The organism is Streptomyces sp. NPDC048254, assembly GCF_043201895.1.
In the GTDB taxonomy this organism is placed as follows: Bacteria; Actinomycetota; Actinomycetes; order Streptomycetales; family Streptomycetaceae; genus Streptomyces.
Genome location: NZ_JBICZJ010000002.1, coordinates 495,986 through 552,739, shown reverse-complemented (window position 1 = coordinate 552,739; position 56,754 = coordinate 495,986). Strand labels below are relative to the sequence as shown.

49 protein-coding genes and 2 pseudogenes (2 of these 51 only partly in view) are annotated in these 56,754 nt (G+C 70.6%); 28 read left to right on the top strand and 23 right to left on the bottom strand.

The features are described 5' to 3' along the window. The 6 genes from ACGFZQ_RS07825 to ACGFZQ_RS07800 form a co-directional block, all read left to right on the top strand. Window positions 1–294, top strand: the end of a protein-coding gene (locus ACGFZQ_RS07825) for a pyridoxal phosphate-dependent aminotransferase (RefSeq protein ID WP_351741560.1). The gene continues 918 nt to the left of window position 1, outside the view; 294 of the gene's 1,212 nt are visible here — the last part of the coding sequence; the start codon falls outside the window, past its left edge; its stop codon occupies window positions 292–294. Window positions 295–385: 91 nt separating this feature from the next. After that, a complete protein-coding gene (locus ACGFZQ_RS07820) occupies window positions 386–790 on the top strand; it encodes a hypothetical protein (RefSeq protein ID WP_393839594.1) in 405 nt (134 codons plus the stop codon). Between the two features lie 190 nt (window positions 791–980). After that, the gene (locus ACGFZQ_RS07815; RefSeq protein ID WP_393839593.1) at window positions 981–2,057 is read left to right on the top strand and encodes a hypothetical protein; all 1,077 of its coding nucleotides are present in this window, start codon (window positions 981–983) and stop codon (window positions 2,055–2,057) included. 30 nt (window positions 2,058–2,087) lie between these two features. Beyond that, a complete protein-coding gene (locus ACGFZQ_RS07810; protein WP_393839872.1) occupies window positions 2,088–3,287 on the top strand; it encodes a toxic anion resistance protein in 1,200 nt (399 codons plus the stop codon). Next, window positions 3,284–4,822, top strand: a complete 1,539-nt coding sequence (locus ACGFZQ_RS07805) for a substrate-binding domain-containing protein (protein WP_393839592.1) — start codon at window positions 3,284–3,286, stop codon at window positions 4,820–4,822. Before ACGFZQ_RS07810 ends, ACGFZQ_RS07805 begins: the two co-directional genes overlap by 4 nt. Then, the gene (locus ACGFZQ_RS07800; protein ID WP_393839591.1) at window positions 4,809–5,411 is read left to right on the top strand and encodes a hypothetical protein; all 603 of its coding nucleotides are present in this window, start codon (window positions 4,809–4,811) and stop codon (window positions 5,409–5,411) included. The genes ACGFZQ_RS07805 and ACGFZQ_RS07800 overlap by 14 nt, the downstream gene beginning before the upstream one ends. Before the next feature lie 443 nt (window positions 5,412–5,854). On the opposite strand, the gene ACGFZQ_RS07795 is transcribed toward ACGFZQ_RS07800, so the two are convergent. Then, window positions 5,855–7,678 (bottom strand): phosphoenolpyruvate carboxykinase (GTP), encoded by a 1,824-nt coding sequence (locus ACGFZQ_RS07795; RefSeq protein ID WP_393839590.1) that lies wholly within the window; start codon window positions 7,676–7,678, stop codon window positions 5,855–5,857. A 369-nt stretch (window positions 7,679–8,047) separates the two neighbouring features. Between ACGFZQ_RS07795 and ACGFZQ_RS07790 the strand changes: the two genes are divergently transcribed. From ACGFZQ_RS07790 to ACGFZQ_RS07775, 4 genes are all read left to right on the top strand, one after another. Further along, window positions 8,048–8,764, top strand: coding sequence for a hemolysin III family protein (locus ACGFZQ_RS07790; RefSeq protein WP_393839589.1), 717 nt, complete (start codon window positions 8,048–8,050; stop codon window positions 8,762–8,764). A 114-nt stretch (window positions 8,765–8,878) separates the two neighbouring features. After that, on the top strand, window positions 8,879–10,453 hold the full coding sequence (locus ACGFZQ_RS07785) for a DHA2 family efflux MFS transporter permease subunit (RefSeq protein ID WP_393839588.1): 1,575 nt from the start codon (window positions 8,879–8,881) through the stop codon (window positions 10,451–10,453). Next, window positions 10,450–11,091, top strand: coding sequence for a TetR/AcrR family transcriptional regulator (locus tag ACGFZQ_RS07780; protein ID WP_393839587.1), 642 nt, complete (start codon window positions 10,450–10,452; stop codon window positions 11,089–11,091). The genes ACGFZQ_RS07785 and ACGFZQ_RS07780 overlap by 4 nt, the downstream gene beginning before the upstream one ends. Before the next feature lie 33 nt (window positions 11,092–11,124). Beyond that, window positions 11,125–11,847 (top strand): Mut7-C RNAse domain-containing protein, encoded by a 723-nt coding sequence (locus tag ACGFZQ_RS07775; RefSeq protein WP_393839586.1) that lies wholly within the window; start codon window positions 11,125–11,127, stop codon window positions 11,845–11,847. 18 nt (window positions 11,848–11,865) lie between these two features. Here the strand turns inward: ACGFZQ_RS07775 and ACGFZQ_RS07770 are convergent, their stop codons facing one another. The 10 genes from ACGFZQ_RS07770 to ACGFZQ_RS07725 all read right to left on the bottom strand — a co-directional run bounded on the left by ACGFZQ_RS07770 (window position 11,866) and on the right by ACGFZQ_RS07725 (window position 27,622). Beyond that, complete coding sequence (locus tag ACGFZQ_RS07770; protein WP_393839585.1) at window positions 11,866–13,209, bottom strand: UDP-glucose dehydrogenase family protein; 1,344 nt, start codon at window positions 13,207–13,209, stop codon at window positions 11,866–11,868. Window positions 13,210–13,325: 116 nt separating this feature from the next. Beyond that, window positions 13,326–14,621, bottom strand: coding sequence for a nitrous oxide reductase family maturation protein NosD (locus ACGFZQ_RS07765; protein WP_393839584.1), 1,296 nt, complete (start codon window positions 14,619–14,621; stop codon window positions 13,326–13,328). Next, complete coding sequence (locus ACGFZQ_RS07760) at window positions 14,618–16,552, bottom strand: right-handed parallel beta-helix repeat-containing protein (protein ID WP_393839583.1); 1,935 nt, start codon at window positions 16,550–16,552, stop codon at window positions 14,618–14,620. The genes ACGFZQ_RS07765 and ACGFZQ_RS07760 overlap by 4 nt, the downstream gene beginning before the upstream one ends. Before the next feature lie 4 nt (window positions 16,553–16,556). Continuing rightward, on the bottom strand, window positions 16,557–17,843 hold the full coding sequence (locus ACGFZQ_RS07755) for a glycosyltransferase family 2 protein (RefSeq protein WP_393839582.1): 1,287 nt from the start codon (window positions 17,841–17,843) through the stop codon (window positions 16,557–16,559). A 468-nt stretch (window positions 17,844–18,311) separates the two neighbouring features. Beyond that, window positions 18,312–20,696, bottom strand: a complete 2,385-nt coding sequence (locus ACGFZQ_RS07750) for a galactose oxidase-like domain-containing protein (protein ID WP_393839871.1) — start codon at window positions 20,694–20,696, stop codon at window positions 18,312–18,314. A gap of 2 nt (window positions 20,697–20,698) precedes the next feature. Further along, window positions 20,699–21,871, bottom strand: a complete 1,173-nt coding sequence (locus ACGFZQ_RS07745) for a glycosyltransferase family 2 protein (RefSeq protein ID WP_351741521.1) — start codon at window positions 21,869–21,871, stop codon at window positions 20,699–20,701. After that, window positions 21,868–23,508 carry an ArnT family glycosyltransferase gene (locus ACGFZQ_RS07740; RefSeq protein WP_393839581.1) on the bottom strand — a complete coding sequence of 547 codons (1,641 nt, stop codon included), beginning with the start codon at window positions 23,506–23,508 and terminating at the stop codon, window positions 21,868–21,870. The genes ACGFZQ_RS07745 and ACGFZQ_RS07740 overlap by 4 nt, the downstream gene beginning before the upstream one ends. Further along, window positions 23,505–24,773 carry a glycosyltransferase gene (locus ACGFZQ_RS07735; protein WP_393839580.1) on the bottom strand — a complete coding sequence of 423 codons (1,269 nt, stop codon included), beginning with the start codon at window positions 24,771–24,773 and terminating at the stop codon, window positions 23,505–23,507. The genes ACGFZQ_RS07740 and ACGFZQ_RS07735 overlap by 4 nt, the downstream gene beginning before the upstream one ends. 214 nt (window positions 24,774–24,987) lie before the next feature. Then, window positions 24,988–27,015 carry a thioredoxin domain-containing protein gene (locus ACGFZQ_RS07730; RefSeq protein WP_393839579.1) on the bottom strand — a complete coding sequence of 676 codons (2,028 nt, stop codon included), beginning with the start codon at window positions 27,013–27,015 and terminating at the stop codon, window positions 24,988–24,990. After that, a complete protein-coding gene (locus tag ACGFZQ_RS07725; RefSeq protein ID WP_351741511.1) occupies window positions 26,996–27,622 on the bottom strand; it encodes a helix-turn-helix domain-containing protein in 627 nt (208 codons plus the stop codon). Before ACGFZQ_RS07725 ends, ACGFZQ_RS07730 begins: the two co-directional genes overlap by 20 nt. Window positions 27,623–27,820: 198 nt before the next feature. On the opposite strand from ACGFZQ_RS07725, the gene ACGFZQ_RS07720 reads away from it, so the two are divergent. Both ACGFZQ_RS07720 and ACGFZQ_RS07715 read left to right on the top strand, forming a co-directional pair. Further along, complete coding sequence (locus tag ACGFZQ_RS07720; RefSeq protein ID WP_393839578.1) at window positions 27,821–28,219, top strand: hypothetical protein; 399 nt, start codon at window positions 27,821–27,823, stop codon at window positions 28,217–28,219. Between the two features lie 268 nt (window positions 28,220–28,487). Continuing rightward, complete coding sequence (locus ACGFZQ_RS07715) at window positions 28,488–31,688, top strand: tetratricopeptide repeat protein (protein WP_393839577.1); 3,201 nt, start codon at window positions 28,488–28,490, stop codon at window positions 31,686–31,688. 6 nt (window positions 31,689–31,694) lie between these two features. On the opposite strand, the gene ACGFZQ_RS07710 is transcribed toward ACGFZQ_RS07715, so the two are convergent. Next, window positions 31,695–31,934, bottom strand: coding sequence for a hypothetical protein (locus ACGFZQ_RS07710; protein ID WP_351741503.1), 240 nt, complete (start codon window positions 31,932–31,934; stop codon window positions 31,695–31,697). Then, window positions 31,927–32,808 (bottom strand): mycothiol conjugate amidase Mca, encoded by an 882-nt coding sequence (gene mca, locus ACGFZQ_RS07705; RefSeq protein ID WP_393839576.1) that lies wholly within the window; start codon window positions 32,806–32,808, stop codon window positions 31,927–31,929. Before mca ends, ACGFZQ_RS07710 begins: the two co-directional genes overlap by 8 nt. 136 nt (window positions 32,809–32,944) lie before the next feature. Here mca and ACGFZQ_RS07700 point away from each other — a divergent pair, with 136 nt between their 5' ends. Further along, complete coding sequence (locus ACGFZQ_RS07700; RefSeq protein ID WP_351741498.1) at window positions 32,945–33,343, top strand: DUF4307 domain-containing protein; 399 nt, start codon at window positions 32,945–32,947, stop codon at window positions 33,341–33,343. A gap of 169 nt (window positions 33,344–33,512) precedes the next feature. Further along, window positions 33,513–34,013 carry a transcription elongation factor GreA gene (gene greA, locus ACGFZQ_RS07695; RefSeq protein ID WP_351741496.1) on the top strand — a complete coding sequence of 167 codons (501 nt, stop codon included), beginning with the start codon at window positions 33,513–33,515 and terminating at the stop codon, window positions 34,011–34,013. 80 nt (window positions 34,014–34,093) lie between these two features. Here the strand turns inward: greA and ACGFZQ_RS07690 are convergent, their stop codons facing one another. The 3 genes from ACGFZQ_RS07690 to ilvA form a co-directional block, all read right to left on the bottom strand. Further along, window positions 34,094–34,945: an ABC transporter permease gene (locus tag ACGFZQ_RS07690; protein ID WP_393839575.1), complete on the bottom strand. Its 852-nt coding sequence runs from the start codon at window positions 34,943–34,945 to the stop codon at window positions 34,094–34,096. Beyond that, the gene (locus ACGFZQ_RS07685) at window positions 34,942–35,955 is read right to left on the bottom strand and encodes an ATP-binding cassette domain-containing protein (protein ID WP_393839574.1); all 1,014 of its coding nucleotides are present in this window, start codon (window positions 35,953–35,955) and stop codon (window positions 34,942–34,944) included. Before ACGFZQ_RS07685 ends, ACGFZQ_RS07690 begins: the two co-directional genes overlap by 4 nt. Before the next feature lie 214 nt (window positions 35,956–36,169). Then, window positions 36,170–37,399: a threonine ammonia-lyase gene (gene ilvA, locus ACGFZQ_RS07680; RefSeq protein WP_393839573.1), complete on the bottom strand. Its 1,230-nt coding sequence runs from the start codon at window positions 37,397–37,399 to the stop codon at window positions 36,170–36,172. 167 nt (window positions 37,400–37,566) lie between these two features. Between ilvA and ACGFZQ_RS07675 the strand changes: the two genes are divergently transcribed. From ACGFZQ_RS07675 to ACGFZQ_RS07665, 3 genes are all read left to right on the top strand, one after another. Next, the gene (locus ACGFZQ_RS07675) at window positions 37,567–38,061 is read left to right on the top strand and encodes a MarR family winged helix-turn-helix transcriptional regulator (protein ID WP_393839870.1); all 495 of its coding nucleotides are present in this window, start codon (window positions 37,567–37,569) and stop codon (window positions 38,059–38,061) included. A gap of 392 nt (window positions 38,062–38,453) precedes the next feature. Beyond that, window positions 38,454–38,960, top strand: a complete 507-nt coding sequence (locus tag ACGFZQ_RS07670) for a sigma factor-like helix-turn-helix DNA-binding protein (protein WP_351741485.1) — start codon at window positions 38,454–38,456, stop codon at window positions 38,958–38,960. After that, complete coding sequence (locus tag ACGFZQ_RS07665; RefSeq protein ID WP_351741483.1) at window positions 38,957–39,205, top strand: hypothetical protein; 249 nt, start codon at window positions 38,957–38,959, stop codon at window positions 39,203–39,205. The genes ACGFZQ_RS07670 and ACGFZQ_RS07665 overlap by 4 nt, the downstream gene beginning before the upstream one ends. Window positions 39,206–39,212: 7 nt before the next feature. Here the strand turns inward: ACGFZQ_RS07665 and ACGFZQ_RS07660 are convergent, their stop codons facing one another. Further along, window positions 39,213–40,367, bottom strand: a complete 1,155-nt coding sequence (locus tag ACGFZQ_RS07660) for a cystathionine gamma-synthase (protein ID WP_393839572.1) — start codon at window positions 40,365–40,367, stop codon at window positions 39,213–39,215. A gap of 190 nt (window positions 40,368–40,557) precedes the next feature. Here ACGFZQ_RS07660 and ACGFZQ_RS07655 point away from each other — a divergent pair, with 190 nt between their 5' ends. From ACGFZQ_RS07655 to ACGFZQ_RS07630, 6 genes and pseudogenes are all read left to right on the top strand, one after another. Next, the gene (locus tag ACGFZQ_RS07655) at window positions 40,558–41,676 is read left to right on the top strand and encodes a hypothetical protein (RefSeq protein WP_393839571.1); all 1,119 of its coding nucleotides are present in this window, start codon (window positions 40,558–40,560) and stop codon (window positions 41,674–41,676) included. A 278-nt stretch (window positions 41,677–41,954) separates the two neighbouring features. Further along, window positions 41,955–43,586, top strand: a complete 1,632-nt coding sequence (locus ACGFZQ_RS07650; RefSeq protein WP_393839570.1) for a M48 family metallopeptidase — start codon at window positions 41,955–41,957, stop codon at window positions 43,584–43,586. A gap of 18 nt (window positions 43,587–43,604) precedes the next feature. Then, a complete protein-coding gene (locus ACGFZQ_RS07645) occupies window positions 43,605–44,729 on the top strand; it encodes a hypothetical protein (RefSeq protein ID WP_393839569.1) in 1,125 nt (374 codons plus the stop codon). Between the two features lie 140 nt (window positions 44,730–44,869). After that, window positions 44,870–45,583, top strand: coding sequence for a peptide-methionine (S)-S-oxide reductase MsrA (gene msrA, locus ACGFZQ_RS07640; RefSeq protein ID WP_393839568.1), 714 nt, complete (start codon window positions 44,870–44,872; stop codon window positions 45,581–45,583). A gap of 207 nt (window positions 45,584–45,790) precedes the next feature. Continuing rightward, window positions 45,791–47,074, top strand: coding sequence for an ATP-binding protein (locus ACGFZQ_RS07635; RefSeq protein ID WP_393839567.1), 1,284 nt, complete (start codon window positions 45,791–45,793; stop codon window positions 47,072–47,074). Window positions 47,075–47,476: 402 nt separating this feature from the next. Continuing rightward, a pseudogene (locus ACGFZQ_RS07630) lies at window positions 47,477–47,623 on the top strand (DUF4291 family protein); the annotation flags it as partial. Between the two features lie 155 nt (window positions 47,624–47,778). Here the strand turns inward: ACGFZQ_RS07630 and ACGFZQ_RS07625 are convergent. Next, window positions 47,779–49,092 carry a vanadium-dependent haloperoxidase gene (locus ACGFZQ_RS07625; protein WP_393839566.1) on the bottom strand — a complete coding sequence of 438 codons (1,314 nt, stop codon included), beginning with the start codon at window positions 49,090–49,092 and terminating at the stop codon, window positions 47,779–47,781. A 580-nt stretch (window positions 49,093–49,672) separates the two neighbouring features. Between ACGFZQ_RS07625 and ACGFZQ_RS07620 the strand changes: the two genes are divergently transcribed. After that, a complete protein-coding gene (locus ACGFZQ_RS07620; RefSeq protein WP_393839565.1) occupies window positions 49,673–50,470 on the top strand; it encodes a hypothetical protein in 798 nt (265 codons plus the stop codon). Further along, entirely contained in the window at window positions 50,406–50,996 is a 591-nt protein-coding gene (locus ACGFZQ_RS07615; protein ID WP_393839564.1) for a DUF4291 domain-containing protein, read from the top strand. Before ACGFZQ_RS07620 ends, ACGFZQ_RS07615 begins: the two co-directional genes overlap by 65 nt. Before the next feature lie 38 nt (window positions 50,997–51,034). On the opposite strand, the gene ACGFZQ_RS07610 is transcribed toward ACGFZQ_RS07615, so the two are convergent. The 4 genes and pseudogenes from ACGFZQ_RS07610 to msrA (ACGFZQ_RS07595) all read right to left on the bottom strand — a co-directional run bounded on the left by ACGFZQ_RS07610 (window position 51,035) and on the right by msrA (ACGFZQ_RS07595) (window position 53,261). Beyond that, entirely contained in the window at window positions 51,035–51,358 is a 324-nt protein-coding gene (locus tag ACGFZQ_RS07610) for a DUF5958 family protein (protein ID WP_393839563.1), read from the bottom strand. After that, a pseudogene (locus ACGFZQ_RS07605) lies at window positions 51,322–51,487 on the bottom strand (DUF4291 family protein); the annotation flags it as partial. The gene ACGFZQ_RS07610 and the pseudogene ACGFZQ_RS07605, both read right to left, overlap by 37 nt. Before the next feature lie 160 nt (window positions 51,488–51,647). Continuing rightward, entirely contained in the window at window positions 51,648–52,202 is a 555-nt protein-coding gene (locus ACGFZQ_RS07600) for a hypothetical protein (protein ID WP_393839562.1), read from the bottom strand. Between the two features lie 546 nt (window positions 52,203–52,748). Beyond that, window positions 52,749–53,261, bottom strand: a complete 513-nt coding sequence (gene msrA / locus ACGFZQ_RS07595; RefSeq protein ID WP_393839561.1) for a peptide-methionine (S)-S-oxide reductase MsrA — start codon at window positions 53,259–53,261, stop codon at window positions 52,749–52,751. 508 nt (window positions 53,262–53,769) lie between these two features. Here msrA (ACGFZQ_RS07595) and ACGFZQ_RS07590 point away from each other — a divergent pair. Next, window positions 53,770–54,876, top strand: a complete 1,107-nt coding sequence (locus ACGFZQ_RS07590; RefSeq protein ID WP_393839560.1) for a serine hydrolase domain-containing protein — start codon at window positions 53,770–53,772, stop codon at window positions 54,874–54,876. Then, on the top strand, window positions 54,873–55,658 hold the full coding sequence (locus ACGFZQ_RS07585; protein WP_393839559.1) for a hypothetical protein: 786 nt from the start codon (window positions 54,873–54,875) through the stop codon (window positions 55,656–55,658). The genes ACGFZQ_RS07590 and ACGFZQ_RS07585 overlap by 4 nt, the downstream gene beginning before the upstream one ends. Here ACGFZQ_RS07585 and ACGFZQ_RS07580 read toward each other — a convergent pair. Then, window positions 55,640–56,023 carry a VOC family protein gene (locus ACGFZQ_RS07580; protein WP_393839558.1) on the bottom strand — a complete coding sequence of 128 codons (384 nt, stop codon included), beginning with the start codon at window positions 56,021–56,023 and terminating at the stop codon, window positions 55,640–55,642. The genes ACGFZQ_RS07585 and ACGFZQ_RS07580 overlap by 19 nt on opposite strands. Before the next feature lie 82 nt (window positions 56,024–56,105). Between ACGFZQ_RS07580 and ACGFZQ_RS07575 the strand changes: the two genes are divergently transcribed. Continuing rightward, window positions 56,106–56,754, top strand: the 5' portion of a protein-coding gene (locus tag ACGFZQ_RS07575) for an ABC transporter substrate-binding protein (RefSeq protein ID WP_393839557.1). The gene runs 428 nt beyond the window's last position; the window shows 649 of its 1,077 coding nt (coding positions 1–649); its start codon is at window positions 56,106–56,108; its stop codon lies off the right edge, out of view.

Below are 56,754 nucleotides of genomic sequence, written 5' to 3'. Positions count from 1 at the left end.
CAGGTGGACACGGCGTACGAGCTGCTCACCCAGATCCCGGGCGTGACCTGCGTCCGGCCCAAGGGCGCCCTCTATCTCTTCCCGCGCCTCGACCCCCAGGTCTTCAGGATCAAGGACGACCGGCAGATGGTCCTGGACCTGCTGCGGCAGGAGAAGATCATGGTCGTCCAGGGCACCGGCTTCAACTGGCCGGAGCCGGATCACTTCCGGGTGGTGACCCTGCCGTCGGTGGGTGATCTGCGGGACGCGATCACGCGGATCGGCCGGTTCCTGGACGGCTACGGACAGCCGTAGGTAGCGGCCGGGCCACCGTCCGTGAACCGGGTCAACTTTAGACGAGATCTAAGCTAGGATGGCTTCCTGACAGCACAGGAGGCCATCTCCCATGTACGAACCGATCCGCACCAAGTCGGTGCACAGCACGATGGCCGGCCCGCCCTCCGACTTCCCTCACCGGACGCGCGAGGAGGAGCTGGACATCCAGCTCGCCGGACATCTCGCGGCGCTGCTCGCCGTCACCGACGAGCTGCGCGGCCTCACGCCGTCCACCGACCTCGACGCCGCCGCGACCCGGCTGGCCGAGCAGGTGACCCGGCTGCGGGGCGGACGTACGCCGGTCCGCGCGTCGCTGACGGTACGGCAGCCGGCGACCCTGCACGAGCGCGCCCACGCGCTGGCCGGCCGCGCGCTGGTCGTCGCGGCGTCCCGGGCGGACACCGCGGCGGCGATCCTCGCGGCGGAACGCATGGACGCCCACGCGGCGGCAACAGAACTCACCACGACCGCCTGACCCGCCACTCCCCCGAACGGCCCCGGTCCGCGCGCCCCACAACCGCGCGCGGACCGGGTTGCCACAACCCCCTGCCGCACCGCACCCCTGATCGGCTGTCGTCCCCCCGTTGTAATCCGGGACGTCCACTTCACGCCCCGTTCACCCTGAGCGCCCTGGAATGTGGGGTTCCGCGAGCACGCTCCCCGGCGTGAGACGTATCGCGGGAATCATCCTGGCGGTGCTGCTGATCGGTGGCGTGGTGGCTGCCGTCGTCGCAGGCCGACACGGGGATGACAAGGGCACGGCAACGAAGACCGTGCGTGGTGTGATCGGTTCGGAGAAGTCGGACTTCTTCGCCGATCCCGATGTGGTGAAGGCCCTCGCCGCCAAGGGCTACACCGTGAAGACGGAGGCGTCGGGGTCCTGGGCCATGGACGGCCGGGACCTGAAGGGCTATGACTTCGCGTTCCCGTCCAGCTCGGCGCCCGCCGACCAGCTGGCCGCGAAGTACCACGCCCGCCAGCCCCTCCCCAGGCCCTTCTACTCGCCCCTCGTGGTGGTGGCCCATCGCAGCGCCGCCGAGGTGCTGGCGGCGAACGGCCTCGCCGTGCTCGACGGCAAGGGCAAGGGCACCCTGAAGATGGCCGCCTACCTCGACGCCGCCCGGCACGACCGGACCTGGCAGCAGCTCAAGGGGGCCAAGGCGCACGGCGAGTTGACCGGGACGCTGTACATCACCAGCACCGACCCGGAGACCTCCAACTCCGGCGCCCTCTACCTCGCCGCCGCCTCCTACGTCGCCAACGGCGGCCAGGTCGTGGCGAGCGACGCCGCCGTCGCGAAGACCGCACCCCTGCTGCACAAGCTGGTCAGCGTCCAGGGCGCCCAGCAGCCCAGCAGCGACTCGGTCTTCCGGGACTTCATCAGCGGTGCCGGCAACCCGCTGGTGTGCCTCTACGAGTCGCAGGTCGTCTCGCTGCTCGCCGAACAGCACGGCGCCGACGACCTGGTGGTCCTCTACCCGGACACCACGGTCAACAGCGACCACACGATCGTGCCGATGGACGACGCCGGCCGGGAGCTCGGCGACCTCCTCAGCACCGATCCGGCCCTGCGCAAGCTCGCCGTGAAGCACGGCTTCCGGCCCCAGGGCGACTCCGCCGAGTTCGTCACGGCCACCGCCGACCGGGCCGCGTACCTCAACCAGACACTGACCGGCGTCCGGCAGGCGCCCGTGCCCACCTCCGCGGTGCTGCACGAGATGGCCCGCCGGGCGCGCGGCTGACGGGGGGATCCTGTGAGCAACTTCGACAAGATGAGGCCGAGCGGCGGCGAGCACCCGCCCACGCTGAGCGGTGAGGACGTCTTCACCCTGACCCCGCCCGAGGCGGTCGCGCCGGTGCCGCGGGAGAAGGCCGGCGGACTCGTGCCCGTCGCCGACAGCGTCCGTACCGACATGGCGCACAAGGCCTCCGTGTACGTCCGGGACCTGGCCGCCCTGGACGCGCGGTCACCGGAGTTCGCGAGCAAGGTCGGCGAGATCACCGGGCTCGGCGCCGGCGAGATGCGCAGCGCCGCCTCGCAGTCCAACCGGATGCTGGAGCGTGCCGTGCGCAGCCTGCCCGACAAGGGCGGCGACGCCCAGGGCAAGGTCGCCGGCTCACTCGTCGAACTCCGCCGGGTCGTCGAGGACCTGGACCCGCGCGACCTGCCCGCGGGCAAGGGCCGCAAGTTCCTCTCCCGGCTGCCCGGCGGCAACAGGCTACGCGACCACGTCGCCAAGTACGCCTCCGCACAGGGCACGTTGAACAAGATCGTGGGCTCGCTGCGCGGCGGCCAGGACGAACTCCGCCGGGACAACGCCGCGTTGGGGACCGAGCGGGTCCGGCTCTGGGAGACCATGGGCAAGCTCCAGGAGTACGTCGTCCTCACCCAGGCCCTGGACACCGCCGTCGAGCAGCACATCGGCCGGCGCACAGACCCGCAGGAGGCCGACGCGCTCCGCGCCGACGTGCTCTTCCCGGTCCGGCAGAAGCACCAGGACCTGCTCACCCAGCTCGCGGTGTCCGCGCAGGGCTACCTCGCGATGGACGTCGTACGACGCAACAACGACGAGCTGATCAAGGGCGTCGAACGCGCCGCCACCACCACCGTGTCGGCGCTGCGCATCTCGGTGATGCTGGCCTCCGCGCTGGACGACCAGAAGAAGGTCATCGAGCAGGTCAACGCGTTGCGCGGGACGACCGAGGACCTCATCCGGGGCAACGCCGAGATGCTCGCGAGCCAGAGCGGGGAGATCCAGCGCATCGCCGCCGACCCGGCCGTCGGCGCCGAGACGCTGCGCGCCGCCTTCCAGCAGATCTACCGCACCCTCGACGCCATTGACACCTACAAGGTGCAGGCGACCGAGGTGATGGCGAACACCGTGCAGTCCCTCACGGACGAACTCCAGCAGGCCAGTGCCTACCTGGAGCGCAGCCGCTCCAAGGGCGCGCTGGAGGGCGGCCCGGCATGAACAGACGCCCGCTGCTGACCCTGCTCGCCACCGCCGCCCTGCTGACCGGGTGCACCTCCGAAAGCCACCAGGACGACGACTCCACGGCCCCGAAGCCCGGCACCCTGCGCGTCCTCGCGTCCTCCGAACTCAGTGACATGACGGCCGTCTTCGACCGCGTCCGCAAGGACACCGGCGTGACGATCCGCCCCACCTACATGGGCACCCTGGACGCCGTCGACCTGGTCGCCCAGGGCAAGGCGGACGGGCGGTACGACGCCCTGTGGCTGTCCTCCGACGACTATCTGCGGCTGCGCCCGGAGGCAGCGAAGAAGGTGGTCTCGGAGACCTCGATCATGTCCAGCCCGGTCGCGATCGGCGTCAAGGCGGCCACCGTCAGGTCCCTCGGGTGGAAGCCGGCCGACGTCACCTGGTCGCAGGTCGAGCAGGCCGTGGAGGCCGGCCGGCTGACCTACGGCATGACCGACCCGGCCCGCTCCAACTCCGGTTTCTCCACCCTGGTCTCGGTGGCCTCCGCGCTCTCCGGCGCCCAGTCGGCGCTCACGGACACCGACGTGACCAAGGCGACCCCGCGGCTGAAGAAGTTCTTCAAGGGCCAGACCCTGACCTCGGGCTCCTCCGGCTGGCTGGCCTCCGCCTACCAGCGGCGCGGCGACGTCGACGCCCTGCTCAACTACGAGTCGGTCCTCAAGGGCATCCAGGGCCTCACCGTGATCCGCCCCAGCGACGGCGTGATCACCGCGGACTACCCGCTCTCCTCGCTCTCCGCCTCCTCCGCCGACACCCGCGAGGACGTCCGCAGGGTGGCCGAGGACCTGCGCACGACGGCCGTGCAGAAGCTCATCACGGACACCACCCACCGCCGCCCGGTGGTCGCCTCGGTGCCGCCGGCCGCCGGCCTGGACACCTCCCGCCGCCGCGAACTCCCCTTCCCGGGCAGCAAGTCGGTGGCCGACGGGCTGATCTCCGCGTACGAGAACGAACTGCGCCGGCCGTCCCGCACGGTCTACGTCCTGGACACCTCGGGCTCGATGGAGGGCGACCGTCTCGCCCGCCTGAAGAAGGCCCTCACCGACCTCACGGGCGACTTCCGCGACCGTGAGGAGGTCACCCTGATGCCGTTCGGCTCGGACGTGAAGGACGTCAGCACGCACGTCGTCGACCCGGCCGACCCGGACACCGGCCTGAACGCGATCCGCAAGGACACCGACGCCCTGCGGGCCGACGGCAACACCGCCATCTACACCTCGCTGGAGAAGGCGTACGACCAGCTGCGCACCGACCGGGACACCTTCACCTCGATCGTGCTGATGACGGACGGCGAGAACACCACGGGCGCCAAGGCCGGCGAGTTCGACGACTTCTACCGCGGCCTGTCCACCACCCAGCGGAACATCCCCGTCTTCCCGATCCTGTTCGGGGACTCCTCCCGCACCGAACTGCAGCACATTGCCGACCTGACCGGCGGCCGTCTCTTCGACGCCCAGCAGGGCTCCCTGGACGGCGCGTTCGAGGAGATCCGTGGCTACCAATAGGCTGCTCGGCTACCTGGAGTCCCGCAAGAACCTCACGGGCTGCGCGGGCGGCCTGCTCGGTCTGGTCCTCACCTTCACCGGGGTGGCGGGCCCGTACTGGCCGGTGGTGGTGGCGGGCCTGTACGGCGCGGGCGCGCTGATCGCACCGCCGGAGCGGCCGCCGCTGCCGGCCTTCCCGACACCGTCGGCCCAGCTGGAGGGGGTGCGGGCCGACTTCGGGAAACTGGAGACCTATCTGACGGAGGTCGGCCTGCCGGCCTCGGCGCAGGCCCGGCTCGGCGAACTGACCGACCTGCTGACGGCGTTGCTGGACCCGGGCTGGGCGGCCGAGCTGCTGGCCCAGGACCCGGAGGGCGTCCACGTGCTGTCGCGGACGGTACGGCAGGACATCCCGGAGGCGGTCGACAGCTTCGTCCGCACCCGGTGGTGGACGCGTCTGACGCCGGGACAGGAGCCGCCGGAGCGGCACCTGGAGCGCCAGCTGGCCCTCCTCAAGGAGGAGGCCGAGCAGCTGGCGGCCGGCCTCCGGGACGCGGAGGCCAGGCGCCAAGAGACCCACACCCGGTACCTGGAGGACCGGAACAACTGAGGCGAACGAAGGGCCGGCCTCCCGGTGCGGAAGGCCGGCCCGGTCCGGTGGTGGCCACCACGAGCGCCAGGAGGGTGGCTGTCACGGTGGCGGCCCGGACCGTGAGCGATCGAACACGGGGTGTGAACGACCGAACATGAGGTGTGAACATGGGCGACAGCGTCCCGGCACCGGTCCCCGGGCCGGCTCGCCACGTGCCGTCTTGCCCTCACCGGCCGCAGGAAATCACCCCGGCGGGTGAGCGGGCACCGCCGAGACCCCCGGCCCGTCGACGGGCGAAGGCCTGTCGTCACCGGTTCCGTCGGGGCGGACGGGTCGGTGACGACAGGCCCAGGGGCCGCACACGCCGTTGTGCGCGGCCTCGCCGGTTCAATCCGCGGCCGGTCGTGACGATCGCTGGTCAGGGCACACCCCGTACCGGCCGCGGAGTCTTCACTCGGGGCTCAGCCCAGTCGCTCCACCAGCGCCCGGTACTCGTCCCACAGTTCCTTCGGTGTGTGGTCGCCGAAGGTGTTGAGGTGGTCGGGGACCAGCGCGGCCTCCTCGCGCCAGATCTCCTTGTCGACGGTCAGCAGGAAGTCGAGGTCGCCGTCGGCCAGGTCGAGCCCCTTGGTGTCGAGGGCCTCACGCGTCGGCAGCACACCGATCGGCGTCTCCACGCCCGCCGCCTTGCCGTCCAGCCGCTCCACGATCCACTTCAGGACCCGGGAGTTCTCGCCGAAGCCGGGCCAGACGAACTTGCCCGCGTCGTTCTTGCGGAACCAGTTGACGTAGTAGATCTTCGGCAGCTTGGACTGGTCCTTGTCCTTGGCCACGTTGACCCAGTGCGCCATGTAGTCGCCCATGTTGTAGCCGCAGAACGGCAGCATCGCGAACGGGTCGCGGCGCAGCTCGCCGACCTTGCCCTCGGCGGCGGCGGTCTTCTCGGAGGCCACGTTGGCGCCCAGGAACACGCCGTGGTTCCAGTCGAAGGACTCGGTCACCAGCGGGACGGCGGTGGCGCGGCGGCCGCCGAAGAGGATCGCCGAGATCGGCACGCCCTTCGGGTCCTCCCACTCCGGCGCGATGATCGGGCACTGCGCGGCGGGCACGGTGAAGCGGGCGTTGGGGTGGGCGGCCGGCGTCTCGGACGCCGGCGTCCACTCGTTGCCCTTCCAGTCCGTGAGGTGGGCCGGAAGCTCCTCCGTCATGCCCTCCCACCAGATGTCGTTGTCGTCGGTCAGCGCGACGTTGGTGAAGACCGCGTTGCCCCACAGCGTCTTCATCGCGTTGGCGTTGGTGTGCTCACCGGTGCCGGGCGCGACGCCGAAGAAGCCGGCCTCGGGGTTGATCGCGTAGAGGCGGCCGTCCTCGCCGAACCGCATCCAGGCGATGTCGTCGCCGACGGTCTCGACGGTCCAGCCGGAGACGGTGGGCTCCAGCATGGCGAGATTGGTCTTGCCGCAGGCGCTCGGGAAGGCGGCGGCAACGTACTTGGACTCGCCCTGCGGAGGAGTGAGCTTGAGGATCAGCATGTGCTCGGCGAGCCAGCCCTCGTCGCGGGCCATCACGGAGGCGATGCGCAGGGCGTAGCACTTCTTGCCGAGCAGGGCGTTGCCGCCGTAGCCGGAGCCGTAGGACCAGATCTCGCGGGACTCGGGGAAGTGCGAGATGTACTTGGTCTGGTTGCAGGGCCAGGGGACGTCCGCCTGGCCGGGCTCCAGCGGGGCGCCGAGGGTGTGCACGGCCTTCACGAAGAAGCCCTCGTCACCGAGTTCGTCGAGGACGGCCTGGCCCATGCGCGTCATCGTGCGCATGGAGGCGGCGACGTACGCGGAGTCCGTGATCTCCACGCCGAGCGCGGAGAGCGGGGAGCCGAGGGGGCCCATGCAGAACGGGACGACGTACATCGTCCGGCCCTTCATCGCGCCGCGGAACAGCCCCTGGTCACCGGTGAAGATCGCCCGCATCTCCGCGGGGTCCTTCCAGTGGTTGGTCGGGCCGGCGTCCTGCTCCTGCTCGGAGCAGATGAAGGTGCGGTCCTCGACCCGGGCGACATCGGTCGGGTCGGAGGCCGCGTAGTAGGAGTGGGGGCGCTTGATCGGGTCGAGCTTCTTGAAGGTGCCCTTCGCCACGAGCTCTTCGCACAGTCGCTCGTACTCGGCCTCGGATCCGTCACACCAGACCACACTGTCCGGCTGCGTCAGTTCGGCGATCTCGTTGACCCACGAGATCAGTTCCTGATGTTTGGTGGGAATGACGGGGGGAGCCGCGATGTCGCGCGCCACGATTGCTCCTAAATGAGGGGTTTTTTTGATCTTTTTGGTCCGCTGAGGACCTTGTCGCCCCGTGGGGGCTGCGACCCGGATGCTTCACAGTGCACGACTGTCTGGCGCTCATCCGGTGCCGACCGCACTCATTTGATCCTCCGACTCGATCACCCATCTGTCCAGAGGGAGTCACAGATGAGCGACGTGAGGAAGGCCACGGTCGCCATGCCCACCTGCGTTTCTTTGCGTTCACATCGAGTTCGCCTCAAGGTCTTTTTGCCCGGCGATGCGAGCCCGCCGGGTGACCCGTGAGACGATGGCCACTCCTGGACGGTCATCGGGCGAGACTGATCCGTGACTTACGGTTCCGTAGGTACGATGCGGTGCATGACTGCGCCCGTCCCCGACGCGCCCTCGGATTCGCCGGCCGCCGGCCACGGCTCCAACGCGCTCTCCTCCCTGTCGCACCAGGTCAAGCCCAAGTTGCGTGGCTGGCTGCATCTGGGCATGTTTCCGGCCGTACTCATCTCGGGCCTCGTCCTCACCGCCCTCGCCGACTCACCGCGCGGCCGTGTCGCGTGCGGGATCTACGTCCTGACGGCGTGCCTGCTGTTCGGCGTGAGCGCGCTGTACCACCGGGGCAACTGGAGCCCGCGGATGGACGGCATCCTGCGCAGACTCGATCACGCCAACATCTTCCTGATCATCGCGGGCACCTACACACCGCTGACCCTGCTGCTCCTGCCCGCCGCCAAGGGCCAGTGGCTGCTGTGGGGCGTCTGGGCCGCGGCGGCCGCCGGCATCATCTTCCGGGTCTTCTGGGTCGGCGCCCCTCGCTGGCTGTACACGCCCTGCTACATAGCGATGGGCTGGGCGGCGGTCTTCTACCTGCCCGACTTCATGCGCTCCGGCGGTATCGCCGTGCTGGTCCTGGTGATCGTCGGCGGCCTCCTCTACAGCGCGGGCGGTGTGATCTACGGCATCAAGCGCCCGAACCCGTCACCGCGCTACTTCGGTTTCCACGAGGTCTTCCACTCCCTCACGCTGGCCGCGTTCATCGTCCACTACGTGGGGATCTCCCTGGTGGCCTACCAGCACGCGTAGTCCCACCCGCCCCTCTCCGAGTGGCCACGGCTCCCGAGCCGTGGCCACTTTTTTCATGCCCTGACAGGTGCTACTCATTGACAGGCACTAGATTTTGAGAGCTACTCTCATTTCATGACTACTGTCACTCAGCTCGAAGAGACACATCAGAACCCCCGCCGCTGGTGGGCCCTGGGCGCCCTGGTCGCGAGCATGCTGGTGCTCGGCTTCGACACGACGATCCTCAACGTGGCGCTCCCGACCATGGCCGGGGAGCTCAGCGCCACCACCAGCCAGCAGCAGTGGATGGCGGACGCCTACGTCGTCGTCTTCGCCTCGCTGATGCTCCCCGCCGGACTCCTCGGCGACCGCTTCGGCCGCCGCCGGATGCTCGTCACCGGCCTGGTGGTCTTCCTGGCCGGGTCCCTGGTCGGCTCCCTCGCCGACGACGTGAACTGGGTGATCGCCGCCCGCACGGTGATGGGCGTCGGCGCGGCACTGGTGATGCCGCTCGCCATGTCCGTGCTGCCCTCGCTGTTCGGGCCGAAGGAGCGCACCCGGGCCGTCGGCATCGTCTCGGCCGCCTCGGCGCTCGGCCTGCCGCTGGGCCCGATCATCGGCGGCTTCCTGCTCAACCACTTCTGGTGGGGCTCGGTCTTCCTGATCAACGTCCCGATGGCCGCCATCGGGATCGCCGCCTGCGTCTTCCTGCTCCCCGAGACCAGCGACCCCGCCTCCCCCAGGGTCGACGTCCTCTCCACCGCGCTCACCGTGACCGGCCTCGGCGCCCTGATCTACGCGATCATCGAGGCCCCCGACCGCGGCTGGGGCGACCCGCTGGTCCTGACCCTGCTGGCGGGCTCCGTCGTCCTCATCACGGGCCTGGTGCTGCGCGAACGCCGGGTCGAGCGCCCCATGCTCGACATGACCCTCCTCACCCACCGCGGCTTCCTGCTCAACACCCTCGCCGCGACGCTCGTGATGTTCGTGCTGTCCGGCCTGCTGTTCGTGCTGCCGCCCTACCTCCAGGCGGTCCTCGGCAACGACGCCTTCGGCACCGGCCTGAGGCTGCTGCCCATGATGGGCGGCCTGCTGGTGGCCGCGCGGGGCGCCGAGGCGATGGTCGCCCGCTTCGGATCACGCGCCGTGATCGCCACCGGCCTGGTCGTCCTCGCCTTCGCCGCGATCCTCGGCAGCCGTACGACCGCGGACTCCGGCTACGGCTACACCGCGCTGTGGCTGTCCATCGCGGGCCTCGGCTTCGGCTTCTCGGTGGTTCCGTCCATGGACGGCGCCCTCGCCGCCCTGCCCACCGACCGGGCCGGCAGCGGCTCCGGGCTGCTGATGACCACCCGCCAGGTCGGCGGTGCCATCGGTATCGCCCTGCTCGGCAGCCTGCTCGCGAGCGCCTTCCGCGACCGCCTGGACGTGACCGGCCTGCCCGCCGCGCTCGGCCACACCGCCGGCGAGTCGGTGGTCGCCGCCCACCTGGTCGCGGAGAAGGCGGGCTCGGCCCCGCTGGCCGCCTCCGCGAACGCCGCGTACGTACACGGCATGGGCCTGGTCCTGCTGGTGTGCGCCATCGCCGCGCTGGCCACCGCGCTGCTGGCCGCCGCGTTCCTGCCCAACACACCGGCCGCCCACCCCGCCGAAGAGGAAGAGAACGAGGCATCGGCCGTGGCCCCCGCCACCGCCGATGCCGGACAATGACCAGCATGACGGCACCGCACACCTCCTTCCCCCCGGCCGACAACCCCCGGCTCAGCCTGCGCGAACGGAAGAAGATCAAGACCCGCGAGGCGATCCGCGAGGCGATGTACGCGCTGGTCGAGGAGCAGGGGTACGAGGCCACGACGATCGAGCAGATCGCCGAGCGGGCCGAGGTGTCGCCGTCCACCGTCTTCCGGTACTTCCCGACCAAGGAGGACATCGTCCTCACGGACGAGTACGACCCGCTGATCCTGGAGGAGCTCCGCGCCCGGCCCGCCGGCGAGCCGTGGCCGGAGTCCCTCCGCCACGTGATGCACCGGGCGGTCACCCTCGGCATGAAGGACGCCCACTCGGTCTCCCGGCTGCGCACCCGGCTGATGGTCGAGGTGCCGGCGGTGCGCTCCCGGATGATGGAGAGCATGTCGGAGACCGGCCGGCTGCTCTGCCAGGCCATCGGCGAGCGCACCGGGCGCGACCCGCACAGCCTGGAGGTGCGGGTCTACGCGATGTCCATCGTCGGCGGGCTGATGGAGACCTCGATGTACTGGGCGGAGCAGGACCACGAACCCGACTTCAAGGTCCTCGTGGACCGCGCCCTGAGCGTCATCGAACACGGACTGCCGCCGGAAAAACCCTGAGGTCCCGGGCACCTCCCGTGCCATCCTGACCGGGTGAACACTGCCGAGATCCGTGTCGAAGTCGCCCCCGGGCTGGCCCTGTTCGTCCCGCACGCCCGCCGCACCGGCGCGCACCCGCTCACCGTCGACGGCGTCTCCACGCTCGGCCATGTGATCGAGTCCCTGGGCGTCCCGCTCACCGAGGTCGGCGCGCTGGTGGTGGACGGCCGGGAGGTCCCGGCCGCGCACATCCCGGCCGACGGCGAGTCGGTGGCCGTGCGCGCGGTCCGGCGCCCGCAGGAGGTCCCGGGCGCTCCGCTCCGCTTCCTCCTCGACGTCCACCTCGGCACCCTCGCCCGCCGGCTGCGCCTGCTCGGCGTGGACACCGCGTACGAGTCGACGGACATCGGCGACCCGGCCCTCTCCGCCCGCTCGGCGGCCGAGAAGCGCGTGCTGCTCAGCCGCGACCGGGGCCTGTTGCGCCGCCGTGAACTGTGGGCCGGCGGTTACGTCTACAGCACCAGCCCCGACGAGCAACTCCACGACGTCCTCGACCGCTTCGCCCCCGAGCTGCGCCCCTGGACCCGCTGCACGGCCTGCAACGGCCTGCTGCGGAAGGCGACGAAGGAGGAGGTGGCGGACCAGCTCAAGGGCGGGACGCAGAAGTCGTACGACGTCTTCGCCCAGTGCACGGAGTGCGGCCGCGCCTACTGGAAGGGCGCGCACCACCAGCAGCTGGAGGCCATCGTGGAGCGCGCCCTCGCCGAGTTCGCCTGAGGCGGCCCGGGCCCGGGGTCAGCTGCGGCCCAGCGCCCGGTACTCCCAGCCGGCCGCCCGCCACTGCGCGGGGTCCAGGGCGTGCCGGCCGTCCACGACCCGGCGCCGGTTCACCACGGAACCCATGACCTCCGGGTCGATCTCCCGGAACTGCGCCCACTCGGTCAGCAGTACCACGACATCGGCGTCCGCGGCGGCCTGCAGCACATCGGTGCCGTACGCCAACTCCGGGTGGACGCGGCGGGCGTTGTCCATCGCCACCGGGTCGTAGACGGTCACCTGGGCGCCGGCCCGGTGCAGCGTGGCGGCGACGTCCAGCGCCGGGGCGTCCCGGATGTCGTCGGAGTTGGGCTTGAAGGCCGCCCCCAGCGCGACCACCTTCGTCCCCGCCAGTTCCCCGCCGACCAGCTCACGGACCAGGTCCACGGTGCGGGCCCGGCGGCGCTGGTTGATCCCGTCCACCTCGCGCAGGAACGCCACCGCCTGGGCGACGTCCAGCTCCTCGGCGCGGTGGATGAACGCCCTGATGTCCTTGGGCAGGCAGCCGCCGCCGAAGCCCAGGCCCGGCTTGAGGAACCGGCCACCGATCCGGTCGTCGTAGGCCAGCGCCTCCGCCAGCCGGTGCACGTCGGCGCCGGTGGCCTCGCAGACCTCCGCCATGGCGTTGATGTACGAGATCTTCGTGGCCAGGAAGGAGTTGGCGGCGACCTTGACCAGTTCGGCGGTCGGCAGGTCGGCGACCACCACCGGAGTGCCCTGGGCGATGACCGGGGCGAACGCGGCGCGCAGCTGCTCCTCCGCCCACGCGGACTCGGTGCCGAACACCAGCCGGTCGGGGTGCAGGGTGTCCTCCACGGCGAAGCCCTCCCGCAGGAACTCCGGGTTCCAGGCGAGTTCGACCTCGTCCCCGGCCGGCGCGGTCGCGCGGACCAGCTCCGCCAGCCGGGCCGCGGTGCCCACCGGCACCGTGGACTTGCCGACCACCAGGGCCCGCCGGTTCAGATGCCGGGCCAGCTCGGTGACCGCGCCCTCCACGTAGCGCAGGTCCGCCGCGTAGGAGCCGGGCTGCTGCGGGGTGCCCACGCAGACGAAGTGGATGTCGCCGAACTCCGCGGCCTCCGCAAGGCTGGTGGTGAAGTGCAGCCGGCCGGATTCCTGGGCCTTGACCAGGAGTTCGGGCAGTCCTGGCTCGAAGAACGGCACCTCCCCGGCTCTCAGCAGCTCGATCTTGGCGGGGTCCACGTCGACGCCGAGCACCTCGTAGCCCAGTGTCGCCATGCACACGGCGTGCGTGGCGCCCAGGTAGCCGGTGCCGATGACCGTGAGACGGGGAGCGTCGGTGCCGTCGAGAAGAGTGTCCATGATGCCTCCGAGAGGGGTTCCCGAGCAGAAAGTGCGCATGCCGAAGACGGGCGTGGGTGAAGGAGAGGGGCCTGGGGCTGCGTGCGGGGCCCGGGTGCGAACCGGGCCCCTCGCCGTCAGGAGGAGCAGGCGGTGTTGGCGAGGCCCTTCGCCGCGTCGCTGACCTTGTTGTCGCAGGCGACCTTGTTGTTCTCGACGGGCGCGAGATGGAAGCCGTAGCCGGGGCCGTCCACCTGCGCGGTGTTGGCCTGGAACACGTTTCCGGTGCCCCAGCCGTCGAGGATCCGGTGGGTCTGGAAGCCGTCCTCACGGGAGTGGCGGCCGACGTTGCCCTTGATCAGCCAGTTGTTTCCCTTGACGTCGACCCAGGAGTCGTTGTGACCCCCGCTGAGGTCGGCGCCGTCGAAGGTGTTGCCGATGAGGGAGCCGCCGGTGGTGCCCTCCTTGATGTCGACGGACTCGGCGGTGGTGGCGCTGACGTGGTTGCCGCGGATGACGTTGTCGTCGCTCTTGTCGGGCTTGCAGTCGGTGACCGTGCACCAGTTGGACTCGGCCGAGCCGACGTAGATGCCCTCGCCGAAGGTCTCCTTGCGCTTGCCGGTGTCGCGGACGGTGTTGCCCTCCACCACGTTGCCGGAGCTGAAGTCGCGCAGGTGGATGCCCTCGTCGCCGATGTTCTCGACGGTCAGGCCCTGGATGACGGTGCCCTGGACCTTGTCGGCCATGACCCCCTTCTGGCCGTCGCGGACCGTGAAGCCGAGCAGCCGCCAGTGGCTGGCGCCGTCGAGGTGGAAGGCGTAGCCGCCGTCGACGTCACCGGCGTCGATCACCGCGCCGGGGCCGCCGCACAGGAAGATCGGCTTGGCCGCGGTGCCGGGGGTGGCGGCGGTGAACTTGTCGTCGTACACCCCGTCCCGCATCTGGATGACATCACCGGGCTGGGCCTTGTCCAGGGCGTCGTCAAGGGACTTGGCGTCGCTGACGGTGACGGTGGCGGCCGGGCACTTCACCGGTCCGGACGCGGCGGCCGCCGCGGAGCCGGACGCGGTGGGCGCGGCCGTCCCCTCGTCGGACGCCGTACCGCTCGGTTCCGGATCGGCGGACGTGGCACCGGGGCCGTCGGTGGCGTCGGTGTCGTCGGTGGGTGTGGCCACCGCGATGGTGGGACCCGCGTCGGGACCCGCCCCGTACACCACGGGCGGGCCGTCCCCGGTGGAGGCCGCCACGATCAGCGCCACCACCGAGATCAGCAGGGCGGCCGAGGCCACCCACAGCGGCAGACCGCCGGAGAGCCAGATCCGGCGCAGCCGCTCCGCCGGCGTGGGCGGTGTCCCCGGGGTGCCGGCCCCGGGGCCGGCACCTGTCCCGTCGGCTGTCCCTTCGGCTGTCCCGTCCGGTGTGTCGTCGCTCATTCGCTCATCACCGGCGTCCTGCGGCGGCCTGCCACCTCGATCTCGTCCGGGGGCGGGGCGGGCAGCGGTGCCTTGTCGGAGTAGGGATGGATGATCCGGGCGATCCGCCCGTGCCCGCGCCGCCTGCGCCGGCCCATGACGGCCGAGAACAGGATCAGCAGCAGGATGCCGGTCCACAGCAGGGTCATCGGGCTCGCGTAGTGCTTGACCTTGACCCAGAAGGAACTGGTGTCGTACCAGGCGAAGGTCTGGTTCTCCTTGATGGAGGCTCCGCCGTGGGAGCGGCTGGAGTCCAGTGCGCTGGGGCCGACCCCGCCGATCACGTTGAAGGAGACCGTCGTACCGTCCACGCCACCGACCAGGCTGACACCGTGGTTGGTCGCGTCCTGGACGGTGTTGCCGCGTATCTCGGCGGCCGAGTCGCGGACGTACACGCCGGTCTCCGGGCCGTCGATGATGTTGCCGGTGACCGTGGCGTCGGTGACGCCGTCCCGTACCGAGATGCCCTGCCGGTTCTGGCCGGTCAGGCGGTTGCCGGTGATGGACACCTTGTCCGCCTCCAGGCGGGCCACGATCCCCATGTCACCGCCCTCGATGCGGTTGTTCTGCACCCCGACGTCGAACCCGCCGAGCACCTCGACACCGTAGCGGCCGTTGTCCTTGGCCACACTGTTGGCGACCGAGTTGGAGCCGTAGCTGTCGACGGCCTGGCCGGAGGCGGAGGGGCCGTCGGCGAGCGGCTTGCCGCTGAGGGTGTAGCCGTTGCCGCCGTTGCCCTGGGCGGTGGAGCCGCTGATCCGCACCTGCTGGGTGGCGCGGGAGAGGATGAAGCCGTCGCCGCCGTTGTCCTTCGCGACCGTGCGCTGCACCAGCGAGCTGGAGACGAACCGGTGCAGGACCACACCGTCCTCCAGGCTGTTCTGCACGGTCGTGTCGCTGATCTCGATCCCCGTGGCGCTGGAGATGAAGACCCCGAAGGCGTTGCCGGTGATGGTCGAGTGGGTGATCGACCCTGAGACGTAGGAGAGTCCGCCGGTGGAGAAGCGGGCGTCGGGAGTGGTCAGTTCGCCGGACGGCATGGCGGTGACATCACCGCTGCTGGAGCCGTCGTCCTGCGCGTTCCCCTGTTCCTCGGCCCGCTCGCGTGCGGTCTTGCCGTGGATCTGGCCGGTGTCCTCCAGCGAGCCGGTGTTCGGCCGGTCGGTTCCGGTCAGGCTGAGCCCGCCGGTACGGCCGCTCCAGAACCCCAGGTTCGAGAGTTTGGTGTGCGTCATCTCGAACTGGCCGCCGATGGTGCGGATATAGGCGCGGCCGTCCCCGACGTCGGTGTCGGACTTGTTGGCCTGCGGGTCCCAGCTGGTGACCGTCAGCGGCGCCTGGGCGGTGCCCTGGAGCGCCAGTTCGCCGCCGAAGGAGACGATGGAGACGAAGCCGGTGCGGTTGCTGGCCATCCGCAGGGTGAGGCCGCCCGGGTTGGACAGCTTCAGCTTGGCGCCGACGTTGAGGTAGATGTTCTCGGTCAGGAGATACGAGCCGTCCTTGCGCCGCACAAAGGTCTGCGGGGCGAGTTTCAGCAGGTCGGCGATGGTGTAGGCGTTGCTGCGCTGGGTGAGCACCAGGGTGTATCCGTTGTCGGTGTCCAGCCGGTACGGCACGGTCCACTTGGTGCTCTGCAGGGGCGCCACCGAGGTGAAGGCCCGTACCTGGTTGAGCCGGTGGTCCTCGTCGGCGACCAGCGCGGCCTGGGTCTCCGCGTCCTCGGCGGCGAGTTTCTTCTTGTCGCCGTCCCCGTCGGCGTGCGCCGCGGTGGACGTGCCCAGCAGCAGCGTCGCCGCCACCGCGAAGGCGCCCAGCAGCGCCGCCGTTCTGGCACCGGCCCGGCGCAGCCCGATGCCGGGGCCCGGTCTGACAGTGATGAGTTGCGCTGACATGACGTCAGATCACCTCCGGCTGGAGAGCGGAGTGGTTCTGACCGCCGCCGGAGAGGGTGGCCGCGCTCTGCCCCTCGCCTCCGATGCTGGTGGAGCTGCGGGTGAGCCAGCCCTGCTTGTTCATGGTGGCGAAGGCGTACAGCTTGATCGGCAGCGAGATCATGATGACCACGAGAGCCGTCAGCGGCAGCAGCAGGATCTCCTGCGGATGCCTGCGCAGATGCGAGTAACCGCGGATCGCACGGCCCAGCATCAGCCAGATCAGGGTGAGGACGATGCCGCGCCCGCTGAAGTCGAGCCGGCTCAGCAGCAGATAGCCGAGGGCCATGCCCATGGTCACCGGGGTGAGTAGGATCTGCAGCACGGTGATCTTGGTGACCAGCGGGGCCCGCCACAGCCAGCCCTTGTACAGCGCGGTCAGGTAGCACCGGTAGGAGTTGCGGCTCCATCGGACGCGCTGCTTGACGAAGGCCCGGAAGGACGACGGGAACATGGAGATGGCCCGTGCGGAGGACTGGTGCACCGTCTTGTAGCCGGAGGCGAGCACCAGCCAGGTCAGCCTGCCGTCGTCACCGGCCACGCAGCGGCGGCCGAGGAAGAACTCGTTCTCCAGGTTCTCCAGGACCGGCAGCACCGCGGCCCGTCGGTAGGCGGCCGTACGGCCCGACAGACAGGCCACGGCACCGGCCCGGCCCATGGCCGGGACGTAGTCGTAGTAGCGGAGGTTGACCAGCCAGTCGGCTATGCGGCGCCATACGCTGGTGGTGCGCTGGTAGACGTTCTGCTGGGTGCCCACCCCGCCGACCGTGGGGTCCGCGAAGGGCATCTGTACGGCGTCCAGCAGGCCCGGCTCCCAGCGGGTGTCGGAGTCCACCAGGACGAGGAGCTCCCCGGTGGCCGCGCGTATGCCGACGCCCAAGGCGGAACGTTTCCCCCTGTGTTCGAACGCGAGCACCCGGACCCGGGGGTCCTCCACCAGCGACAGCCGGTGCAGTACCTCGTGGTCTTCCACGTCGGGGACGATGATGATCTCAGCCGGGTCCTGGGCGAGCCAGGTCTCCAGGCATTCCAGCAGGATGTCGGGGTCCTCCCGGTACGCGGGGACGACCACGGAGACACTGGTGCGGAAGTTGTTGACGACTGGCTTGGCGAACCGGGAGAGCACCGCTCGGTACAGCCAGAGCGCCCAGACGAAGAGTCCGGCAAGCCCCAGCGGCATCAGCTCTCGCCACGAAGTTTCCCCCACAGCCTCGACGATCCACGACCAGACCTGGTCGAAGAACTCGGACAATGTTGCGTTCTCCCCCCACATAACACGGCTGCCTCGGTCCGAAAAGCGACAGAACCGGGCACTGCTCCAGCGATGCTAGGAGTTCTTGGGTAAACAGGGGTCACACGCAACACAAACTTCACTTACAAAATCTTCACACACCACTCGCCACAGACGCGACGAACCGCCGGACGACCGGTGCGCGGGACCCCCAGTTTCCCATTCCCTCCCCGACCATGACAGCGCGTCACACGCGTCACGGCACGATCGGGATTGTATGGGGGTGATGTGAAGAGCATGAACTCATCCGATAAATGACATGTTTCGACGCAACGACCAGAAAGCGCGATCTGTTCGAACACGCGCACGAGAAAGGGGCGCGCCCCACGACCTCCGTGGCACGCGCCCCACCCTCTCAACTCCGCCAACTGCAGCGCCCCCTTGGGGGCGCGGGGAACTGCGCGACCGGCCACGCACTACCCGCAGCGACTACCGCACATCAGCCACCCCACACACCACCCCGTCCCCATTCCGGTCAAGCCCCAGCGGATCGTCCTTGCCGTTCACCTTCAACCGACCGTACTGATTGCGCTCAAGCCAAGCGCAGCGAGCCGCCGCCGTCTTCTTGACCCCGCTCGGAAACGCCGTCGGCACACACACGTTGACCGACCCGTAGTGCCGGTCGCACCCGGAGACCGTCGTACTGACCGGCTGCGAGGCCCTCTTCTTCCCCGCCTCCGAGGTCTTCCCCGCAAGGGAGTCGGCGAAGGAGTGGACATGCGGCGAGGCGTCTCCCAGCGCGGCCGGCCCCTGCAGATGCACCCACTTGGCCACCGACGGCACCCCGTTCGCGTCGACCGCGAACAGCATGTACCAGCCGGGCGGAGCCAGGTTGGGATTGCTGGTGACGTTGAGGTCGACGTTGTTGCCGTCGACGGACAGCGGCAGATCCACGAACCGCTGGTTCGGGTCGGAGGAGTGGGTGACCGCGGCCGGCCGGATCAGCTCCGCCTTGGCGATGGGCCGGTCGACGGTGATCCGCTGGGTGTCGCCGTACTTCCACTCCTGGTTGATCACCGAGGTGATGGCCGGCCGGGTGCCCTTGTACAGGTAGGGCGGCGTGTAGATCGACACGTTGTGGTTCCAGGTGCCGTTGCCCGGGTTGTCACCGGTGGCCATGACCCGCCCGTCGGGCAGCAGGAACGCCGACGAGTGGTAGCCACGGGCCTCGGGATCCGCGGCGACGGAGTCGAACGCGTTGGTGGCCGGGTCGTAGATCGACGACTCGTACACCGGGTTGGCGCGGTTGTGCAGCGCGCCGCCCGTCTCCAGGACCTTGCCGTCGGGGAGCAGCACGGCGGAGACGTACATCTTGCCCTGGTTGCCGGTCTCGGCCACCGGCCCGTTGCCGAGATCGACCGTGCCCTGCGGCAGGGGCGGCCCGGCGACGTACGACGGGTTCGGGTCCTTCAGGTCGATCAGGTCCGTCAGCCGGTTCGCGTCCGGGTTGGACTCGATGTTGCCGCCGCCCAGCGTGAGGACCTTCTGGTCCTGCGCCGGAGGCAGCAGCACGCTCGCCGACTGGTCGCGTTCGTCCTTGTTCCGGAGCCCCGGGATCTGGGTGATGGTGTTGGCACCGTAGTCGTAGACCGCGGAGCCGCTGCCCGGGATGTTGTTGCCGAAGACATGGCTGCCGGAGTAGAAGAGCCGCCCGTCCTGCATGAGGATCATCGACGGGTACAGCCCCCAGTACGACCAGGTCTGGTGGACGTCTCCGAGACCCAGCCACTTCTGCTGGGCGTCCGACCAGTACTCCGCCGTCACCGACCCCGACGAGTCCTCCCGGAGCCCGCCGAAGGAGATGACGTCACCGTTGCCCAGCTCGGTCGCCGAGGGGTACCAGTGGCCGTCGTTGAGGTCGTTGGTCTTGCTGTAGGTCTCGGTGGCCGGGTCGAAGATGTACGAGTCCTTGTACCCCTCGTAGCCGTGCCCGCCCGCGACCGGATAGGCCTTGTTGCCGCTCATCACGAGCACCCGGCCGTCCTGCAGCTGCACATGCCCCGAGCAGAACATGTCCTTCGGCGTCGGGATCACCTTGTAGGTGCCGTTGGCCGGGTCGTACACCGCGCTGGTGAAGGTGCCGGCGTTGAAGTTCTCCTCGCTGTTGCCGGAGCCGGCGATCAGCAGCACCTTGCCGTTGTTGAGGACCACGGAGTGCATGGAGCGGACCGGGTTCTGGGTCGGCAGCACCGACCAGCTGCCGTCCGCGCACTGGGCGTTCGTGCCCGTGCACTGGGCGGGCGGCACGGCGTCGGCCACCTGCTCCATCGTGTAGTCGTCGGTCGTCACCGAGCCGGTGCCGTAGACCGAGGCTCCCCAGGTGATGCGGTCGGTACCGGCGGGGACCTGGGGGGTGCGGACGGTCGCCTGGGTGTACGCGGACGCCATGTCCAGGGTCTTCAGGTCGGTCCAGTACTGCCAGCCGGCCGTGGTGTCGTGCCGGAACAGGGTGACCGACGTGTCCGGAGTGGTCGACTTGTACCAGAGCGAGAGGTCGTACTGCTTGCCCGCCGTGACGACGGGCGCGCAGTCGGTGGACTCGGTGATCAGCGCCTTGCGGTCGCCGTCGACCCGACGGGTCAGTGTCACCTTCATGGCCTGGGAGCCGGAGTGGGCGTCCGTCGTCGTCGCGAAGGAGAAGTCGTTGTCCCCCCAGCCGGACCTCTCCCAGCAGTACGGCATGCCGTCGGTGCCGGCGGTCTCGAAGCCCGGGTTCTTGACGAGGTTGGCCGCCTCGGCGGGCTGGGGTGCGGTGAGCAGCAGTCCGGCGGTCAGGGCGCCCACCCCGACCAGTGCCGTCCTTCTGTGCTTCATGGTCACGCGGCTCTCCTTGCATCTTTCTTGCGGCGCGGGAGATAGACCAGCGCCTCGGTCCCGGCGAAGCGCAGGACGAACGTCGTCACCAGGGCGAGCGCGGTGGCGGGCAGCGCGCCCATCCCGAACCGGCCGACGAACAGGGCGATCAGCGGGATGCGCAGCACCAGGTCGGCGTTGGCGAGCAGCGCGAACCGGCCGGCCCGGTCCCACCAGCGGCGATGGGCCCGCCGGTCGCGGAACAGCAGGTGCTCGATGAGGACGAAGTTCCAGGCGACGCCGAGCTGGTTGGCGAGGATCTCGGCGGGGACGTAGTGCAGGCCGAGTGCGGTCAGCGCCCACAGCCCGACGAGGTTCGGCACGAAGCCGCTCAGCCCGATCAGCCCGAAGCCGACCATCCGGGCGACCGGCGAGGCGGTGCGCAGGCCGGCCAGGTGGCGCAGGAAGCGCAGGCCCTCCTGCGCGGTCGACTTGGACTCGCCGGCGAACCGGTCCTGGAAGACGAACGGGACCTCGGCGACCTCGCGCGGGCGACTCCGCACGGCCATCTCGAGGAGGATCTTGTAGCCGAGGGGCTTGAGCACATCGGCGGTGACCGCGCTCCGCCGGATCGCGAAGAAGCCGCTCATCGGGTCGCTGATGCCGTGCAGCCGGCGCGGGAACAGGGACTTGGTCAGCCAGGTCGCCCCGCGCGAGACGGCGATCCGGTAGCTGCCGGCGAGCCCGGCCCGGCTGCCGCCCTTGATGTACCGGGAGGCGACGACGAGCCCCGCGTTGGCCCGCTCCCCGGTGGCCACCAACTCCGGTACCAGGGAAGGCGGGTGCTGGCAGTCGCCGTCCATGACGACGATCCACTCGGAGGTGGCCGCCTTCAGCCCCTCCACGACGGCCCCGCCGAGCCCGCCCACCGGCTCCTCGCGGTGCAGCACCGCCACCGGGAACGGGCAGTCCTGCGCGGCCTGTCGGATCACCTCGGGGGTGTCGTCGGTGGAGTCGTCGACGAAGACGACCTCACAGGGCAGCCGCGCGGGCACCGACTCGGTGATCTGGTGCAGCAACTGCCGTACGTTCCCCGACTCGTTGAAGGTCGGTACGACGATGGTGACGGCGCCCGGCTCGGGGACTTCCGCCGCTTCCAGTCCCGCTGCGGGGACGGTGTACTCGTGGCTGCTCAACGGGTACCCCCTGCGATCTGCCGGATCTCGATGCGGTCGTCGCCGGTGCCGAAGGTGGCGACGGGGGCGGAGTGCCGGAGCGCGGCCCTGACGTTGGGCAGGTCGCGGGCGTCCCGCCGTACCGTCGGCGAGGCGACCACGTAGTCGAGGTCCCGCCAGCCGTGCGGCATGGTCTTGGTGACGGCCGGGTCGAGGTCGGCCTTGTAGAACCAGATGGCGCCGAGACCGGGCCGGTAGCCCTGGTGGACGAGGTCGAGCCAGAGGGCGTCGTCGACGAGGACGCGGGCCCGGGCGGGGTCGGCGACCTGGGTGCCGAGCCACTGCGAGGCCTTCCGGTAGGAGGCGTTGGCGTCGGCGGTGACGGCGGTGCGGTCACCGTCGTACCACTTCGGCACGGTGTACGCGCCGGCGGCGAGGGCGAGTACGGCGGCCAGTGCGTACCGGCCGTAGGTCACGGCCCGCTGCTCGCCCTCCGTGCGCCACCTGCGGAGCGCGGCGTGGGTGACGGAGGCGGCGGCCCCGGCGAGGACCAGGGCGAGGAACGGGAGCGCGCCGATGATGTACATGGCGGGCAGATAGCCGTTGGGGCGCAGGGCGACGGCGGCCAGGATCGCCACGGTCAGGGCCGGTCCGGCGAGCGCGCGGGCGGTGACCGACCAGCGGTGGGCGGCCAGGAGCAGCAGGGCCGCGGCGAGGCCGCCGACGGGCAGCACCCGGTCGTAGTACAGCCAGGAGTGCAGGACGCCGTAGGAGCCGGACGCGGTGTCCAGGATGAAGCCCGAACCCGGCCTGGACATCTGGTACTTGATGCCGTCCCAGAGCGAGACATGGCCGGCGCCGGGCAGCAGTTCGCCCTTGAGGAGGGCGAACAGCGGGTACGACAGTCCGGCGAGCGTGCAGGCGGTGACGGCGCCGGTGAGGGCGAACTTGCGGGTGTCGGGGTGGCCGTGCCGCCACATGGTGACGAGGAGGGCGGGCAGGACGACGAGCATCGTCTCCTTGGTGAGGACGCCCGCGGCGGCGGCGAGGCCGGCGCCGAAGTGGTGCCAGAGGTGGCGGCTGGGCGAGGCGGCGAGGCAGAAGGCCAGCAGCAGCCACATCACGGCGATGTTGTCGAGGAAGATCTCGCGCTGGAGGATGACGGAGAGCGGCGAGAGCCCGAAGAGGGCCATGCCGAGGCCGGCCGCCCAGCGGGGCAGCGAGAGGCGTCGGCCGAGGACGTAGACGAGGACCGCGCTGGCGCCGCTGACCAGCAGCATCGCCACGCGCATCGAGCCGACGGTCATCAGGCCGGGGTCGATGGCGGAGGGTATCCAGGTGAGCAGGGCTATCTGGATCCAGCCCAGCGGCGGATGGTCGTACCAGTAGGTGTAGTGGGCCAGGCCCCGGCCCTCCTGGACGGCCCAGGCCTGGGCGAGGTAGGTGCCCTCGTCGTCGCTGAGGGTCGGGTAGTCGGCGATGTTCCAGCCCTGGACCGCGAGGATCGCGAGCAGCAGCACACCGCACAGGAGCAGGTCACGACGGGACGAGCGGAGCCGGAGCGGCGGCGCTGTCCGACCGGTCGAACCTGTTTTCGGCACAGCTCTGCGCTGCGCGGGGACCTTCGGAGTGGTCACCGCGGGAAGAGTGGAGGTCACGCAGGAACGTCCTCTCGGATCGTCTCGGCCGCGGTGAGATGCGCGCCGACGTGAGTGGTCAACTCCCAGTCGTTCCGGCCGCGTTGCTCGCGCCACACTGCGCGCATCGCTGCTCCGGCGAGGAGGACCTGGTAGAAGGGGCCGCCGACGACGAGCTTCACGTAGTGGATGAAGCGGACGCGGAGCCCGTACTGCTTGCCGAAGTCGTGCAGCCCGACCACCTCGAAGACGAAGGTGACGGCGGCGGTGACGAGCGGCAGGAAGGTGAGGAAGGCGACGCCGACGGGGACGTCGAGGAAGAGGGCGACCGCCGCGTTCAGCGGGATGATCACGCCGGAGAACGCCTGCAGGAACGGCGTCATCAGGGTGTAGCGGGCCAGCAACCGCTGCCCGAAGCCCGGGAGTTGCTTCCAGTCCTGCTTCCGGTAGACCTGCAGGAAGCCCTGGTTCCAGCGGGTGCGCTGCTTGAGCAGCGACATGAGCGAGCCCGGGGTCTCCTCGCGGGTCACCATGTCGGAGTCGTAGGCGACGACGACCTTCTTGCCGACGGACGACAGACGCACGCCCAGGTCGCAGTCCTCGGCCAGGCAGTCGGGGTCCCAGCCGTCGGCCTCCCGGAGCACGGCGGTCCGTACGAAGACGGTGTTGCCGCCGAGCGGGATGAACCCCTTCTGCGCGTGCAGATGGAGCCGGGACCGGAACCAGAAGAAGTACTCCAGGCAGTTGCGCAGGCTGTACCAGCTGGAGTGGAAGTTGATGAGCTGGACGCCGCCCTGGACGACGTCCGCCTCCGTGGTGCGAAAGGCGTGGTCGACGTGGGCGAGCAGCTCCGGATGGACCTGGTCCTCGGCGTCGAAGACCCCGACGACATCGCCGCGGCAGTGCGGCAGCGCCGTGTTCATGGCCTTCGGCTTGTTCTTCTTCTCGTGGGTGTCGACGACGACCCGGACGCGCTGGTCCTTCTCGGCCGCCGCGCGGGCGACCTCGGTGGTCTCCGGATCGTCGTGCCCGACGATCACGATGATCTCGAAGTCGGTGTGTGTGGACTCCAGCAGCCGCTGGATGGTGTGGTCGAGCACGGCCTGTTCGTGCCGCGCGGGCAGCAACAGCGAGAACGACACGTGTTCGCCCCCGTCGGGTCTGCCGAACCGGGTGGACGCGAGCACCTCGGGCGTACGCCACGCGTGCATCTGCCACCACAAGGTGAAGGCAGCCATCCAGAACAAGGCGAGCGAGACGACCGCGATGAAGACAGACGTCAGCAAGAGAAGATCCCCCCAGATCCCAAAGCCCCCTGTACACAACGGTGAGTCACAACCGTCGCGTGTCTGTGCAGAGCCTAGGGGGGATCTGTGAAGCCTGACAGCCTTTCCGATAAATAGCATGTTTCGGAACGGTGGTGCCGTAAGCGGTATCTATCCGAACAGACGCACAATTCCGGCCACTTGTTCCCCAGGGGTGGGTCGCCTGCCTGGGCTATCAGCTGCTTAGTGCTGTTTTCAGCCGCTCCGGGTCGGTGGTCGGGGCGTCACAGGTGAAGTTACGGCACACGTAGGCGGCCGCTTCGCCCCCGACGAGCGGGCGCCCCGCGAGCAACGGGAACTCGTCACTCTCCGGAGTCCCCATGGCCACGACTGCGCCGGGGGCGACGCCCAGCAGTGCGGTGCGGTGCAGGACGGCCGTGCGGCTGTCCCGTTGGTCGGGTCCCACGATCGCTACCTCGCGCGGACCGTCGAGGAGTGCCTCCGCGACGGCGAGCCCCCACCCGACGAACCGCGGCACCCGCGGCCCGAGCGTCCTGACGACGCCCAACGCCCGCTCCGCCGCGGTGCGATGAGGCTCCGACCCGGTGTGGGCCGCATAACCGAGCAGCGCGCCCGCGGCCGCGGTCCAGCCCGAGGGCGTGGCGTTGTCGGTCGGGTCCTGCGGCCGGCGGATCAGCCGCTCCGCGTCGGAGGCGGTGTCGTAGAGGGCGCCCGTCTCCGGGTCGGCGAAGCGGACCAGGACATGGTCGAGCAGCAGCCCGGCGAACTCCAGCCAGACGCCCTCGCCGGTCACGGACGCGAGCGCCAGGAAGCCCTCGGCGACGTCGCCGTAGTCCTCCAGGACACCCGCGTTGGCCCCGGCCCTGCCGTCCCGGCTGGTGCGGGCGAGGCGCGCGTGGTCGTCGAGATGCAGCCGTACGAGGAGATCGGCGGCGCCGACGGCGGCCTCGACCAGGTCGGGCCGGTCGAAGTAGGCGCCGGTCTCGGCGAGCGCGGCGACGGCGAGCCCGTTCCAGGCGGCGACGACCTTGTCGTCCCGGCCGGGCGCGGGGCGCTGCGCACGCTCCGCGAGCAGCCGCCGCTTGACGGACTCGACCTTCTCGGCGTCGAACACGCCCTCCTGCTGCGGGAGTTGCAGGACGGACTGGCCGTGCTCGAAGGTGCCGGCCTCGGTGACCCCGAAGTACTGGGCGGCGAGATCCGCGTCCGCGCCGAGGACTTCGCCGAGCTGCGCGGGCGTCCACACGTAGTACGCGCCCTCGACGTGCTTGCCGGTCCCGTCGTCGCTGTCGGCGTCGAGGGCGGAGGCGAACCCGCCCTCGTCGGTGCGCAGTTCGCGGACCATGAAGTCGGCGGTCTCCAGGGCGACCCGGCGGGCCAGCTCCGACCCGGTCGCCCGCCACAGGTGCGCGTACGCCCGGCAGAGCAGGGCGTTGTCGTACAGCATCTTCTCGAAGTGCGGCACGATCCAGTCGCGGTCGACGGAGTACCGGGCGAAGCCACCGCCGAGCTGGTCGTAGAGGCCGCCGCGGGCCATCCGCTCGCAGGTGTCGGCGGCCATCTGCAGGGCGCCTTCGGAACCGGTCCGGGCGTGGTGGCGCAGCAGGAACTCGATGACCATGGACGGCGGGAACTTGGGGGCGCCGCCGAACCCGCCGCGCTGCGCGTCGTATTCACGGGTGAGCCCCAGCAGGGCCTGGGCGAGTTCCTGCTCACCGGGCGGCTGGGCGCCCTGGTGGCCGATCTCCCGCTCGGCGAGATCATGGACGATCTTCCCGGCGACCTCGGCGACCTCGTCCCGCCGGTCGGTCCAGGCGGCCCGGACACCCTCCAGGACCTGCCGGAAGGAGGGCATGCCGTGCCGGGGGGCGGGCGGGAAGTACGTACCGAAGTAGAAGGGCTCGGCGTCGGGCGTGAGAAACACGGTCATGGGCCAGCCGCCCTGCCCGGTGGCGGCCTGCACGGCCTCCATATAGACGGCATCGACGTCGGGCCGCTCCTCACGGTCGACCTTGACGGAGACGAAGTGCTCGTTGAGGTACTCGGCGGTGGCCTGGTCCTCGAAGGACTCGTGAGCCATCACATGGCACCAGTGGCACGAGCTGTACCCGACGCTCAGCAGGACGGGTCTGTTGGTCTCGCGGGCCCGGTCGAAGGCCTCGGCCGACCAGGGCCACCAGTCGACGGGGTTGTCGGCGTGCTGGAGGAGGTACGGGGACGTCTCATGGGCCAGTCGGTTCACCCTCCCACTCTCCCACGCTGTCCGGAGCAGCGTAGAAGCGCAGGTTGACGCGGCGCGCCCCCTCGGGGACCGCGTCGTCCGGGTGGCCGTAGCGGTCGAGGAGTTCCCGGTAGGCGTGGACGAAGGCGTGCAGGTCGTCCTTGGTCATCCAGGTGCCGGTGCGCTGCACCTGGGCCCAGCCCTGCGGGCCCCGGTACTCCTCGTGGGCGCGGCGGAACAGCCTGGTGTCGACCTCGATCTTGAGGAGGGCGAGATGTTCCGCCGCTGCGTACTCCTCGCTCGTCATCGTGGCCGGGTCGGGTGTGGTGTGGCTGAAGGGCAGGCTCCGCCACCAACGTTCCCGGCCGCCGGACTTCTCCGGGATCTCCTCGATGAGCTTCTGCTCGGCGAGTTTGCGCAGGTGGTAGCTGGTGGTGCCGGAGCTCTCGCCGAGTTCGCGGGCGAGCACGGTGGAGTTGGCCTCGCCGTGCCGGCCGAGGTAGTCGAGGATCCGGCGGCGCAGGGGGTTGCCCAGGGACTTGTAGAGGGCGGTGCGTTCGAGGCTGGTCAGCTCGGCGTGCGCGGCGGGGTCGGGCGCCGCGGCCGTCCTGGGCGTGCCGTCGGTCATGCGATCACCGTAACCCGGAGAGCCCCGGGAGAACCCTGACCCTTCCCTGATGTCTGCCGATTTTTCTTTGCAGAATTTTCTCTGCGGTCTAGCGTGGGGCATGGCGGAGGACCCGCGTGATCCACAGGTTCCGCGGGCCTGGAACAAGGCGAGGGGGCCGAGGTGTTGGAGCCGTTAACGGCGACGAAGGCGCGGAGGATGAAGCGGACGAGGCAGTTGAAGCGGTGGGCACTGATCCTTCTCGGGTCGTCCTCCGTGCTGCTCGTGCCGTGGACGGTGGTGCTGGCGCTGACGCTGCCCACCAAGACCGAGGTGCACAACTGGTCGCTGGCCTGGATCGGGCTGGACGTCCTGATGGCGGCGGGCTGCGCGGCGACGGCGGTGCTGGGGCTGCGGGGCGACGCCCGGGCCCGCCTGACGGCCTCGGCGACGGCATCGGTCGCGATCCTGGACGCGTGGTTCGACATAACGACGTCGGCGGTCGGCACGGAGCTGCTGGAGGCGCTCGGCAGCGCCGTGGCGGAGGCGGGACTGGCCGCGGCGTGCGTCTTCCTGGCGCTGTCGAAGGGACGGCAGAGCGAGCCCGTGCGGCGCTAGGGCCTGTCTGACAATTCCCGTCTGCCTCACGACGCCATGCACGCACTCTCGCCGCACCGGGCGCAGACCCAAGTACGTCCAGTACGAGGGCCTACGCCCGGCACGCCGAGAGCACGCACCTGACGCCGCGAGGCCGCCCTCCGGGCGACGACGGGAATTGTCAGACAGGCCCTAGCCCCCGTTCTTCGATGATCCGGCCCTCTCGCAACTTCGCCCTCTCCCAAGGACACTCATAAGCAAAGGAGTTACCGCTGGAGGGGGACGGGACATGCGGGACGCCCATCGGGCGGAAGCCGACCGGCTGTTGGTCCAGGCCGTGGAGGAGGAGGTCCGCCGCTCCGGCGGCCGCGTCGACGGACAGCTGCTGCTGTCCCGGGCCCGCGGCGGCCTGGAGGCGATGGCACAGAGCGCCACCGAGGAGTACGACACCTACACCCACGCCCTCGACGAGACGGAGGCCGGCCGGCAGAGCTTCGGCCAGCGGTATGCCAGAGAGGGCGCCGGAACCCCCCTGCTGGTAGCGGCCGTCGCCGCGGTCGCGGCCACCGTCGCCGACCTCTCCCTGGGCACCGGCGCCGGTACGGCGCTCGGCGCGGGGGTGGCCGCCGGAGTGATCGGCGCGGCCGCCACGGTCGTCAAGGTCGCCGGTACCCATCTCCCCGCCGCTCATCACCGGGCCGGCGCGGCCGGGCAGCCCGGCGGCCCCGAGCAGCTGCGCCTGCAGTGGCTGACCGCGCTGGAGGTACGCGGCATCCGGCCGTTCCTCGATCAGCAGCGGGTGCTCAGCGCCTCCACGGGACCGAAGAAGCAGGGCCCGGGGCTGCGCGGCGCGGACAAGAGCGCGGCGGCCCGCAGGCGTATGGTGCTTCAGCAGTCGTTCGGCCAGCTCCCCGACCCGGACGGCCCGTTCGCCGGCCGTCATCAGGAGCTGGCGCGGATCCGGCAGTGGGCGCAGGCGGCGCGGGCGACCACGGAGACCCGTCCGACCGTAGTCGTCCTGCACGGGGAGCCCGGCTCGGGGCGTACGACGCTCGCGATCCGGGCCGCCCACGAGCTGAAGGACTTCTTCCGGGGTGCGGTCGTGGTGGATCTGCGCGGCGGCAGCCGGGGCGAGCCGCCGTTGCCCACCCGGGACGCGCTGCTGCATCTGCTCAACCGGCTGGGTGCGCCGCGCGAGCAGTTGCTGTTCCGTGAGCGTTCCTCGGCGGACCAGCAGGTCAAACGGCTCAGCGAGCTGTACCACCAGCACCTGACGGGTCTTCCGGTGACGATCGTGCTGGACGACGCCTCGGATGCCGAGCAGGTGCGCACGCTGATCCCGGAGCGGTCCGACAGCCTGGTCCTGGTCACCGCCCGGGAGCGGCTCGACCTGCCCGCGGACCTGCCGGCCTGGGTGCACCAGCTCCCGGTGACGGCGCTGGACGCGGCGGGCGCCGAGGAGCTGCTGGACGCGGCGGCGCAGGACACGTCGGGGCCGTACGACGCGCAGTCCGCGGAGCGGATCCGGGAGTTGTGCGGCGGGCTGCCGCTGGCGCTGCGGGCGGCGGGTTCGTCGTTGGGTTCGCGTTCGCCGCTCCAGCTGGCCACGGACCTGGGCGCGTACGGGCCGGTCGAGCCGGTGGAGCGGGTGCTGTGGCTGCGCTACACCGACCAGTCGGAGACCGGGCGCCGTCTGCTGAGGAGGCTGGCGCTGGCGGGCCGGGCCTCGCTCGGCGCGGCGGCCGCGGCCGCCCTGCTGGCCACGGACGAGGCGGAGGCGACCCGTCATCTGGTCGCGCTCGCGCAGGCCGGTCTGCTCGACCATGTCCGGGGCAGCCGCTACCGGCTGCACGACCTGGTCCGGGCCTTCGCCCAGGCCCGTCTCGCCGACGAGGAGGAGCCGGCCGACCGCACGGCGGCGCAGGAGCGGCTGATCGTCAACTACGGGGAGCTGGCCGACTCGGTGCTGCGGCTGGTGGACGGCAACATGTCGACCCGCTCGGACCGGTTCAGCCCGCACGGTTTCACCTCCCTGGACGAGGCGCTGCGCTGGCTGGACGACGAGTCGAGCTTCATCACGGCGGCGCTGCGGCATGCGGAGGGCGTCGACCAGGCGGCCGTGCAGAATCTGCTGGGCGCCCTGTGCGACTACTGCCTGCTGCGCGGCGACCTCTACCGGCTCGGCGAGATCAGCGAGTTGGCACAGGCGGTGGACCAGGGCCTGCTGGTGCGTTCGGTGCAGTGGCGTACCGGTATCGCGGCCCGCCAGCTGGGCGAACTGGACAAGGCGCGTACCACCCTCACCTCCGTCGTGGACCTCTACATGGAGGCGCATCACGACGCCGGTGCGGCCCGTGCCCTGTGCTCCCTCGGGATCACCCTGCACCACCAGGGCAACCTCACCGAGGCGGCGGCCAGGCTCCAGGAGGCGCTGGATCTCCAGGCGGCCCCCCAGCTGGCGACCGACCGGGCCTGGACGATGCACGCGCTGGCGGCGGTGCAGCGCGACCGCGCCCGGCTGCCGGAGGCGTTGGACCTGCTCACCCGCTCGCTGGTGCTGCACCGGGAGGGCGGTTCGGTGCACGGCGAGGCCTGGGCGCACTTCCAGCTCGGCCAGCTGGCGCTGCGGATGGGTGACGTACCGCGTGCGGAGCGGGAGTTGGGCGCGGCGCTGGAGCGTTACGGCCGTACCCGCGACGCCCGTGGCGAGGCCTGGGCGCTGACCCAGCTGGCGCGGGCCCGGCTGGTGGACGGTGACGCGTCCCCGGCGGTGGACGCACTGCGGCAGGCGGCCGTCCGGCACCGGGAGAACGAGGACGCGCGCGGCGAGGCCTGGACGGTCTACTACCTGGGCCAGGCCCTGGAGGAGACCGGCACCCTGGATCTGGCGGTCCGTGAGCTGGAGCGCTCGCGGACGATGTTCTCCCGGATGCGGGACGTGTACGGCCTGGCCTGTGCCCGTCACCACTCGGCCCGGGTGACCCGCGACCAGCGGGCGGCCCAGACCGGCTCACTGCGCAACTCGGGTTTCGCCCGTCAGCTCCTGGTCGACGCCCGCGCCGACTTCCAGCGCATCGGTGTCGTCCACGGCGAGGCCTGGACCTGTCTGGAGCTGGCCGTCGTGGACGCCGGCAACAACCGCACCCAGCAGGCCCTGGCCCTGTGCGACGAGGCGGTCACCCTGTTCTCGTCGTACGGCGACCACCGCGGCGAGGACTGGGCGCGCTTCCTGCGCTGCACCCTGCTCCCCTACGCCGCACCGGGCGGTGTGGAGGTGGGTACGGCGGTCGCCCAGGAGGACCTGGCCCAGCTCTCCCGGGCCGCCCACCCACTGCGTGACGAGAAGCTGACCGAGTACCTCACGGCGTACGGCCTGCTGCTGGACCGCGGGGTGACCCTGGAGTCCGGCTGGCAGGCCTGGCGGCTGGGCATGGTGCCCAGCCGGCACGCCCGTGAGGTGATGGGGGTGCCGGTACCGGCTGAGGCGTGACGCCGGTCAGCCCTTGGGGTCGGCCGTGGGAGTCCCCGGTTCCGCCTTGGCGTTCGGGGACTCCTTGAAGTCGACCTTCTGCATGTGCTTGTTCATGGACTTCATCAGGCCCCAGACCGCCACGGCCATCACCGCGAAGACGATGAAACCGAGGACGCCGGGGGTGACCTTGTTCTCGTCGACCTCCTTGGCGAGGGGGACGAGATGCGTCAGTGCCAGACTTGCGCTTGCGCTCATGTCAGGCATTGTCGCGGATGCCCGCAAAGAGATCGTCCTCGGGGAGGGAGGTATCGACGAGCGACTTCGCGAGCTCGTACTCCTCGGTCGGCCAGACCTCCTTCTGGAGGTCCATCGGAACCTTGAACCAGCCGCCGTCCGGGTCGATCTGCGTGGCGTGGGCGATCAGCGCCTTGTCGCGGATCTCGAAGTAGTCCGCGCACGGGATGTGCGTGGTCAGGGTGCGTTCGACGCGCTCGAACTCGTTCCACCGCTTCAGCCAGTCCCCGTACGGCGACTCCATGCCGCGCTCCAGCAGCGCCTTGTGCAGCGCCTCGGTGCGGGGACGGTTGAACCCCTGGTTGTAGTAGAGCTTCTGCGCCTGGTGGGCGGGGCCGAACTCGCCCTCGGGGTACTTCTCGGGGTCGGCCGCGCCCTCGAAGGCCACCATCGAGATCTTGTGGGTCATGATGTGGTCGGGGTGCGGGTAGCCGCCGTTCTCGTCGTAGGTGGTGATCACCTGCGGGCGGAACGCGCGGATCTTGCGGACGAGCTCGCCGGCCGCCTTGTCGACGTCCTCCAGGGCGAAGCAGCCCTCGGGGAGCGGCGGCAGCGGGTCGCCCTCGGGCAGGCCGGAGTCGACGAAGCCGAGCCACTCCTGCTTGACGCCGAGGATCTCGCGGGCCTCGTCCATCTCCTTCTTGCGTACCTCGTGGATGTGCTCCTCGATGTACTTGTCGCCCTGCAGCTTGGGGTTGAGGATGGAGCCGCGCTCCCCGCCCGTGCAGGTCACGACCAGCACGTCCACCCCCTCGGACACGTACTTCGCCATGGTGGCCGCGCCCTTGCTCGACTCGTCGTCGGGGTGGGCATGGACGGCCATCAGTCGCAGCTGGTCAGTCAAGACTCAATCCTCAGTAAGTCGGCGCCCCGGTGTCTTCGGGTGCGATCGGCGCTTCTATAGTGACCGAATCAGGGGACGAATAATTCCGGGGTCCGGGTCTGGCCGGTCCGGAGTGGTTCTTGCCGGGAGGACGATCATGAGTACCGCGACCACGCGGCTGCCCGAGGGCCGCTACGGCCGCTCCTCGGACGAGGTCGCCGACCGCAGGCTCAAGATCACCGGCGCCGTCCTCGGTGCCCTGCTGCTCGCCCTGGTCGGCTATTTCGCCTACCACTATGTCGTGAAGAGCGAGATCAGCGCCCAGGTCGTCGCCTTCGACGCCTCGGACAGCGCGGTCCAGGTACATCTGGAGGTCCACAAGGACTCCGGCGCCTCCGGCTACTGCACCCTGCGCTCCCAGGCGGCGGACGGCTCCGAGGTGGGCCGGGCGGACTTCCGCTTCACCGGTTCCGCCACCGAGATCGACCGGGTGCTCACGCTCCGTACGACGGCCCGGGGCACCACGGCGGAGCTGCTCGGCTGCCACGCCGACTGACGTCAGCCATGAATACGTAGGCCCTCACCTGCGTTGTCATGATTCTAATGGCTTATGTCCTCCCCCTTCCGCCGTTGAATTGTTAGGCTCGTGGTTTCGCCCTTCCATGGAGGAACATGCTTCTGGGTAGGGCGATGCTTTGTATTCCCAGTACCGACGAGGAGCACCTGTGACCCAGACCAGCGAGAACGTCACCTGGCTGACCCAGGAGGCGTACAACCAGCTCAAGGCCGAGCTGGAGTACCTGTCTGGTCCTGCGCGCACGGAGATCGCCGCCAAGATCGCGGCCGCGCGCGAGGAGGGCGACCTGCGCGAGAACGGCGGGTACCACGCGGCCAAGGAGGAGCAGGGCAAGCAGGAGCTCCGTGTGCGCCAGCTGACCCAGCTTCTGGAGAACGCCAAGGTCGGCGAGGCTCCGACCTCCGCGGACGGCGCCGTCGCGCCCGGCATGGTGGTGACCATCGCCTTCGACGGTGACGAGGACGACACCATGACGTTCCTCCTCGCCTCGCGCGAATACGCCAGCGCCGACGTCGAGACCTACTCGCCGCAGTCCCCGCTCGGCACCGGTGTCATCGGACACAAGGTGGGCGAGGACGCGGAGTACGAGCTGCCGAACGGCAAGAAGGCCTCGGTGAAGATCCTCAAGGCCGAGCCCTACTCCGGCTGACGCGAACAGACACCCGCCCCCGGCGTCCATGGGACGCCGGGGGCCTTGTCATGGTGCGTGTCACGCGGTCATGGTCCGTGTCACGCCGTGGCCGAGCGGTACTTGCGGACCGCGAGCGTGCGGAAGGCCAGGATGATCACGACCGACCAGATCAGCGAGGCCCAGACCGGGTGCTGCATGGGCCAGGCGTCCGACGCGTTGAAGCCCGGCGGCAGGTTGCCGAACAGCTCACGGCTGGCCTGCACGGTGGCGCTGAACGGGTTCCACTCCGCGATGTGACGCAGGAACGTCGGGAGGTGGTTCGCGTCCACGAACGCGTTCGAGATGAACGTCAGCGGAAACAGCCAGATCAGACCACCCGAGGTCGCCGCCTCAGGAGTGCGCACGGACAGGCCGATGAGCGCGCCGATCCACGAGAACGCGTACCCGAGCAGCAGGAGCAGGCCGAAGCCGGCGAGCACCTTGCCGAGGTTCTCGTGCGTGCGCCAGCCGACTATCAGGGCGACGACCGCCAGCACGACGAGAGTGAGCGCGGTCTGCACCAGGTCGGCGATGGTCCGGCCGGTCAGCACCGCACCGCGCGCCATGGGCAACGACCGGAAGCGGTCGATGAGGCCCTTGTGCATGTCGTCGGCGATGCCCGCACCCGCACCCGCGGTGGCGAAGGTCACCGTCTGCGCGAAGATGCCGGCCATCAGGAACTCGCGGTAGGCCTGGGTGGAGGTGGACGAGCCGACCTGGATCGAGCCGCCGAACACGTAGGTGAACAGCACCACGAACATGATGGGCTGGATGAGCCCGAAGATCAACATCTCGGGGATCCGGGACATCCGGATCAGGTTGCGTTTGGCGACCACCATCGAGTCGTGGAAGGACTGGCTGAGGGCGTTGCCGGGAGCGGCTACCCGCACGGTGTCGGTGGCGGCACTCACTTCACGGTCTCCTTGCGGCTGTCCTTGCCGGTGTTCTTCTGGTCCTGTTCGCCGCTGCCCTCGGTCTTCTCCTCGGCCGTGTGTCCGGTCAGGGACAGGAAGACGTCGTCGAGAGTGGGGCGGCGCAGCGCGATGTCGTCGATCTCGATGCCCCGGGTGTCCAGCTCACGGATGACCTCGGCGAGCAGCTTGGCGCCACCGGTCACGGGGACGGTGAGCTTGCGGGTGTGCTCCTCGACGGTGGTCTCGCCCTTGCCGAAGCCGTGCAGCACCTCGGCGGCGGTCCGGATGTGGTCGCGTTCGTGCACCACGACCTCGACGCGCTCACCGCCGGTGCGGGCCTTGAGCTGGTCGGAGGAGCCCTGGGCGATGACCCGGCCGTGGTCGACGACCGCGATGTCGTGGGCGAGGTGGTCGGCCTCCTCCAGGTACTGGGTGGTGAGCAGCAGCGTCGTACCGCCGGAGACGAGCTGTTTGATGACCTCCCACAGCTGCTGGCGGTTGCGGGGGTCGAGGCCGGTCGTCGGTTCGTCCATGAACATCACGGGCGGCGAGACGACCAGGGCGGCCGCGAGGTCGAGGCGGCGGCGCATGCCTCCGGAGTAGGTCTTGGCGGGGCGGTCGGCGGCGTCGGCGAGGTTGAACTGCTCCAGCAGCTCGACCGCGCGGGCCTTCGCCTGCTTGGCCTTCATCTGGTAGAGCTGGCCGACCATCTGCAGGTTCTCGCGGCCGGTGAGGTACTCGTCGACCGCCGCGAACTGTCCGGACAGGCCGATGGAGCGGCGTACGGCGTCCGGTTGTTTGAGCACGTCCACGCCCGCGACGACCGCCTTGCCGCTGTCGGGGCGGAGCAGGGTCGTCAGACAACGGACGGCCGTCGTCTTGCCCGCACCGTTCGGCCCGAGCAGTCCGAGGACCGTGCCTTCGGGGACATCGAGGTCGACGCCGTCCAAAGCCCTTACGTCACCGAAGGTCTTCACCAGGCCTTCGGCATAGATGGCGCCTGGCATATGAGTCTCCACGTCGTCGGGGATGCTTCGAAAAAGGCTAGGTATGCGCGCTTCGATCCGCCTATGGTTCTCGCCGGCACGACGGCAGGCGGGCGCGACCACGGCCACGCGACACACCATAACGCGATGTATCGCGTCCGTCGACAGATTTTCCCGAACGAGTGAATGAACGGATCCTGACCTGGCCGTTTCCCGCCGGGAACTTCGGCGGGGATCAGTCGATGACCGTGTAACCGGCCTCGCGCAGGGCGTGGCCGACCTCGCTGCAGTGTGCTGGTCCCTTGGTTTCAAGGTGCAACTCGACCTCCGCCTCCGTGAGCCCGAGCCGAGGGTCGGTCCGGACGTGGCTCACGTCCAGGACGTTAGCGTCGACCACTGACAACACCCCGAGGAGCGTGGCGAGGGCGCCCGGCCGGTCGGTCAGCCGCAGCCGTACGGCCAGGTAGCGGCCCTGCGCGGACATGCCGTGCCGCAGCACCCGCTGCATCAGCACCGGATCGACGTTGCCGCCGGACAGCACGGCGACGACCGGCCCGGCGAAGGCGCCGGGCTCGGCGAGCAGGGCGGCGACCGGAGCCGCGCCGGCCGGTTCCACCACCAGCTTGGCCCGCTCCAGGCAGAGCAGCAGGGCGGCGGAGAGCTGGTCCTCGCCGACCGTGCGGACCTCGTCGACCAGCTCCTCGATGAGCCCGAACGGCACGTCGCCGGGCCGTCCGACCTTGATGCCGTCGGCCATCGTCACCGGGTTCCGCACGGAGACCGGGCGCCCGGCCGCCAGCGAGGGCGGATACGCGGCCGCGCCCTCCGCCTGGACGCCGACGATCCGTACGTCCGGCCTGATCGCCTTCACCGCGACCGCGATCCCGGCCGCGAGCCCGCCGCCGCCGATACCGACGACGATCGTGCCGACCTCGGGGCACTGGTCCAGGATCTCCAGGCCGACCGTGCCCTGACCGGCGATGATGTCGGGGTGGTCGAAGGGGTGGATGAACACCGCGCCGGTCTCGGCCGCGTACTCCTGGGCGGCGGCCAGCGTCTCGTCGACCACTTGGCCGTGCAGCCGTACCTCCGCGCCGTACTCGCGGGTCGCGCTGATCTTGGGCAGCGGGGCGCCCTTCGGCATGAACACCGTGGCGTGCACGCCGAGCAGCGCGGAGGCCAGGGCCACGCCCTGCGCGTGGTTCCCGGCGCTGGCCGCCACGACTCCGGCGGCGCGCTCCTCGGGCAGCAGCCCGGCGATCCGCACATAGGCGCCGCGCAGCTTGAACGAACCGGTCCGCTGGAGGTTCTCGCACTTGAGGTGCACCGGCGAGCCGGCCAGCTGGGACAGGTGCCTGCTGCTCTCCATCGCGGTCACCCGCGCCACGCCCGTGAGCATCTTCTGGGCGCCGCGTACGTCGTCGAGGGTGACGGGGCGCAAGGAGTCAGCCGTGCTGTAGCTCATGACTCAAGTCTCGCAGTTCACAGGCCAAAGGCTCGGGTGTGACCAAGCTCCGAGACCGGTTTGCGCAGCGCCGGTACGGCTCGCCCCCCGTCCGCGTACTCTGTCCCCCACACCAGCACTCTTCATGAAGTGAGCCCCCGGCCATGCCCACAACACCTGAAATGTCGATGGACATGACGACCGTCGGTGACACCGGTCTCCTCGACACGCTGCAGCACGAGGTGGCGGTGTTCGCCCGCCGTGCCGAACAGACCCGGCTCGGCGGCGTCGGGCAGGTGCGCAACTCCATGGACCGCGCCGCGTATCTGCTGCTCAACCGTCTCGACAAGGAAGGCCCCATGGGGGTCAAGGCGCTCGCCGCGAGCATGGGGATCGACTCCTCCACGGTCACCCGGCAGGTGGCTCCGCTGGTCGACACCGGTCTCGTCAAGCGCACCTCGCACCCCGAGGACGGCCGGGCCGTGGTGCTCCAGCTGTCCCCGCGCGGGCTGTCGCGGCTGGACGAAGTGCGTTCGTCGCGGCGGCAGTTGATGGCGGAGCTGACCCAGGACTGGGAGCCGGAGGAGCGCGAGGTGTTCTGCGCGCTGCTCACGCGCTTCAACAGCGCACTGTCCGCGCGGATGACCATCCAGCCGGGCTCGGACACACCGCCGGCGTCCTGACCCCGGCCGGCCCCACCGGCGTCCTGCCCCCGGTCGGTGCCCATCGGCGTACCTGAACTGCCGACCGGCGCACACCGCCGCCCTGCGCCTCCAGCCGCCGCACAGCGGCGTCCTGAACCTCCGGTCGTAACCCACCGGCGTGCTGAGCCTCCGGCCGCCGCACACCGCCGCCCTGCACCTCCGGCCGCCGCACACCGCCGTCCTGAGCCTCCGTTCGGCACCCACCGGCGTGCTGAATCCCTGGTCGGCACCGGCCCGTGGAACATCCGGCACGCGTGCGTGCTGCCCGGCTCTTGACCGTGGGGGCACCCCTGGCCTCATATGAGACCGGGCCCCGTCGTATCCGCGTCCGGTTCCCGGACGTGGTGGGGCCCCGCAGACGGGGAGGCACGGTGCGCGATCGGCAGGCATTCCAAGACGCCCGCCGGGCCCGGGAGTTCGAGGCGTTCGTCGCGGGCGCGGCAGGCCGGCTGCTGCATGCCGCGACCCTGCTGACCGCCGAGGCCCCGGACGCCAACCCGCGCGCGCGGCGCCTGCTGACCCTCGCGCTCGCGCACACGTACGCGTGCTGGGGCCGGCTGCGCGGCGAGGATCCGTACGACCGCGCCCGCCAGCACCTCGCCCTGCGCTTCGCGAACTCCGCCTGGCACCAGTACGGCGGTCCGCTGAGCCGCACCCGCCCGCACCCGCACAGTGTCCTCGCCGTCCTGACGCCCCAGGAACGCCTGGTCCTGGTGCTGCGGCTGTACGAGGGGGTCGCCGAGGAGCAGACGGCGGCGCTGCTCGGCCTGGCCACGGACCGTGTGCGCATCATCTGCGACCGGGCGACCACCACCCTGCTGCACCCGCCCCCGAAGGCCTCGCCCACGGTGATGGGAGCGAAGGTGGCACCGTCGTGAACCGCGCCGAAGGCGAGGCCGCCGCCCGGCGGCTCATGGAACAGCGGCCGCCGCGGGTGCCGCCCGACCTCTACGGCGAGGTGCTGCGCCGGGGCGGCCGCCTGCTGCGCCGCAGACGCGCGGCCCGCCGCCTGCTGTGGCTGCTGCTGTGCGCGGCGGCGGTGGCCTTCACCGTCTGGGCGGCACTGGTCCGGCCGTGGGCGCAGCCGCCGTCCACGACGACTCCGCCCATCGTCGGCTGGTGAGCCGGACCTAACCGAGCGCCTGCTGGAGGTCCTCCAGCAGGTCGTCGACGTTCTCGATGCCCACGGACAGGCGCACCAGGTCGGCGGGCACCTCCAGCGCGGAACCGGCCGCCGAGGCGTGGGTCATCCGGCCCGGGTGCTCGATCAGCGACTCGACACCGCCCAGGGACTCGCCGAGGGTGAACACCTTGGCGCGGTTGCAGACCTCGACCGCGGCGTCCTCGCCACCCGTGACCTGGAAGGAGACCATGCCGCCGAAGGCCTTCATCTGCTTGGCGGCGGTCTCGTGGCCGGGGTGCTCGGGCAGGCCCGGGTAGAGGACCCGCGTCACGCGCGCGTGCCGGCTCAGCATGTCGGCGACCCTGGTGGCGTTCTCACTGTGCCGGTCCATGCGCACCGCGAGCGTCTTGGTGCCGCGCAGCACCAGCCACGAGTCGAACGGCCCGGCGACCGCGCCCATCGCGTTCTGGTGGTACGCCAGCTCCTCGCCCAGTGCCTGGTCCGACACGATCAGCGCGCCGCCGACCACGTCCGAGTGACCGCCCATGTACTTCGTCAGCGAGTGCACGACGACGTCCGCGCCGAGCGAGAGCGGCTGCTGGAGGTACGGCGTGGCGAAGGTGTTGTCGACGACGAGCCGGGCGCCCGCCTCGTGGGCGATCTGCGCGACGGCCGCGATGTCGGTGATGCCGAGCAGCGGGTTGGACGGGGTCTCCACCCAGACCGCCTTGGTCTTCGGGGTGATCGCGGCACGCACGGCCGACGGGTCGCTGGTGTCGGCGACGGACCACTCCACTCCCCACCGGGAGACGACCTTCGCGAACAGCCGGAACGTGCCGCCGTAGGCGTCGTTCGGGATGACCACGTGGTCGCCGGGGCTGAGCAGGGTGCGCAGCAGGGCGTCCTCGGCCGCGAGCCCGGACGCGAACGCGAGCCCGCGGCGTCCGCCCTCCAGCGCGGCGAGGTTCTCTTCCAGGGCGGTCCTGGTCGGGTTGGCGCTACGGCTGTACTCGTAGCCGCCGCGCAGGCCGCCGACGCCGTCCTGCTTGTAGGTCGAGACCTGGTAGATCGGCGGTACGACCGCACCGGTGAGGGGGTCCGCCGTGTTGCCCGCGTGGATGGCGAGCGTCTCGAAGTGCTGACTGATGTGCCTGTCGCTCATAGGTCATGAGCCTAGTGCTCACGTGCCTGCTCACGCGCCCCGGAGGAGCGCGGGGCTGTATCGGTGTGCGGCTCCGCCGCGTGGGCGCGGCAAGCCCCCACCGGCCCGCGGCCGCGCTCCGGCCCCACGTTGTCCACAGGCCGCGACCACCGGTTGGCCAATTGTCCGCGCTGTCTGGTTCGCTTGACGCATGGCGATTCTCTGGGCCCTGATGGCGCTGCTCCTGCTGAGCTTCGTGCTGCTCCCCGTCCTGCGGCGGCGGCGCGGCATGATCGAGCAGGTGCACCCGGGCCACCCGGACGCCGCCGACCCGGCGGACTACGGCTTCGTGCGCGAGGAGGACCTGGACATCCGGATGCCCGGCCCCGACCAGGACCTGCTCGACGTCCTCGACGTCGTGCAGCGCACCCAGGACTACCGCGCGGCCTCGCAGCTGCTCGCGGGCACGGAGGTCGCGGGCGAGCTGCGCTGGCAGCGTGTGCAGGCCTTCGCCGGCGCGGCGGCGCTGGAGCTCCAGCAGCGGCCGGGCGGGGTCAGCGAGACGCCGGGCGGGCAGTGGCTGCGGGTGTGGCGTGCCGAGCAGCCCAAGGACGCGGGCGGCGCGGCCGTGCACGCGGAGTTCCTGGTCCAGCAGGCGTGGCGGACGTCGACGCCGGGCACGGACGACTTCCGGATCATCATGGAGGAGGCCAGGGACGCCTGCGGGCAGGCGGCGCTGCTGTCCCCGGGGGACCCGGTGCCGTACGTCGTCGAGCTGTCGGTGGCGCGCGGGCTGAACTACTCGCAACCCGAGTTCGAGAAGCTGTGGCTGAAGATCCTGGACCGGGCGCCCACGCACATGGGGGCGCATCTCGCGGCCCTGCACTACTGGTGCGAGAAGTGGCACGGCTCGCGCGAGCTGGCGTACTCCTTCGCCGAGGCCGCCGCCGCACGCGCCCCGCAGGGCTCGCTGCTGGCCGCGATGCCGCTGTTCGCGGTCTTCGAGCACCTCCCCGAGGTGAACCTGGTGGCGAGCTTCTACCAGAGCGAGGTCGTCACCAAGGCGGTCCACGGCGCCCTGCACGCGGTGCACTCGGCCCGCCAGGACGACCCGATGCTCGCGCACGTCCGGCATCTGCTGGTCTTCTTCCTGGTCCGCTCCGAGCGCTGGGCGGAGGCCATGGGCGAGCTGATACGCGTCGACGGGCATGTGGGGGCCCTGCCGTGGACGCTGTCCTCGAACCCGGCCGCCGAGTTCGCCCTCTACCGCGCGCTGGCGGTGGCGGGCTACGAGGCGAACGGCGGAAGCCCGGCGTCGCTGCTCAGCTGAGGGCACCGGCCGAGATACACGTCGTGTGCCGGCTGCGGGCGAGTGGGGGGCTGGGCGCGCCCAGGCGGCGGCAGCCGCTGCCGGACCGGGCTCCGCACCCTGTGCGGGGCGCTTGAATTGCCGTCCTGACCTGCGGTACGGCATACTCCGGCATCCCCCCACGCCTGCACCACCCGCACGAAGCACCTATCCACTTCCGTCCGCTTCTGTGCGATCCCGTTCGTTTTTCATGTCGTTGTCGGCTCCCTTTTCTGGGGTCCTGTGGGGGGATCTGCCCGATGGGCGCAACTCTGCGGGCGCTGCGCGCCCTTGTCCTGCTCTGCGGTTTCTATCTGCTGGGCCTCGTTCTGCTGGCGGCGCTGGCCGCGCTCGACGTGGCCACGGTCACCTGGGCGCACGGGGCCGTCGCCGGAAAGATCGTGCTGGTCTCGGTGGTGCTGGCGATCCCGGTCGTCCGCGGCATGTTCATGCTCCGCACGCCCAAGGGCGACGGCCCGGCCGGCCTCACGGTCACGGAGGCCGCCGAGCCCCGGCTGTGGGCACTGGTGAGGGAGCTCGCGGCGGCGACGGGCACGCGCGCGCCGGACACCATCGTGCTCACCGGTGACGTCAACGCGGCGGTCAGCGAGGACCCCCGGCTGCTCGGCCTGCGCCCCGGCCCGCGCAGCCTCTACCTGGGTGTACCGCTGCTGACCGGGCTGACCGAGGCACAGCTCAAGGCCGTACTCGCCCATGAGTACGGCCACTTCACCGGCGGCGACACCCGGCTGTCGGCCCTCGTGGTACGCGGCCGGGTGCAGATCGGGCGGACCGTCGGGCACTTCCACGCGAAGGCCGACGGCAAGGAGGCCGCCGAGCATGCCCGGCAGCAGCGGGCCGCCGCCAAACGGACCGCGAAGGGCAAGAAGGCCAAGGAGATCGACACCGCCGGCGCCGGGGTCACCTACCGGCTGATGGCGGCGATCTACACGGCGTACGCGAAGCTCTACATGCGGGCCACGCTGTCGACGGCCCGCGCGCAGGAGTACGCCGCCGACCTGGCCGCCGCGCGGATCGCCGGCCGGGACGCGACCGCCTCGGCGCTGCGCGAGATCCCGGTCCTGGCCACGGCGCACGACTTCTACCTGGAGTCGTACGCCACGCTCGGCGTCACGGCCCGCCAACTGCCGCCGCGCGGCCAGTTCTTCGGCGGCTTCGGCCGGATGCTGACGGCGCGCGAGGCGGAGCTGGCGAGGCTGCGGGAGAAGCTGCCGACGGAGCCGGCGTCACCGTACGACTCGCATCCGCCGATCGCCGACCGGGTGCTGCGGATCGAGGAGCTGCCCGCCGACGGGCTCGGCCAGGACGGCGGCCCGGCGCTCGCGCTGCTCACCGACCCGGCCCGGACCCTGACCGCGCTGGAGGACGCGGTACTGACCGACGAGGTACGGCAGTTCGAGCGCGCCGGGGAGTGGGAACAGCTGCTGGGCTCCTCGATGGCCGCGGGGCTGGCCTCGCTCGACACCCCGCTGCACCGGGCGCTCGCCTTCTACACCAAGGACCGGCCGACGCTGCCCGCGCTGCTCACGGTGATCGACGACGGTCAGCTGTGGCAGCTGGCCCAGCGGCTGCCGCTGTCCGACCAGGCGGCGGCCGCGAAGGGCCGGGCGTTCCGGGAGTTCGTGCGGCCGGTGCTGCGGGACTCGTTGCAGAGCATGGTGCTGGCCGAGTTCAGCGCGAGGTCGCTGCTGCACTGGGAGTTCTCCTGGTCGCGGCCGGCGTCGGTGCGGCTGCCCGGTTCGGCGTCCGACCTCGACGGGGAGGCGGGCACGGAGGCCGCGCTGGCCGCCGCCGTGGCCGCCGCGCTGGCCGACCACCCCGACACCGCCCCGCTGCGCGCACTGCTCCCCCCGGCCCCGCAGCCGGCCTGACCCCGAAAGCGACCTTCCATGACTGTTCTGCTGTGGATCCTGGGCATCCTCGCCGTCCCCACGCTGCTCTTCGTGCTGTGGCTGGCCGGGGTGTTCCTCAAGGAGTTCTTCTCCTCGAACCCGTCCGGATCCGATACCGGGTCCGACAGCGAGGAGGGCCTGGGCGCCCAGGCCGCCGAGAAGGCCGGCCTGCTGCCCGCCGAGCGGCAGAACACGGAGCTCTCAGGGCCGCTGCCCACCGAGTGGGCGGCGGCGCTGACGGCCGTGCCCGGTGGTGACTGGCGGGCCGGCGCCGCCCTGCTGGAGGCCATCGGCCGGGACTGGGAGCGTCGGTCGGCCGTCGCCTACCTGCTGGCCGAGCGCGCCGCCGAGGCGGACGACTGGCTGCTGGCCTGGGAGAAGGAGCGCCCCGAGGATCCGGACGCGGCGGTGGTACGGGCGCGCAGCACGGTGATCCTCGCCTGGGAACTGCGGGGTGCGAAGCGGGCTCGGCACACGACGGAGGAGCAGTTCGCGGCGTTCCACCGCACACTGCGGTCGGCTCGTGAGGAGATCGCGCGGGCCGCTGCCCTCAACCCCGACGACCCGACGCCGTACATCGCCGAGATATGGGTCGCGCTCGGCCTGGGCTACCCGCACTCCGAGATGGACAGGCTGTGGACGGAGATCACCGCGCGGGCGCCGTACCACTTCGAGGCGCACTTCTCGGCCCTGCAGTTCTGGTGCGCGAAGTGGCGTGGCTCGCAGCGGCTGGCCGCCGACTTCGCCGAGCGGGCGGCGGCCGGGGCCCCGTTGGGCAGCCTGCTGACGGCCCTGCCGCTGATAGCCCACTTCGAGCACGACGAGTCCGAGGACACCGCGGCCGACAACACCCCGGAGATGGTGGCGAGGGTGGACGCGGGCCTCACCGACGCGGCGGCGGCCGACCCGGCCCACCCGCGCCTGCCGGAGCTGCGTCACCTCCTTGCCTTCTACCTCCACCTCCAGGACCGGGACGAGGCGGCGCTTGAGCAGTTCAGGCTGGTCGACGGGTATGTGAACGCGTTGCCGTGGCGTTATCGGGGCGACCCGGCGGCGTACTACTGCCGGGTCCGGAACACGACGGCGAAGCTGGTCGCGGAGGCGGCCGCGGGGCCGGCGTAAGCGGAATCCGGACGGCACCCCGGCATGTTGTGAGGGGTGCCGTCGCGGGGTGGATGCGTGGCCAATGCGGCCCATGCGGCCCCGGACCGCCGGGACAGCCGGGACCGACGGCCCTGTCCCCCAGACCACAGGGAGATCCCATGTTCTTCGGCCGCACGCCGCAGCTGCCCACCGCCGAGCAGGCGCTCAAGGGCCGGCCCGCGCCCGCGTTCGAGGTCCCCGACCGCCACACCGTCCTGGGCAATCCTCTCCTCGGCCCCTACCCCGAGGGCCTGGAGGTCGCCGACTTCGGGCTCGGCTGCTTCTGGGGCGCCGAGCGAAAGTTCTGGCAGCTCCCGGCGGGCGTGTGGACCACGCTCGTCGGCTACCAGGGCGGCCACACCGAGAACCCCGTGTACGAGGAGGTCTGCTCGGGCCTCACCGGCCACACCGAGGCGGTGCGTGTGGTCTACGACCCGAAGCTGATCTCGTACGACCGCCTGCTGAAGACCTTCTGGGAATCCCACAACCCCACGCAGGGCTTCCGCCAGGGCAACGACGTCGGCACGCAGTACCGCTCGGCGATCTACCCCCACACGCCCGAGCAGGCGACGACGGCCGAGGCGAGCCGCAAGGCCTACCAGAAGGTCCTCACCGGCTCCGGCTACCGCACGATCACCACAGAGATCCTCCCCGCCGAAGGCCGCCCCTTCTACCCGGCCGAGGCGTACCACCAGCAGTACCTCGACAGGAACCCGGGCGGGTACTGCGGGCTGGGCGGGACGGGGGTCAAGCTGAGTGACCCGTCCGGGACGAACTGGGGGGCGTCCTGCCCCACCGGCGTCGAGCCCGCCCCGGTGGACGGGGACAGGTAGGCCGTCTCGCCCACCGGGAATCACGTCGCTCACCACGGGGGCGGCGGACCGACGCGGCGAGGCAGGGCGCCGACAGCGCTCTTCCCGGCCCTCATTTCGGTCACACCCATGCCACCCCTGGGGATCCCGCGGTCTGCCTGGAGGCCGTCCGGGTTCGTCACGTGGCGCCGCGGAGAGAACAATGGGACCCCCGCGCCGTGTGAGGTGATGGTGATGCCTGCTTGGCACCTGCGTGAATATCGCGAAGACGATCTTGACCAGGCTATCGACATCTGGGATCAGAGCCGCCGGGCCGACGAGGACCAGGTGTTCGCGGTTTCCGAGGTCATGACGGCGGCCAAGGCCGGACAGCCGGCGGTCGTCGCGGTTGTCGGCGATGAACTGGTCGGCATGGCCGTGGCACAGGCGTACGAAAAGCGGGGGTGGATCCTCCTGGTGGCGCTCGCCTCCCGCTGGCGCGAGCGCGGAATCGGGAGCGCCCTGCTCTCCGATCTCGAGCGGCGCCTGCGGGCACTGGGCGTGCGCCACATCAGCGCGCTGCTGCCCGCCGACGCGGCGGGGACAAAGGCTCTGGAGAACTCCGGCTATCGATTCCGCGACGGGCTCACCTACTACGAGAAACTCGAACCCGTCGAGACCGCCAACGCGGAGGTCCTCGCAGCGCTGGGCGGGCGCATGCTGCCCGAGGGTCTCTGGAACGCCATGGCCGGCATGGAGCAGGAGAAGCAGGTCGTCGAACGCCGGGTCGTGCTCCCGCTGACCGAACCGGCGCTGGCAGACCGTTACGGCGTAGTCCCGCCCAAGGCGATCATCCTGTTCGGCCCGCCGGGTACCGGAAAGACCAGTTTCGCCAAAGCGGTCGCCTCACGGCTCGGCTGGCCGTTCGTGGAACTCTTCCCCTCACGGCTCGCGGCCGACACGAGCGAGGGCCTGGCCGTGGCACTGCGGGAGGTCTTCGCGGACCTGGCGGAACTGGACTCGGTCCTCCTCTTCATCGACGAGGTCGAGGAGATCGCCGGTGCGCGCTCCGGAAAGGCGGTCGATCCCGGGCACGGCGTGACGAACGAGCTGCTCAAGCTCATCCCGATCTTCCGCGAGCACGACGCGCGGCTGCTGGCCTGTGCCACCAACTCGGTTCGCTCTCTCGACGCGGCGTTCCTGCGGCCGGGCCGGTTCGACTACGTCATCCCCATCGGCCCGCCGGACGCGACCGCCCGCGCGGCGATCTGGAGCCGTTATCTCAGGGCCTCCGCCGACTCGGTGGATATCACCCAACTCGTCCGGGCGAGCGAGCTGTTCACCCCGGCCGACATCGAATTCGCCGCCCGCAAGGGCGCACAGGCGGCATTCGAGCGCGAAGTCACCCATCGGCAAGGCCGACCGGCCACGACCGAGGACTACATGACCGCCATCGCCGACACGCGACCGACACTCACCGCACAGGCCATCAAGGAGTTCGCGGAGGACATCGACAAGTACCGCCGACTCTGACACGGAGCCCACGCCCGGCCGACGTCGACAGCGGCGGCCTCCCACTCCGGCCCGTCCTTCATGTGCCCGACGGGCCTCACGCCGACTCCTGCGGATGACTGATCGCTTGCCGATGTCCGTGTTCGTTGATCGCCACATCGGTGAGTTCAGCTTCGGGAAGCACTTGGAGCCCATCCGAACACGGCCGGACATGCATTGGCCTGGACGGCTCGTACGGCGGTTACGTCACGTATCTCTACGGCTACGGCACCGGAACCCGCGACGGTGCGCCATTCGGCGAGCCGCAGCGGCCCTGGCGCTGGTAACCGGCACGGACGATGCTGCGGCGACTGCACTCGTCCCAGTGGACGGTCGTCGAAATTCAGTGGCCGCCCTGAACCGGCCCACCTCACGCTGTGCACCATGGAACAACCGCTACGCACGATTCGTGCGGCCTACACCGAGTCCACGATCACCGTCTACCAGGCGTACTCCCCGGAGATCGGCCTGCCCGCCGTCCGCGAGGGCCGGTTCCCCGGCGGGTGGAAGCGGGACCGGATGACGTGGATCATCAAGCCGCGTTCACAGCCTTTTCCCCGGAGTGACTGCCCCGCTGAGCTGCCGGGCGCGCTGCTCCAGTTCGAGTCAAGGTTCACCCGCTGATCCAGTACTCAAGGCAAGATCGGAAGGCCGGCCCGACGGCGGGTCGCTTGCGGCCCTGTGGTTCAGTCGATGTCGTCGCCGCGCTTCGGCTCGGAGAGCCTGTCCTGCCGAGCCGGTCGTGCCGGCGGGACCGGCTGGGTACCGTTCTTGGCGACCGGCTGGAAGTAGTGGTCCAGCGCCCAGGCGGCCACGTGGGCGCCGGCCCGGCAGCCGGCCACGTCCGCCGTCCGGGAGTGGACGCCGCCCCACACACGGGCGTCGACGACGTCCCGGTTGAGGTCGTCGGCGGACCCGTAGAACCGCGTGGTGCCGGTGACCTCGGAGGGGAGGTAGAGGTCGATGTGCGAGGTGCCGAGAACTCCGGTCAGGGCGCGTGCCACGGCGGCGGCGACGGTCGTATGGCCGGCGATGTAGTCCGGGTGTGGCGGGGTGAGGAGCAGCGGCTCCCAGGCCGGGTCTGCCGTCGTCGCGGGGTTGCCGTCGGTGTCGGCGAGGCGGATGGCGGTGATCGGCCGCCAAGTGCCGTAGTGGAGCTTGGCGTCCCATGCGGTGACGACGGCGTCGTTCGCCGACGCGTTCACTGCGGCGAACAGCCGGGCCGTCTCGGCGATGCCGAACCGGTGCCGGGCGGCGTGGTCTCGTACGGCTGTCTGGACCTGTTCGACCAGGTTGCCGCTGAAGAAGAGCGCGGTCTCGGTCTGCTGCGCGCTCCGGCCCGAGCCGGTCTTCCCGCCCAGGGTCTTCAGCTCCTGGACATCCTCGGCGTAAGCGGCCGAGGAGATGGCGGGTGGTCCGCCGGGGCGGAACTGCTGCGGGGAGGTGAGCAGGAGGGGGCGGAGCCTCGCGAGCCAGGTGTCGACGAAGGGCTGGAACGCGGGCGGAGTGGGCCGCCAGACCCCCGGTGCCGGGGAAGCGGTGAAAGGAACGTCCGCGAACCGTCCGTCCCCTTCCCGGAGTTCGATGATGCGGGCGGCGGCGCGCTTTCCGTAGTCGACGCCCCGGTCTCTGGCCTGACCGGCCGGAAGAGCGGCGAGCGAGTCCGCGTAGGCGGTGTCGAGCCGCTCCTTGAAGGTGGGGAAGTAGGTGACCAGCACGTCGTGGGCCGCAGTGGCGGCGGCCGCCGCGGAGGATGCCCTGGCCGGACCGCGCTCGTGCCATTTGTACAGGGCGTAGCCGCCTTCGATCCCCACCACGGCGTTGTACACGGCGACGGAGACGAACCCCTCCCAGATCGCTGCCTGCCCAGATGGGCGTGGGCCGAGACTCGCCTTGATCGTGTCGGTGGCGACGGCGTTCCACTCGCGGACCACGGCTGCCGGGTCCGCCGCGGTCCGCGTGTCCGCGTCGGGCGGACTTGTCGCGGCGGTGAGCGTCACGAGGGCGATGGCCGCGACGGCGCAGATGAATCCCCGGGCACGTGAACGCGGAGGAACGGGAAGAGGGGGCTCTTGGTACACAGCGTCCTCCATGGAGTCGAGTGCCCAAGGCTTAGCAACGGCCCACTGCGCGAGCAAGACAACTCGCCGCGAACCGGACAGGCCCAGGGCGCCCTCGAACGCCTCACCGCCCGCTACAAGGAGATCGCCGCCGGACGGACCCTGCGCCCGCCTCCCGCCCCGGCGAACCGCGCTGCAAGGGGCAGGGGCGCGAACCTGCTCCCCGCCTCGACTCCGAAGGCGACCAGGTGCTCCCGCTCGCCTTCGACATACGGTGCAGTCGAAGGCCGTGTGCCGAGGAGCTGCGCGCTGCCGTAGGAGGTCCCCCGACCGTTGGACGTGCGCCGGGTGCCGGGTCGGTGGGTTGGTGTCAAGGGTCCCTGAGCAAGGCTTGACGTGGGTCATCAAGCCGCGTTGACAGACCCTTGCCCGTCGCCGTCGCCGAGGACCGGAGGCGTGCGGACGGGCCATGCCATGCTGCCCGGTAGCTGCCTCCGACCGTGCGTTAGCCTCTCGATCCATGTCTGACCTGCCGGATTACACCAGTGCGACCATCGACGCGATAGTCGATCACGTCGGCCGCTCGACGCTTCCCTTCCAGCGAGCTCACCGGGAGGAGCAACACGCGACGGCCTTCTGGTTCAACGAACTCGTGGAGACGACCTCCGAAGGCGAGGTCATCCGGCAGTACCTCGTGACCGCGAGTGAGCCGGCACGAGTCGACTTGGCCGAGTTCACCCTGCGCCCTGCACTGTGCGCACCCGTGATGAGTGCCGAGAAGCTGATGATGCTCGATTTCGCGGAGGGGTGGACTCATCTCGGCGACCTGGGGGTGGCGGTCATGGCCTCCACCGGGCTGCATGCGCACGGCGCCCGTAAGGGCTGGCACTGGACGACCGACGAGATAACCGACGGCATCGCGGCCACGGAACAGGACATCGCCGGCCTCGGTGAGTCGCCGGTCCCGGCCTATCTGCTGGGACACGTCAACGACGGGGACGGTTCCCGAGAGCAGGCTGTCGTCGTCGGCCGGATCACCCGCGCAGTCGACGGCGGCATCCAGTGGATCGGAGATCTGCCACAAGGGTGCGTGGGCGCACCGGTGTTCATCGGCGCGCCCCTCGGCGAGAACAGTTTCAAACTCGTCTGCGTCGGAGTCGCGCTCCCCGCCGACGACCATCACACCGTTGCCCCCTTCGACCGTATCCGTGCCGCTTTGAGGGCCTTCTCGCCGGGCAGCACGTCAGCCCCCGATGGGGCCGGAACCGGTCCGCGAACAGCCGGGCAGAAGCAGCGCTGGTGGCGGCGACGCGGCTGACGCCGCACAGCACACCGGGCCACGACCAGCCTGGACACCGACGGAGGGAAAGGGTTGTGAACACGGCTTGATCTGGATCAAGCCGTCGTTCCTGTGGATGATGTACCGCTGCGGCTGGGGCGGCAAAGCGGGGCAGGAAACCGTCCTCGCTGTCGAGATCAGCCGTGACGGCTTCGAGTGGGCGCTGCGCTACGCGTGCCTGTCGGGTTACGCCGCCGGGGTGCACCCCGGCCGAGCCGCCTGGCAACGTCAGCTGAAGCGCGCGCCTGCTCGCGTGCAGTGGGACCCCGAACGGGACCTGCGCCTCCAGCCCCTGCCCTACCGGTCCCTGCAGCTGGGTCTCTCCGGTGAAGCCGTGCGACGCTACGCGGACGAGTGGACGGTCGCCATGCGCGACGTGACCCCACTCGCCCACGAGATCCACGCCCTCGTCAGTGCTGGTGACCTGACCTCCGCGACCCGGCTGCTGCCACAGGAACGCCCTTATCCCGCTGAAGACGCGTCTCTCGCCCACCTCCTGGAATGACGGGCCGGCTCGCCCGGCAGCCGACCGCGGCCGATGGGTCACACGGCAGCACAGGGCCGCCGGCACCGGGGTGTCGTGCCCGATTGGCATTGCCCCGACCCGAGGCTGATCAAGAAGTGGCCGGTCCGGCATCCGGGCGAGCAGCCCAGTTGTGCCATCGAAACACCGTCTGAAGGTCGTACGAGGGAAGTTCGGGCCATGTTCAGCCGCGACCGCGTCAGCATCACAGCCGGCGTGTACGTCGGCCGTATGCCCGAGCGCGCGATGGCCTCAGGTACGTCCGCCTCGGTGGCGCGGGCCTGAGCACAGAACTGGACCAGGAACGCGGCTTGATGACCCACGTCATGCCGTCCCGCTTCCATGCGCCGGGGAAAACGGTCCTCGCGGACAGCGGACAGGCCGATCTCCGGGGAGTACGCCTGGTAGACGGTGATCGTGGACTCGGTGACGGTGACCGACGGCCCGTTCGGGTGGCCACTGGTTTTCGGCAGGTCGGCCCGGGTTCCGGCGAGCCCGTGCTGCCGTGTAGATCTTCGTCGCTGGACGACGCGAGGACAGCCGCCGGGCGCTGGTGCGCCTGTGGCACTGGGGCCCGGGCGAGCCCGGCGGTGACGCCGGACGCCGCGCGCGGACCGGGGTTCAGGCCGGTCGTCAGGCTCTCAGCCGCTCCCGGTCCCCCATCACCACGACGGGGTGCAGGCGGGGATCGAGGGTGTGCAGCAGGGTCTTCATGCCGGACTCGGGAACGGTGACACAGGCAGACGTGCCGTCGCCGTGGTCCAGGTGCAGCCATATGCCGCCGCCCTTCTCCACTCCCTGGGGACGGTTCCAGTCGAACGGCGGGACACCCGTGAACCGGTTGTAGTCGATGGCGATGACGTAGTCGAAGTCGTGGGCGTGGTCTTCGCCGTCCTCGATCATGGACGCGAAGGCGTTGTCGTCGTACCAGTAGCGCAAGCGGCTGCCCGGATCCTCGAGGGACCCGCCCGCATCCGTCAGGGAGAACGCGCCGACGGGACTGCGCTCGTCGTCCATGTGATGGTCGGTCGTCCAGCCCAGCCTGCCGTTGTGCGCGGGCCAACTTCCCTTGCGTTTCCAGGCGGTGCCCTGTTTCTCGTAGAGCACGACGGTGCTCTCGGCGGAGTCCGGGCCGTCGCCGTAGACGACCACGGCCTGGTGGGCGTCGGCCGGCACGCGCTTCCACATGCGGTTTCCGACACCCGGAACGCGCGGGCCCGCTTCCGGGCCGGGGGAGCCGGACGCAGCCGGGTTGTTGACGCCCGGGGCACCGACGCGACTCCTGTGCCCGCCTGCTCCGGCGCACGCCGCGGTACCGGCCAGCAGGACACCGCAGGCAAGAGCCGCGGATATGGCATGGCGTGCGCCGCCGCGCCGCGCCGGCAGAGGACGGGGTCGTATGACAGTAGATGTCCGCATGACCAGGATCCTGTGGCGGGATGGCCCCGGCACGCATCCCGGACACGGCATCCGGCCTAGCGGCCACGCTGAGCCCGGCAGCTTCGCCCCTGGGCGACGTGCGTGCCAGGTGAAACGCCGGGACCGACACGACCTCGGCGTACGCGCTGGGAGTACCCGCTCGCCGCCCGCGGGAACAGCGGCCCCGGATGCCGGGCCAACTGCTACTTGATCAGCCCGGCACCTCACCGCAGCCGGATGCGTTCACGCACATAGGCCCGGCGTGCCGAGCGTCGGCCGGTCGGCCTCCGCCCCGCGCGCCGGGCCGTCTCGTGGTCAGCTCTCCGTGCGGGCCGGGAGTCGCCAGCCCGGGCGCGGGAAGTGGCAGGTGTAGCCGTCCGGGTAGCGCTCCAGGTAGTCCTGGTGCTCGGGCTCGGCCTCCCAGAAGGGGCCGACCGGCTCCACCTCGGTGACGACCTTGCCCGGCCAGAGTCCGGAGGCGTCCACGTCCGCGATGGTGTCCTCGGCGATCCGCTTCTGCTCGTCGTCCACGTAGTAGATCGCCGAGCGGTAGCTGACGCCGATGTCGTTGCCCTGGCGGTTCTTGGTGCTCGGGTCGTGGATCTGGAAGAAGAACTCCAGGATCGCGCGGTAGTCGGTCTTCTCGGGGTCGAAGAGGATCTCTATGGCCTCCGCGTGCGTGCCGTGGTTGCGGTATGTCGCGTTCGGCACGTCACCCCCGGTGTATCCGACCCGGGTCCCCGTCACGCCCGGGAGCCGGCGGATCAGGTCCTGCATCCCCCAGAAGCATCCGCCCGCCAGCACGGCCCTCTGCGTCTGCGCAGCCATTACGGACCCTCCAATTTCTGTCAGCTCGGTCACTCGGGCTGTTCGGCTCGCACATCACCGGCGTCCCGCGCCCACTCCCCACAACGCGCGAGGGCCCCGGGCGATTCCGCACCCGCCCGACCGGCCTCGCGGGCTCCGTCCGCTTGACGCGTTCGGGACGGACCAGGGGCATCCGGCCCGGCGGGTGCCGACGCACGGGATCAGAATCGTGCCCATGGGAGCAGTCATGACCGCCTCCTCCGCGGAAGCTGGTTCTGCTTTCCGGCCGCCCCCCTCCCCCCCGTGCCCCTTTGATCATCGTCGTCCGTGTCGTGCCGCCGTTCGACGCCCTGTGGGCCGCCGGGGGCCGATCGGCCGTCCGGACCGACTACCCCAGCGCTGATGCCCTGCGTGACGGGTTCGGGCCGCTCTGCCCGTGCGGCAAGGCGAGGGCGGGGGTGCGGGCCGTGTTCTCGCCGCGCCGGGAATTGGGTTGCGTCCGCCTGTGCCGGCGGGCTGAATGGCCCGTATGGCCGACATTCATGGCTCCTACGACGAGCTGTTCGCCGCTGTGCCCACCATGCTCTCCGGACTGCTGGACGAGGGGGATGCGGGAGGTGCCGTCGCCGTCTTCGTGGACGGGGAGGCCGTGGTCGACGTGTGGGGCGGGTTCGCCGACGCGGGCCGGATTGTGCCGTGGGAGCGGGACACGATCGTCAACGTGTTCTCCGTGACCAAGACGATGACCGCGCTGTGCGCGCTCGTCCTGATCGACCGGGGTGAGCTGGATCCCGACGCGCCGGTCGCCCGGTACTGGCCGGAGTTCGCCGCGGCGGGGAAGGAGCGCGTGCTCGTACGGCATCTGCTCTCGCACACCGCCGGGCTGCCCGACTGGGAGGGGCCGACAGAGGAGTTGTACGACTGGACGTCGGCCACGGCCCGGCTCGCCGGGACGGCTCCGCAGTGGGAGCCGGGTACGGCGGCCGGGTATCACTCGCTCACCCAGGGGTTCCTCGTGGGTGAGGTGGTGCGCCGGATCACCGGGCGGAGCCTGGGCGAGTTCTTCGCCGCCGAGGTGGCCGGGCCGCTGGGTGCCGACTTCCATATCGGGCTGGGTGCCGAGCACGACCGGCGGGTGGCGCTCACCGTGCCGCCGCCGGGCAAGGACGAGGACTACGCGGCCGCCGCACGGGACAGCGACGCGAAACGCGCCGGCGTCGCCACCCTGCGCGTCCGGGACGGCAACAGCATCGCCTGGCGGCGCGCCCAGATCCCCGCGGCCAGCGGCTTCGGCAACGCCCGAGCCATCGCCCTCGTGCAGTCCCTGCTCGCCTGCGGCGGAACCGTCGGCGGGGTGCGGGTGCTGTCGCCGGCGGGGTGCGAACGGGCCCGGGAGGTGCAGTTCGACGGTGACGACCGGGTCCTGGGCATGCCCTCCCGGTACGGCCTGGGCTACGGCCTCTTCGGGAGCGCCCTCGGCTGGGGCGGCTGGGGCGGCGCACTGGTCTGGGTCGACCCGGACGAGCGGATGGCGATCGCCTACGTGACGAACCAGATGCGCGAACCGGCGACCGACAACCGGGCCATCGAGCTGGTCATGGCCGCGCAGGACGGGCTGAAGGGCCTGCGCGGATGACCGCGTCGCACCGCCGTCACGGCGAACCCCGGGCCCTGACCGGCGGGGTCTTTCTCGTCGGTGGGGGCTGGGACGCGCCCGAGGTGTACGAACCGCTGCTGCGGGCCGCGGGTGCGGGCGGCCGTCGTATCGGGTGCCTGATCGTCGACGAGGGGGACGGCGAGGAGCAGTTCGCGCGGTACGCGGGGGCGTTGCGGGCCGCCGGGCGGTGCGTTCCGGTGCCGATGCTCGTGCCGGTCGGTGGGCGATTCGAACCCGGGTCGTTGAAGGACGGGCTGGACGGGGTGCTGGTGTGCGGTGGGCTCACGCCCGCCTATCAGGACGCGTTCGCGGGCTGTCTGGAACTGCTGCCCGACGTGCTCGCCGAGCACGGCATCCCCTACGCCGGATTCTCCGCGGGCGCCGCTCTCGCCGCCCGGCGGGCCGTGGTCGGCGGCTGGCTGGTGGACGGCGTGCCGGTCTGTCCGCCGGACACCGCCGAGGACCTGGACGGGGTCGAGGTCCGGCCGGGCCTCGGCCTGGTGCCCTTCGCGGTGGACGTGCACGCGGCACAGTGGGGGACGCTGGCCAGGCTGGTCGCGGCCGTGTCGCACGGCTGGGTGCCGTACGGCGTCGCGATCGACGAGAACACCGTGCTGACGGTGACGGACGAGCGGGGCCTGGTCGGCGGGCGTGGGCGCGTGCATGTCGTACGGCCGTCCGGTGGTGACGGGGCGGGTGCGGTCGTACGGTCGTACGCGCCCGGGGAGTCCGTGCCGCTGGGTCAGCCGCCGCTGCCGTAGGGCCGGGTGAGGATTTCCAGGCGGTGGCCGTTGGGGTCGTCGAAGTAGGTGCCGCGGCCGCCGTCGTTGGTGTTGATCTCGCCGGGGCGGCTGTGGGACGGGTCGGCCCAGTAGGTGAGGCCGGTGGCCCGGACGCGGGTGAAGATCTCGTCGAAGTCGTCCTCGGAGACCAGGAACGCGTAGTGCTGCGGCGGGATGTTCCCGGGGCTCTCCAGGTAGTCGAGGGTGACGCCGTTCGGCAGGGCGACCGGGACGAACGGGCCGTATTCCGGGCTGACTTCAAGTCCGAGGATGTCGGCGAGGAACCTTGCCGACGCGTGCTTGTCGTGTGCGGCGACGATGGTGTGGTTCAGGTTCACGGTCATCGTGGGACCTCCTCCTGTCCAACGTACTCCCGGCACCAGTTAAGGTAAGGCTTGCCTTAGCCACCGATCGGGAGACCTGGTTGTGCGTGCGTCGAGAATGAAGGCCGTCCTGGCCGTGTCCGCCGTGTCCGTGGTGGGCGGCCTGCTGGCCGGCTGCGGCTCCTCCGCCACTGACAACGATGCCGGTACGTCGCATGCCGACGGAACCGTCAACAAGGTCGCCGGTGCCTCCGAAGGCCCCTCCGCCGCGCCGAGCGCCCTCGCCGACGGCATGGGCTCGGACACCGAGACCGACGGCCTCTTCCCGCGCACGGTCACGCACTTCGAGGGCCGGACCACCATCAAGGCGCGGCCGCAGCGGATCGCCGTGCTCTCCACCGGGCAGCTCGACGACCTGCTCACCCTCGGCATCGTCCCGACCGCCGGCACCCGCGCCGAGAACGCCGGGCTCGTCCCCGACTACCTGGCCGACGCCTTCCCGCAGGACAAGAAGAAGCTCGCCGCGATGACCGACGTGGGCACCCGCAACGCGCCCAACCTGGAGTCGCTGGCGGCCGCCAAGCCCGACCTGATCCTGGTCAACGACTCGCTCGGCGACTTCTACCCCCAGCTGTCGAAGATCGCGCCCACCGTGGTCACCGCGGGCCAGGGCGTCAACTGGAAGCGCGACCTGCTGCTGGTCGGGGACGCCGTCGGCAAGGGACAGGAGGCGCGGGAACTCCTCGACGACA

Excerpts from the sequence above, each read along its gene's own strand:
- msrA (WP_393839568.1), top strand. The coding sequence starts at position 44,870 with ATGTTCTTCGGCCGCACGCCGCAGCTGCCCACCGCCGAGCAGGCGCTC.
- ACGFZQ_RS07715 (WP_393839577.1), top strand. The coding sequence starts at position 28,488 with ATGCGGGACGCCCATCGGGCGGAAGCCGACCGGCTGTTGGTCCAGGCC.
- ACGFZQ_RS07810 (WP_393839872.1), top strand. The coding sequence starts at position 2,088 with ATGAGGCCGAGCGGCGGCGAGCACCCGCCCACGCTGAGCGGTGAGGAC.
- ACGFZQ_RS07590 (WP_393839560.1), top strand. The coding sequence starts at position 53,770 with ATGGCCGACATTCATGGCTCCTACGACGAGCTGTTCGCCGCTGTGCCC.
- ACGFZQ_RS07710 (WP_351741503.1), bottom strand. The coding sequence starts at position 31,934 with ATGCCTGACATGAGCGCAAGCGCAAGTCTGGCACTGACGCATCTCGTC.
- ACGFZQ_RS07725 (WP_351741511.1), bottom strand. The coding sequence starts at position 27,622 with ATGACCGACGGCACGCCCAGGACGGCCGCGGCGCCCGACCCCGCCGCG.
- ACGFZQ_RS07760 (WP_393839583.1), bottom strand. The coding sequence starts at position 16,552 with ATGTCAGCGCAACTCATCACTGTCAGACCGGGCCCCGGCATCGGGCTG.
- ACGFZQ_RS07620 (WP_393839565.1), top strand. The coding sequence starts at position 49,673 with ATGTCTGACCTGCCGGATTACACCAGTGCGACCATCGACGCGATAGTC.
- ACGFZQ_RS07645 (WP_393839569.1), top strand. The coding sequence starts at position 43,605 with ATGACTGTTCTGCTGTGGATCCTGGGCATCCTCGCCGTCCCCACGCTG.
- ACGFZQ_RS07790 (WP_393839589.1), top strand. The coding sequence starts at position 8,048 with ATGACTGCGCCCGTCCCCGACGCGCCCTCGGATTCGCCGGCCGCCGGC.
- ACGFZQ_RS07600 (WP_393839562.1), bottom strand. The coding sequence starts at position 52,202 with ATGTGGAAGCGCGTGCCGGCCGACGCCCACCAGGCCGTGGTCGTCTAC.
- ACGFZQ_RS07770 (WP_393839585.1), bottom strand. The coding sequence starts at position 13,209 with ATGGACACTCTTCTCGACGGCACCGACGCTCCCCGTCTCACGGTCATC.
- ACGFZQ_RS07785 (WP_393839588.1), top strand. The coding sequence starts at position 8,879 with ATGACTACTGTCACTCAGCTCGAAGAGACACATCAGAACCCCCGCCGC.
- ACGFZQ_RS07660 (WP_393839572.1), bottom strand. The coding sequence starts at position 40,367 with ATGAGCGACAGGCACATCAGTCAGCACTTCGAGACGCTCGCCATCCAC.
- ACGFZQ_RS07580 (WP_393839558.1), bottom strand. The coding sequence starts at position 56,023 with ATGACCGTGAACCTGAACCACACCATCGTCGCCGCACACGACAAGCAC.
- ACGFZQ_RS07675 (WP_393839870.1), top strand. The coding sequence starts at position 37,567 with ATGGACATGACGACCGTCGGTGACACCGGTCTCCTCGACACGCTGCAG.
- msrA (WP_393839561.1), bottom strand. The coding sequence starts at position 53,261 with ATGGCTGCGCAGACGCAGAGGGCCGTGCTGGCGGGCGGATGCTTCTGG.
- ACGFZQ_RS07820 (WP_393839594.1), top strand. The coding sequence starts at position 386 with ATGTACGAACCGATCCGCACCAAGTCGGTGCACAGCACGATGGCCGGC.
- ACGFZQ_RS07720 (WP_393839578.1), top strand. The coding sequence starts at position 27,821 with ATGAAGCGGACGAGGCAGTTGAAGCGGTGGGCACTGATCCTTCTCGGG.
- ACGFZQ_RS07635 (WP_393839567.1), top strand. The coding sequence starts at position 45,791 with ATGGTGATGCCTGCTTGGCACCTGCGTGAATATCGCGAAGACGATCTT.
- ACGFZQ_RS07650 (WP_393839570.1), top strand. The coding sequence starts at position 41,955 with ATGGGCGCAACTCTGCGGGCGCTGCGCGCCCTTGTCCTGCTCTGCGGT.
- ACGFZQ_RS07615 (WP_393839564.1), top strand. The coding sequence starts at position 50,406 with ATGGGGCCGGAACCGGTCCGCGAACAGCCGGGCAGAAGCAGCGCTGGT.
- ACGFZQ_RS07700 (WP_351741498.1), top strand. The coding sequence starts at position 32,945 with ATGAGTACCGCGACCACGCGGCTGCCCGAGGGCCGCTACGGCCGCTCC.
- ACGFZQ_RS07585 (WP_393839559.1), top strand. The coding sequence starts at position 54,873 with ATGACCGCGTCGCACCGCCGTCACGGCGAACCCCGGGCCCTGACCGGC.
- ACGFZQ_RS07685 (WP_393839574.1), bottom strand. The coding sequence starts at position 35,955 with ATGCCAGGCGCCATCTATGCCGAAGGCCTGGTGAAGACCTTCGGTGAC.
- ACGFZQ_RS07610 (WP_393839563.1), bottom strand. The coding sequence starts at position 51,358 with ATGGAAGCGGGACGGCATGACGTGGGTCATCAAGCCGCGTTCCTGGTC.
- ilvA (WP_393839573.1), bottom strand. The coding sequence starts at position 37,399 with ATGAGCTACAGCACGGCTGACTCCTTGCGCCCCGTCACCCTCGACGAC.
- ACGFZQ_RS07655 (WP_393839571.1), top strand. The coding sequence starts at position 40,558 with ATGGCGATTCTCTGGGCCCTGATGGCGCTGCTCCTGCTGAGCTTCGTG.
- ACGFZQ_RS07805 (WP_393839592.1), top strand. The coding sequence starts at position 3,284 with ATGAACAGACGCCCGCTGCTGACCCTGCTCGCCACCGCCGCCCTGCTG.
- ACGFZQ_RS07780 (WP_393839587.1), top strand. The coding sequence starts at position 10,450 with ATGACCAGCATGACGGCACCGCACACCTCCTTCCCCCCGGCCGACAAC.
- ACGFZQ_RS07750 (WP_393839871.1), bottom strand. The coding sequence starts at position 20,696 with ATGAAGCACAGAAGGACGGCACTGGTCGGGGTGGGCGCCCTGACCGCC.
- ACGFZQ_RS07765 (WP_393839584.1), bottom strand. The coding sequence starts at position 14,621 with ATGAGCGACGACACACCGGACGGGACAGCCGAAGGGACAGCCGACGGG.